Annotated in this window: 52 protein-coding genes, 2 tRNA genes and 3 pseudogenes (1 of these 57 running past the window's edge); 40 read left to right on the forward strand and 17 right to left on the reverse strand. The window is 54.9% G+C overall.

From position 1 onward, the window contains the following. From H8E27_01180 to H8E27_01190, 3 pseudogenes are all read left to right on the forward strand, one after another. A pseudogene (locus tag H8E27_01180) lies at positions 1–1,375 on the forward strand (sulfatase). Between the two features lie 54 nt (positions 1,376–1,429). Continuing rightward, positions 1,430–1,606 (forward strand): annotated as a pseudogene (locus tag H8E27_01185) (sialate O-acetylesterase). Between the two features lie 72 nt (positions 1,607–1,678). After that, positions 1,679–2,515, forward strand: a pseudogene (locus H8E27_01190) (sialate O-acetylesterase). A 384-nt stretch (positions 2,516–2,899) separates the two neighbouring features. Here the strand turns inward: H8E27_01190 and H8E27_01195 are convergent. Then, a complete protein-coding gene (locus H8E27_01195; protein MBC8324230.1) occupies positions 2,900–3,616 on the reverse strand; it encodes a single-stranded DNA-binding protein in 717 nt (238 codons plus the stop codon). 52 nt (positions 3,617–3,668) lie between these two features. Between H8E27_01195 and H8E27_01200 the strand changes: the two genes are divergently transcribed. Both H8E27_01200 and H8E27_01205 read left to right on the forward strand, forming a co-directional pair. Beyond that, positions 3,669–4,589: a dihydrodipicolinate synthase family protein gene (locus tag H8E27_01200; GenBank protein ID MBC8324231.1), complete on the forward strand. Its 921-nt coding sequence runs from the start codon at positions 3,669–3,671 to the stop codon at positions 4,587–4,589. Next, positions 4,590–5,750, forward strand: a complete 1,161-nt coding sequence (locus H8E27_01205) for an AGE family epimerase/isomerase (protein MBC8324232.1) — start codon at positions 4,590–4,592, stop codon at positions 5,748–5,750. 2 nt (positions 5,751–5,752) lie between these two features. Here the strand turns inward: H8E27_01205 and H8E27_01210 are convergent, their stop codons facing one another. Next, complete coding sequence (locus tag H8E27_01210) at positions 5,753–6,670, reverse strand: hypothetical protein (GenBank protein ID MBC8324233.1); 918 nt, start codon at positions 6,668–6,670, stop codon at positions 5,753–5,755. Positions 6,671–6,886: 216 nt separating this feature from the next. On the opposite strand from H8E27_01210, the gene H8E27_01215 reads away from it, so the two are divergent. From H8E27_01215 to H8E27_01235, 5 genes are read left to right on the forward strand one after another with little or no spacing between them, the layout of a single operon-like run. Beyond that, positions 6,887–7,927, forward strand: a complete 1,041-nt coding sequence (locus H8E27_01215) for a MoxR family ATPase (protein ID MBC8324234.1) — start codon at positions 6,887–6,889, stop codon at positions 7,925–7,927. 16 nt (positions 7,928–7,943) lie between these two features. After that, entirely contained in the window at positions 7,944–8,858 is a 915-nt protein-coding gene (locus H8E27_01220; GenBank protein MBC8324235.1) for a DUF58 domain-containing protein, read from the forward strand. Next, positions 8,858–11,056, forward strand: coding sequence for a BatA domain-containing protein (locus H8E27_01225; GenBank protein ID MBC8324236.1), 2,199 nt, complete (start codon positions 8,858–8,860; stop codon positions 11,054–11,056). The genes H8E27_01220 and H8E27_01225 overlap by 1 nt, the downstream gene beginning before the upstream one ends. After that, the gene (locus tag H8E27_01230) at positions 11,056–13,512 is read left to right on the forward strand and encodes a hypothetical protein (protein MBC8324237.1); all 2,457 of its coding nucleotides are present in this window, start codon (positions 11,056–11,058) and stop codon (positions 13,510–13,512) included. Before H8E27_01225 ends, H8E27_01230 begins: the two co-directional genes overlap by 1 nt. Then, positions 13,509–15,197, forward strand: a complete 1,689-nt coding sequence (locus H8E27_01235) for a hypothetical protein (GenBank protein MBC8324238.1) — start codon at positions 13,509–13,511, stop codon at positions 15,195–15,197. Before H8E27_01230 ends, H8E27_01235 begins: the two co-directional genes overlap by 4 nt. Positions 15,198–18,090: 2,893 nt before the next feature. On the opposite strand, the gene H8E27_01240 is transcribed toward H8E27_01235, so the two are convergent. Further along, positions 18,091–18,531, reverse strand: a complete 441-nt coding sequence (locus H8E27_01240; GenBank protein MBC8324239.1) for a hypothetical protein — start codon at positions 18,529–18,531, stop codon at positions 18,091–18,093. 593 nt (positions 18,532–19,124) lie between these two features. Here H8E27_01240 and H8E27_01245 point away from each other — a divergent pair. Continuing rightward, the gene (locus tag H8E27_01245; GenBank protein ID MBC8324240.1) at positions 19,125–20,153 is read left to right on the forward strand and encodes a terpene cyclase/mutase family protein; all 1,029 of its coding nucleotides are present in this window, start codon (positions 19,125–19,127) and stop codon (positions 20,151–20,153) included. Positions 20,154–20,211: 58 nt separating this feature from the next. After that, positions 20,212–20,287: transfer RNA gene (locus tag H8E27_01250), tRNA-Lys, on the forward strand. 183 nt (positions 20,288–20,470) lie between these two features. On the opposite strand, the gene H8E27_01255 is transcribed toward H8E27_01250, so the two are convergent. The 4 genes from H8E27_01255 to H8E27_01270 all read right to left on the reverse strand — a co-directional run bounded on the left by H8E27_01255 (position 20,471) and on the right by H8E27_01270 (position 22,563). Next, positions 20,471–21,160, reverse strand: a complete 690-nt coding sequence (locus H8E27_01255; protein ID MBC8324241.1) for a hypothetical protein — start codon at positions 21,158–21,160, stop codon at positions 20,471–20,473. Positions 21,161–21,177: 17 nt separating this feature from the next. Beyond that, positions 21,178–21,741: a hypothetical protein gene (locus H8E27_01260; protein MBC8324242.1), complete on the reverse strand. Its 564-nt coding sequence runs from the start codon at positions 21,739–21,741 to the stop codon at positions 21,178–21,180. Positions 21,742–21,873: 132 nt separating this feature from the next. Then, positions 21,874–22,140 (reverse strand): hypothetical protein, encoded by a 267-nt coding sequence (locus H8E27_01265; protein MBC8324243.1) that lies wholly within the window; start codon positions 22,138–22,140, stop codon positions 21,874–21,876. Continuing rightward, positions 22,141–22,563: a hypothetical protein gene (locus H8E27_01270; protein ID MBC8324244.1), complete on the reverse strand. Its 423-nt coding sequence runs from the start codon at positions 22,561–22,563 to the stop codon at positions 22,141–22,143. A gap of 317 nt (positions 22,564–22,880) precedes the next feature. Here H8E27_01270 and H8E27_01275 point away from each other — a divergent pair, with 317 nt between their 5' ends. The 3 genes from H8E27_01275 to H8E27_01285 all read left to right on the forward strand — a co-directional run bounded on the left by H8E27_01275 (position 22,881) and on the right by H8E27_01285 (position 26,219). Next, positions 22,881–24,716 (forward strand): SLC13 family permease, encoded by a 1,836-nt coding sequence (locus H8E27_01275; protein MBC8324245.1) that lies wholly within the window; start codon positions 22,881–22,883, stop codon positions 24,714–24,716. Positions 24,717–24,794: 78 nt separating this feature from the next. Beyond that, the gene (locus tag H8E27_01280) at positions 24,795–25,526 is read left to right on the forward strand and encodes a DUF4339 domain-containing protein (protein ID MBC8324246.1); all 732 of its coding nucleotides are present in this window, start codon (positions 24,795–24,797) and stop codon (positions 25,524–25,526) included. Positions 25,527–25,544: 18 nt separating this feature from the next. After that, on the forward strand, positions 25,545–26,219 hold the full coding sequence (locus tag H8E27_01285; GenBank protein ID MBC8324247.1) for a DUF4339 domain-containing protein: 675 nt from the start codon (positions 25,545–25,547) through the stop codon (positions 26,217–26,219). Between the two features lie 90 nt (positions 26,220–26,309). On the opposite strand, the gene H8E27_01290 is transcribed toward H8E27_01285, so the two are convergent. Beyond that, positions 26,310–26,813: a tetratricopeptide repeat protein gene (locus H8E27_01290; protein ID MBC8324248.1), complete on the reverse strand. Its 504-nt coding sequence runs from the start codon at positions 26,811–26,813 to the stop codon at positions 26,310–26,312. Between the two features lie 123 nt (positions 26,814–26,936). Here H8E27_01290 and H8E27_01295 point away from each other — a divergent pair, with 123 nt between their 5' ends. Next, positions 26,937–28,352: a Glu/Leu/Phe/Val dehydrogenase gene (locus tag H8E27_01295; protein MBC8324249.1), complete on the forward strand. Its 1,416-nt coding sequence runs from the start codon at positions 26,937–26,939 to the stop codon at positions 28,350–28,352. Between the two features lie 19 nt (positions 28,353–28,371). Here H8E27_01295 and H8E27_01300 read toward each other — a convergent pair whose 3' ends face one another. Further along, entirely contained in the window at positions 28,372–29,601 is a 1,230-nt protein-coding gene (locus H8E27_01300; GenBank protein MBC8324250.1) for a PQQ-binding-like beta-propeller repeat protein, read from the reverse strand. 97 nt (positions 29,602–29,698) lie between these two features. On the opposite strand from H8E27_01300, the gene H8E27_01305 reads away from it, so the two are divergent. Beyond that, positions 29,699–30,799 carry a sugar kinase gene (locus H8E27_01305; GenBank protein ID MBC8324251.1) on the forward strand — a complete coding sequence of 367 codons (1,101 nt, stop codon included), beginning with the start codon at positions 29,699–29,701 and terminating at the stop codon, positions 30,797–30,799. Between the two features lie 17 nt (positions 30,800–30,816). Here H8E27_01305 and H8E27_01310 read toward each other — a convergent pair whose 3' ends face one another. From H8E27_01310 to H8E27_01320, 3 genes are all read right to left on the reverse strand, one after another. Beyond that, on the reverse strand, positions 30,817–31,851 hold the full coding sequence (locus H8E27_01310) for a Gfo/Idh/MocA family oxidoreductase (GenBank protein MBC8324252.1): 1,035 nt from the start codon (positions 31,849–31,851) through the stop codon (positions 30,817–30,819). Between the two features lie 3 nt (positions 31,852–31,854). Then, positions 31,855–32,595 (reverse strand): polyprenol monophosphomannose synthase, encoded by a 741-nt coding sequence (locus H8E27_01315; protein MBC8324253.1) that lies wholly within the window; start codon positions 32,593–32,595, stop codon positions 31,855–31,857. A gap of 106 nt (positions 32,596–32,701) precedes the next feature. After that, the gene (locus tag H8E27_01320; protein ID MBC8324254.1) at positions 32,702–33,367 is read right to left on the reverse strand and encodes an endonuclease III domain-containing protein; all 666 of its coding nucleotides are present in this window, start codon (positions 33,365–33,367) and stop codon (positions 32,702–32,704) included. Positions 33,368–33,443: 76 nt separating this feature from the next. Between H8E27_01320 and H8E27_01325 the strand changes: the two genes are divergently transcribed. Further along, positions 33,444–33,932, forward strand: a complete 489-nt coding sequence (locus tag H8E27_01325; protein ID MBC8324255.1) for an MGMT family protein — start codon at positions 33,444–33,446, stop codon at positions 33,930–33,932. A 15-nt stretch (positions 33,933–33,947) separates the two neighbouring features. On the opposite strand, the gene H8E27_01330 is transcribed toward H8E27_01325, so the two are convergent. Then, positions 33,948–35,351 carry a phosphoglucomutase/phosphomannomutase family protein gene (locus tag H8E27_01330; GenBank protein MBC8324256.1) on the reverse strand — a complete coding sequence of 468 codons (1,404 nt, stop codon included), beginning with the start codon at positions 35,349–35,351 and terminating at the stop codon, positions 33,948–33,950. A gap of 4 nt (positions 35,352–35,355) precedes the next feature. Beyond that, positions 35,356–35,739 carry an NADH-quinone oxidoreductase subunit A gene (gene ndhC, locus H8E27_01335; GenBank protein MBC8324257.1) on the reverse strand — a complete coding sequence of 128 codons (384 nt, stop codon included), beginning with the start codon at positions 35,737–35,739 and terminating at the stop codon, positions 35,356–35,358. A gap of 92 nt (positions 35,740–35,831) precedes the next feature. On the opposite strand from ndhC, the gene H8E27_01340 reads away from it, so the two are divergent. The 3 genes from H8E27_01340 to mutT all read left to right on the forward strand — a co-directional run bounded on the left by H8E27_01340 (position 35,832) and on the right by mutT (position 38,115). Then, positions 35,832–36,491: a tetratricopeptide repeat protein gene (locus H8E27_01340; protein MBC8324258.1), complete on the forward strand. Its 660-nt coding sequence runs from the start codon at positions 35,832–35,834 to the stop codon at positions 36,489–36,491. A gap of 170 nt (positions 36,492–36,661) precedes the next feature. Continuing rightward, positions 36,662–37,639: an aquaporin gene (locus tag H8E27_01345; GenBank protein MBC8324259.1), complete on the forward strand. Its 978-nt coding sequence runs from the start codon at positions 36,662–36,664 to the stop codon at positions 37,637–37,639. Positions 37,640–37,710: 71 nt separating this feature from the next. Further along, positions 37,711–38,115 (forward strand): 8-oxo-dGTP diphosphatase MutT, encoded by a 405-nt coding sequence (mutT, locus tag H8E27_01350; GenBank protein ID MBC8324260.1) that lies wholly within the window; start codon positions 37,711–37,713, stop codon positions 38,113–38,115. Positions 38,116–38,118: 3 nt separating this feature from the next. Here mutT and H8E27_01355 read toward each other — a convergent pair. Further along, positions 38,119–38,195 (reverse strand) — tRNA-Pro (locus tag H8E27_01355). A gap of 218 nt (positions 38,196–38,413) precedes the next feature. Between H8E27_01355 and H8E27_01360 the strand changes: the two genes are divergently transcribed. Further along, the gene (locus H8E27_01360; protein ID MBC8324261.1) at positions 38,414–39,316 is read left to right on the forward strand and encodes a hypothetical protein; all 903 of its coding nucleotides are present in this window, start codon (positions 38,414–38,416) and stop codon (positions 39,314–39,316) included. Here H8E27_01360 and H8E27_01365 read toward each other — a convergent pair. Continuing rightward, a complete protein-coding gene (locus H8E27_01365) occupies positions 39,313–40,464 on the reverse strand; it encodes a class I SAM-dependent RNA methyltransferase (protein ID MBC8324262.1) in 1,152 nt (383 codons plus the stop codon). The two genes, H8E27_01360 and H8E27_01365, sit on opposite strands and share 4 nt — an antisense overlap. After that, positions 40,464–41,480: a DUF3500 domain-containing protein gene (locus tag H8E27_01370; GenBank protein ID MBC8324263.1), complete on the reverse strand. Its 1,017-nt coding sequence runs from the start codon at positions 41,478–41,480 to the stop codon at positions 40,464–40,466. The genes H8E27_01365 and H8E27_01370 overlap by 1 nt, the downstream gene beginning before the upstream one ends. 92 nt (positions 41,481–41,572) lie before the next feature. On the opposite strand from H8E27_01370, the gene H8E27_01375 reads away from it, so the two are divergent. The 18 genes from H8E27_01375 to H8E27_01460 form a co-directional block, all read left to right on the forward strand. Then, on the forward strand, positions 41,573–42,355 hold the full coding sequence (locus H8E27_01375) for a TIGR00282 family metallophosphoesterase (GenBank protein ID MBC8324264.1): 783 nt from the start codon (positions 41,573–41,575) through the stop codon (positions 42,353–42,355). A 60-nt stretch (positions 42,356–42,415) separates the two neighbouring features. Further along, positions 42,416–43,294 (forward strand): YicC family protein, encoded by an 879-nt coding sequence (locus H8E27_01380; protein MBC8324265.1) that lies wholly within the window; start codon positions 42,416–42,418, stop codon positions 43,292–43,294. Next, positions 43,294–43,887, forward strand: a complete 594-nt coding sequence (gene gmk / locus H8E27_01385) for a guanylate kinase (GenBank protein MBC8324266.1) — start codon at positions 43,294–43,296, stop codon at positions 43,885–43,887. The genes H8E27_01380 and gmk overlap by 1 nt, the downstream gene beginning before the upstream one ends. Continuing rightward, positions 43,887–44,444: a phosphopantothenoylcysteine decarboxylase gene (locus tag H8E27_01390; protein MBC8324267.1), complete on the forward strand. Its 558-nt coding sequence runs from the start codon at positions 43,887–43,889 to the stop codon at positions 44,442–44,444. Before gmk ends, H8E27_01390 begins: the two co-directional genes overlap by 1 nt. Positions 44,445–44,459: 15 nt before the next feature. Then, complete coding sequence (locus H8E27_01395) at positions 44,460–45,872, forward strand: hypothetical protein (protein MBC8324268.1); 1,413 nt, start codon at positions 44,460–44,462, stop codon at positions 45,870–45,872. Between the two features lie 12 nt (positions 45,873–45,884). Next, positions 45,885–47,315: a sigma-54-dependent Fis family transcriptional regulator gene (locus H8E27_01400; protein MBC8324269.1), complete on the forward strand. Its 1,431-nt coding sequence runs from the start codon at positions 45,885–45,887 to the stop codon at positions 47,313–47,315. Next, positions 47,293–48,195: a presqualene diphosphate synthase HpnD gene (gene hpnD, locus H8E27_01405; protein ID MBC8324270.1), complete on the forward strand. Its 903-nt coding sequence runs from the start codon at positions 47,293–47,295 to the stop codon at positions 48,193–48,195. The genes H8E27_01400 and hpnD overlap by 23 nt, the downstream gene beginning before the upstream one ends. A 52-nt stretch (positions 48,196–48,247) precedes the next feature. Next, positions 48,248–49,030, forward strand: a complete 783-nt coding sequence (locus H8E27_01410) for a diaminopimelate epimerase (GenBank protein MBC8324271.1) — start codon at positions 48,248–48,250, stop codon at positions 49,028–49,030. Between the two features lie 74 nt (positions 49,031–49,104). Then, positions 49,105–49,983 carry a 4-hydroxy-tetrahydrodipicolinate synthase gene (locus tag H8E27_01415; GenBank protein ID MBC8324272.1) on the forward strand — a complete coding sequence of 293 codons (879 nt, stop codon included), beginning with the start codon at positions 49,105–49,107 and terminating at the stop codon, positions 49,981–49,983. A 1-nt stretch (position 49,984) separates the two neighbouring features. After that, on the forward strand, positions 49,985–50,716 hold the full coding sequence (locus H8E27_01420; GenBank protein MBC8324273.1) for a 4-hydroxy-tetrahydrodipicolinate reductase: 732 nt from the start codon (positions 49,985–49,987) through the stop codon (positions 50,714–50,716). After that, positions 50,713–51,225 carry a 2-amino-4-hydroxy-6-hydroxymethyldihydropteridine diphosphokinase gene (folK, locus tag H8E27_01425; protein MBC8324274.1) on the forward strand — a complete coding sequence of 171 codons (513 nt, stop codon included), beginning with the start codon at positions 50,713–50,715 and terminating at the stop codon, positions 51,223–51,225. The genes H8E27_01420 and folK overlap by 4 nt, the downstream gene beginning before the upstream one ends. Further along, on the forward strand, positions 51,218–52,456 hold the full coding sequence (locus H8E27_01430) for an Nramp family divalent metal transporter (protein ID MBC8324275.1): 1,239 nt from the start codon (positions 51,218–51,220) through the stop codon (positions 52,454–52,456). Before folK ends, H8E27_01430 begins: the two co-directional genes overlap by 8 nt. Before the next feature lie 51 nt (positions 52,457–52,507). After that, complete coding sequence (gene panB, locus H8E27_01435; protein ID MBC8324276.1) at positions 52,508–53,266, forward strand: 3-methyl-2-oxobutanoate hydroxymethyltransferase; 759 nt, start codon at positions 52,508–52,510, stop codon at positions 53,264–53,266. Positions 53,267–53,310: 44 nt separating this feature from the next. Further along, a complete protein-coding gene (gene moaC / locus H8E27_01440) occupies positions 53,311–53,763 on the forward strand; it encodes a cyclic pyranopterin monophosphate synthase MoaC (protein MBC8324277.1) in 453 nt (150 codons plus the stop codon). Then, positions 53,760–54,242: a MogA/MoaB family molybdenum cofactor biosynthesis protein gene (locus H8E27_01445; GenBank protein ID MBC8324278.1), complete on the forward strand. Its 483-nt coding sequence runs from the start codon at positions 53,760–53,762 to the stop codon at positions 54,240–54,242. The genes moaC and H8E27_01445 overlap by 4 nt, the downstream gene beginning before the upstream one ends. Continuing rightward, the gene (gene psd, locus H8E27_01450; protein ID MBC8324279.1) at positions 54,242–55,144 is read left to right on the forward strand and encodes a phosphatidylserine decarboxylase; all 903 of its coding nucleotides are present in this window, start codon (positions 54,242–54,244) and stop codon (positions 55,142–55,144) included. Before H8E27_01445 ends, psd begins: the two co-directional genes overlap by 1 nt. Positions 55,145–55,951: 807 nt before the next feature. Beyond that, on the forward strand, positions 55,952–56,887 hold the full coding sequence (locus H8E27_01455) for an esterase family protein (protein MBC8324280.1): 936 nt from the start codon (positions 55,952–55,954) through the stop codon (positions 56,885–56,887). 30 nt (positions 56,888–56,917) lie between these two features. Beyond that, positions 56,918–57,671 carry the 5' portion of an SMP-30/gluconolactonase/LRE family protein gene (locus tag H8E27_01460; protein MBC8324281.1) on the forward strand. It continues 167 nt past the right edge of the window, so 754 of the gene's 921 nt are visible here — the first part of the coding sequence; the start codon lies at positions 56,918–56,920; its stop codon lies beyond the right edge, outside the window.

Genomic DNA, 57,671 nt, shown 5'->3' on the forward strand with positions numbered 1-57,671 from the left:
GAATGTGCTGTTCATTGCCATCGACGATTTGCGGCCGGAGCTGGGGTGTTATGGCGCGCAACACATCGTTAGCCCGAACATCGATCGCTTGGCCAAGCGTGGCGTTTTGTTCGAGCGCGCTTATTGTCAGCAACCGCTGTGCAATCCATCGCGCACGAGCTTGATGACGGGGCTCCGGCCGGAGACCACGGGCGTGACGCATAATCACGCGCACTTTCGCACGCGCAATCCGGAGCTTGTCACGTTGCCGCAGCATTTCAAAATTCACGGTTACGAATCGCGCGCCATTGGCAAAATGTATCACGGTGTTTTTCCGGTTGGCGCCAGTAAAACCCCTTGGGACACGATGGGCGATGCGCCGTCGTGGTCCGCGCCGGTTATTCGATTTGGGCCGCGCTATTATTTTACCGAGAGCGGTATTGCGCAGGCGAAGGCTTCGTTTGCGCAAAGCTACGGTGCGAAAAATTCCGCACCGGATGCTTGGACAAAAAAACTCGTGTTCGGCCCGATGACCGAAGCGCCCGCCGTGCCGGACAATACCCTCTACGATGGCCAAGCGGCCGATGCGGCCATTGCTGCGTTGCGTGAACTCAAGGGCAAACCGTTCTTCCTCGGCGTGGGTTTCATCAAACCGCACACGCCATTTGTCGCGCCGAAAAAATATTGGGATTTGTACGACCCGAAGAAAATCCAACTTGCCGCGCGTGGTGAGTTGCCCAAGGGCGCGCCCGGGTTGACCGGGCACAACTCCGGCGAAGTGCGCCGCTACACCGATCAACCCAAGCGCGATCCGTTCACCGAGGCCAACGCGCGCAATCTCCGCCACGGTTATTTCGCGTGCATCAGTTACGTCGATGCCCAAGTCGGCCGCGTGCTTTCCGAGCTTGATCGGCTTGGCTTGCGCGAGAATACCATCGTGCTGCTCTACGGTGATCACGGTTGGCACTTGGGCGATCACGGGTTGTGGGGCAAGGCCACCAACTTTGAAATCGCCGCCCGCGCGCCGCTTATTATTTCCGCCCCCGGAATGGCCGCGGGCCGCAAGACGATGGCGCTCACTGAGTTGCTCGATATTTACCCCACGCTCGCTGACTTGGCCGGCTTGCCCGTGGGCAAAAATCTTGAAGGCCGCAGCCTTGCGCCCGTGCTGCGCGATCCCGCGCGGGGTCACAAGCCCGCCGCCTTTACGCAGCAATATCGCGGCAAGGCCACCGGCTATTCCATCCGCGGCGAGCGCCGTCGCTACACCGAGTGGATTGAAAACGGCCGAATCATTGCACGCGAGCTTTACGACTACGCCATTGACTCCGGCGAAACAATCAACCTCGCCGCACAGCCGAAGCATGCGGAATTCGTCCAACGCCTTTCGCGCCAACTTCGTAGAGAGCTGAACTTGCCGCCGCGTTTCGCGCGCGCCTTTGGCAGTCATATGGTTTTGCAACAGGGGCAGTCGCTCCCCGTTTGGGGCACGGCCAAACCGGAAGCGAAAGTGACTGTTACTTTGGGAAATCAAAAAAAAACCGCCATCGCCGATGCAGATGGAAATTGGAACGTCCATTTTCCTGCGCTTAAAGCGAAAGGGCAAACGCTTCAGCTTTCAGCGGGAAGCACGGTTGGGATAACTACCCTCACCGATATTCTTGTGGGCGAGGTGTGGCTGTGCGCGGGCCAGTCGAATATGGAATGGCCGCTCTCCCAAACCGCCACGGCGAAGACAGTCGTTCCCGCTGCTAAACATTCGCGGTTGCGGTTGCTGAATTTTGTGGGCGCCGCGCGGGGGGGTAGTGGCGATTACCCGCCGGAACTCGTTGCGCGATTGGCGCCGGAACGATTTTGCGAAGGTCAATGGCGCGTTTGCTCGCCGAAAAACGCTGCGCCGTTTTCCGCTGTTGGATTTTTCTTTGGCCAAAAATTGCTCGCTGATTTGGATGTGCCGGTGGGACTCATCAACGTCTCAAGTGGAGGCACGCCCGCCGAGGCTTGGGTGCGCCGTGAGGCCTTGGCCGCCCATCCGCAATTGGCGGCGATGGTGCGTGGCGATTGGCTCACCAATAAAAATCTTGGGCCGTGGTGTCGCGAGCGAGGCGAATCGAATTTAAAACGCGCGTTGGCGGCGAATGAATTTATCCCCGGCGATGACCTTGGCCCAAACCATTCTTTCAAGCCCGTCTTTATGTGGGACGCTGCCGTGGCTCCGTTTCGCTCGCTGCCCATCGCGGGTGTGCTGTGGTATCAGGGTGAATCCAACGCTCAAATCGATTGGCGCGTGGCGCAGCACGACGCTGTTTTTAAAACATTGGTTACCGATTGGCGTGCGCAAATGAAGCGTTCCAATTTGCCGTTCCTTTTTGTGCAACTGCCCGCGATGAAGCGCCCGCACTGGCCCGCCTTCCGTGCCAGCCAACAGCGCGTTCACAATGCACTGCCGCACACTGGAATGGCGGTGACGATTGATCTTGGCCATCCAACCAATGTCCATCCACGCGACAAAAAACCCGTGGGGGAACGGTTGGCGTTGATCGCAGCGAAACAGGTTTATGGTAAATCCGTGATTGCCTCGGGGCCAGCGGTGGCGTTTGTGCGAAGCGATCGGGAGCGGGTGACTGTGGAATTTGAATTTGCCGATGGATTAAAAACTCGCGATGGGAAACCGCCAATGGGTTTTGAAATGCGCGAAGGTGAAGGTAAGGGCAAATGGGTTTCTGCCAAGGTGCGGATCGTGGATGGCACGGTTGAATTGGTTGCCGATGGATTGGTGAATCCAACGGAGGTCCGTTACGGTTGGATTCCCTTTCCGGAGCCGCAGTTGAATTTGATAAATGGAGCGGGTCTTCCTGCTGCGCCATTTGTTCGTGATGTGGTGCCGACCCCTTGCCGGCAGGATACCGGCAGCACGTGTTCACCAAACGCCTTGGGCGGTCATTTGGGTGGTGGCTTGTTCGGCCCAGCCTCGGTTGGCGGCGGGACTGGCGGGACTGGGGTGGAGGATTTTTCCGATGCGGACGTTAATGCCATCGAGGGCTTCGGTGGCGCGTTTTTCGGCGAAGCCGCCCACGGCAATGAGCCATTCGGGTTCGAGGATTTCTACGACGCGCCGGAGGTGATTATCGCACGCGGCCATCAATGGGGCGGATTCGGCGGCGGGGAGTTTGTCGGGGGTACGATTGCGGCCGGTGTCTTCCATAAAGGCGAGCGGGCAATGGTTGATGATGAAGTGTTCGGTAAAAAACTTTTTCGGCGTATCAAAGCGTTCGCTGAAGAGTCCCCACAGGCGGCGTCCGCTGACTTCGCTGCGGGTGCAGGCGAGTCCGTCGATGGGGCGTTTGGGGTGTTCGCGGGCGGGCTTGGCGATGGGGGCATTGATGCCGAGCCAATCGCGCGCGGCGGCGACTTCGCCGAAGGGGACGCCGGTTTGGGCCATGCCGAAGGGGCCGGGATTCATGCCGAGGAAGACGACACGTTTTTTTGCGGCGGCGGCAAGGCAAAGGTATTGCTCGTGCGCGAGCCAGGCGTAGTCGAGCGGGTTATACACGTACGCCACGGGATCGGTGAAGGTGAGGGCATTGCACGCGGCGGACAAGTCGCGCGCGGCGGTGATTATTTTTTGGCTGGTCATCTGTGTGGGGTAGGGAGGGATTCAATCGACTTTTATCACAAACGTAAACTCTATGAAATTAACAGGACTTATCGCGGCGCCTCACACGCCGTTTCACGGTGACTTTTCGCTGAACCTCGATTGTGTGCCGGAACAGGCGGCGCATTTGGCGGCGAATGGCGTGTCGGGCGCGTTTGTGGCGGGGACGACGGGCGAGTGCCATTCGCTCAGCACTCCCGAACGCGCGGAATTGTTTGCGGCGTGGGGCAAGGCGGCGCGGGCGCGCGGCGTGAAATTCATCGCGCACATTGGGCACAATAATTTGCCGGACGCCCGGGCTTTGGCGGTGGCGGCGCGGGAAGCGGGGGCGGATGCGATGAGCGCGATGGCACCGAATTTTTTCAAGCCGGCTGATGCGGCGGCGTTGCTGGATTGGTTCGGGCGCATCACGGAACCCGCGGGTGGGATGCCGTTTTATTTTTACGACATCCCGGTGATGACGGGGGTGACGATTGATACGGCGGAGTTCGTGAGGCGCGCGTCGGATGCGTTGCCGGGGTTTGCGGGAGTGAAATATACGAATCCCGATCGCGCGCAATTGCGGCGAATTTTGGAAATGGATGGCGCGCCGGATATGCTTTTTGGGTGCGACGAGGAATTGCTTGAGGGCTGGGAACTGGGCTGTCGCGGGGCGGTGGGGAGTACGTATAATTTTGCCGCGCCGATTTATCATCGAGTGATGGCGGCGCACGCGGCGGGTGATTTGGAGGAGGCGCGACGTTGGCAGGCGCGGTCGTTGAAGATGGTTGAAACGATTGCGGCCCACGGTTTCATGCAGTCGGCCAAAGCGGTGATGCATTGGGTGGGAGTAAACTGCGGGCCGGCGCGGCCGCCTTTGCCGCAGTGTTCGGTCTCGGATTTGGAGGTGCTGCGCGGCGAGCTGGAGGCGATTGGGTTTTTTGAATGGATTGATCAACACGCGACGGTGAATTAAATGAAAGATCAAAGACGCGATGAATTGATTGCGGTTTACCGTGACGGATTGCTGGAGGACACGTTGCCTTTCTGGCTGCCGCGTTGTGTGGATGAGGCGCACGGCGGGTTTATGATTGCCCGCGATCGCGATGGCAGTTTGCTGGATTCGGACAAGGGGATGTGGCAGCAGTGCCGGTTCACGTGGTTGCTCGCCACACTCTATCATACCGTGGAGCCTCGCGTAGAATGGCTGGCGGCGGCGCGGCACGGGATTGAGTTTATCGAGAAGCACGGCTTTGATGAGGATGGGCGGATGTGGTTTCACGTGACGCGTGAGGGCGAGCCGGTTCGCAAGCGGCGGTATTTTTTTACGGAAACGTTTGGTGCAATTGCGTTTGCCGCGTACGCGAAAGCCACGGGTGATAGGGCAATGGCGGACAAGGCGCGGGAGCTTTACGCGTTGGCGCGCGCGGGGTTTGCGGGTTCGGCGGATGCGAAATTCACGGACACGCGGCCAAGCAAAGAAATGGGTGCGCCGATGATTTCGCTGGTGACGGCGCAGGAAATGCGAGCGTGTTTGGGTGACGATTTATTTAACGCGGACATCGACGCGTGCATTGCGGAAATCGAACGCGATTTTGTGAAGCCGGAGATCGAGTGCGTGATGGAAACGGTGGGGCTGAAGGGAGAGCTGCTCGACCACTTTGACGGGCGCTTGCTCAATCCCGGGCACGCGATTGAGGGGGCGTGGTTTATTTTGAATGAGGCGCGATTGCGCGGCAACGATCCGGCGCTCATCGAGTTGGGCTGCCAGATGCTCGACTGGATGTGGGCGCGGGGTTGGGATGAGGAACACGGCGGCATTTTTTATTTCCGCGATGTGGATGGCAAGCCGGTGCAGGAGTATTGGCACGACATGAAATTTTGGTGGCCGCACAACGAAGCCATTTTGGCGACGTTGCTGGCGCACTTGCTCACGGGCGATTCGCGTTACGAAGCGATGCACCGCCAAGTGCACGATTGGGCGTACGGGCATTTCCCCGATGCGGAGCACGGTGAATGGTACGGGTATCTTCACCGCGACGGTCGAGTGTCCGTACCCTTAAAGGGCAATCTTTGGAAGGGTCCGTTCCATTTGCCTCGGATGCAGTTGCTGGCGTGGCAGTGGTTGGACCGGTAAAGTTACTTTTTCTTTGAGGGCAACTCAGCGGTGTTTTGCTCGATGGTGAGGTCGAGTTTTCCGGGGAGTTCCTGTCCGTTGGCTTTGAAGGTCATTTCACCGGTGACTTGAATGAGGCTTTTGGTTTCTACGAAGCGACCGAGCTTGCGATCGAAGAGCAACTCAATTTTTGATTTGGCGGCTTTGAGGTCGCTGTCTTTAACCGTGAGCGGGCCGGCGTTGGGGCCGTTCATGTCGTAGGCGGCGTCGGTGACTTTTTCGGTGATGCGATCGAGGTTGTGGTTGTTTTTTTCGATGATGCCTTCGTAGGTGTAATCCACGCGAAAGTTAAGCGTTTGGCCGGCGCCTAGGGGCATTGTTTCCTTTCGCACCCAGGTGTCCCCCTTGGACACAGCTTTATTGGGGAGACGAGCGTGTTCCTGCTTGATGCCTTCGGAAATTTGTTTGGCATTGAATTCATTTTTGAGCGGGCCTTCCAAACCATCAAGCGCGGCTTTGGGGATGGTGACTTTATTGAGTGATCCGTCTTTATTGTAGATCTGCGTGGTGGGGTGTTTGACCATGGTGCGCACGATATCGAGAATGGGCTCGAGTTGGGCGAGGGGTGCTTTGGCATCGGGCGTGGCGGTGCTGAATTCCATTTTGATACCGCCGGGGAAATTCCACTGGCCTTCCCATTGGGTAAACGTCGCGAGGGTGTTGAGGGTGCCGTTGGCGGCGCGTTTGTTTGTGGTTGATTTGACGGTGAATTTTTGGAGGCTTTTGGTTGGGATTTCCTGCCCGGCGATTTTGAGAATTTGGATGAGCTTGACGTTATGTTGAGAGGTGAACGTACTGTTTTCGGTGTGTTTAATTTCAAGGGTTATCTGGGCCGAAGCAGTTATGGCGCAGGCAGCAAGTGCGGTAATGAGGTGTTTCATTGAGGTAAGACTAACAAAATGCAGGCTGAGAGCAAGCGGATAAATCATTAAATGATGTGGTTTGACTGAATACACAGACGCAAATGGTATTCCAATCGCGCGTTTGGGGATGGTTTTGATTGGCATTGCAGAGCTGACTTCGTACTGTCCCGCCAGCAAAACGACACGGGGTGGCTAACGCATTAAACCTATCCCGCTCATCACAGCAGAAAATTTATGACGACCACAATCGATTCAGAACAACAAACGCAACTTGAGGGGGAAGATCTTCAGGCTGTGGAACAACTCACCGAAGCGCGGGCCAAGATTCGCGCGGAACTTTCGAAAGTCATCATTGGTCAGAATGAAGTCGTGGATCAGGTGCTCATCAGTATCTTCACCCGGAGTCATTCGTTGCTGGTGGGCGTGCCGGGCTTGGCGAAAACGCTGCTGGTGTCGTCACTGGCGGAGACGCTGGATCTCGAATTTAAGCGCATTCAGTTTACGCCTGACTTGATGCCGAGCGACATCACGGGCACGGAGGTGATTCATCAGGACAAAGTTACCAACGAGCGCGAGTTTAAATTTTTGAAAGGCCCCATCTTCGCCAACATCGTGTTGGCCGATGAAATTAACCGAACGCCGCCCAAGACACAGGCGGCGATGTTAGAGGCGATGCAGGAACGGCAAATTTCCGCGGGGGGAACGGACCACAAATTGCCGGTTCCATTTTTTGTATTGGCCACCCAAAATCCCATTGAGCAGGAAGGGACTTACCCGCTACCCGAGGCGCAGTTGGATCGCTTTATCTTTATGATCAAAGTGGATTACCCCGATGCCGATGAGGAAATGGACATCATGAAAATGGTCACCGGCACGAAGCCGGGCAATCCGGAACCGGTATTGAATGCGGAGCAAATCATTCGGTTGCAGGACGTCGTGCGCCGCATTCCGGTGGCAGATCACGTGTTCGAATACGCCCGTAAACTGGTGCGTGTCACGCGCGTGACCACGGACGAGGCGTTGCCGCTTTGCAAAAAATGGCTCAGCTGGGGCGCCGGCCCGCGGGGTGGGTTGAACTTGATAATGGCCGCCAAGGCGCACGCGATTTTGAACGGGCAGGTTTATGTGAGTTGTCAGGATGTCGCGACGATGGCCGGACCGGTGTTGAGGCATCGGATTATTCCCAACTTCTCCGCCACCAGCGAAGGGCTCACGCCCGATGATATCATCGAGCGCATTCTCGAAGAGGTGCCGCAGGACGAAAAGCTCAGCTAAGCGTGCCGTTTAAATAATGGACGCGCAACACGCAGCGGATTTATTGGACCCTGAGGCCATTGCCCGGGCGGATGCCCTTGGGCTGCACGCGCGTTACGTGGTGGAGGGCTACATGGCCGGCGAACACAAATCGCCCTACCGCGGCTTTGCGATTGAGTTTGCCCAGCACCGCGAATACTCGCCGGGCGATGATGTGCGTCATATCGATTGGAAGGTCAATGCCCGCACCGATCGCCTCTTCATCAAGCAGTACGAACAGGAAACCAATTACGTGGCCAACCTCCTGCTCGATGGCAGTGAAAGTATGACCTACGGCTCGGGCCAACACACCAAGCTTCAGTACGGTAAATTGATTGCGGCGGTACTTTCGTACATCATTCTTCATCAACGCGATGCGGTGGCGCTTGGGATTTTCGATGAGGGCATGCGCGACTATGCGCCTCGCAGCGATAGCCGTGCGATGCTGCACACGTTGATGGGGCGGCTCGCAGCGTTCGAAGGAGAACAAGCCACCGACATCGCGCGCAACCTGCACGATATGGCGCTGCAAACACCGCGCAAAGGCATCTTCATTTTGATCAGCGATTTTTTTGATGAGGAAGAAGCGGTAATGGAGGGCATCCAACATCTGCGCTTTGGCGGACACGAGGTGATCGTGTTTCATACTCTGGATCCGTATGAGCTGGAGTTTCCCTTCAACGGATTGGTTGAATTCGACGGGCTCGAAAAAATCCCAAAAATCCTCACGCGTCCCGCCGAAATCCGTCGCACGTACCAACGCGAAATTGAATCGTTCCAGCGCCGTATCCGCGAGGGCTGCGAGAAGAACGGTGTGCACTACACGCGTGTGGACACCAGCAAACCACTGGCCAACGTGCTGAGTGATTACCTCAGCTTTCGCCTCCGCACCGCAAAGGGGAAACAGCACTGATGTCCTTCCTCAATTCCATCATGCTGTTTGGAACCGCCGCGGTGGCGGTGCCGATCATCATTCATTTACTCAACCGGCGGAAATTCAAAAAGGTTTCTTGGGCCGCGATGAAATTCATCAAGCTTAGTGTGGAACAAAACCAACGCCGAATGCAGTTGGAGGATTTGATTTTGCTGTTGCTGCGCTGCGCCTTGCTCGCCTTGCTTGCCTTTGCGTTGGCGCGTCCGGCATTAAAATCCTCCGGCACCGATATTCTCGGGCAGGCGAAAGTGACGGCGGTGGTGGTGCTGGATAATTCGTACAGTATGGATTTGCGCGGGCTGGATAAAAAATCCGCGTTCCAAAAAGCGCGTGCCGCCGCCAAAGAGGCCATCGATGCGATGCCTTCGGGTTCGTATGCCTCGGTGCTTCTCGCCTCGGATTTGGTTCAGGAGAAAGACAGCATCATTAGCCCAACCCGCGCGTTGCGGCAGGCGCACGAGGTGATTGATCGCGCGAAGGTCAGCCATCACGCCACCGATTTGTATCCGGCAGTCGATCAGGCCGTGAAAATTCTCAAGGGCCGGGCAGCGTTGCGGAAAGAAATTTATATAATCACCGATGGTCAAGACAGCGGCTGGCAGCAGCAGGAGGAAATCCGGAAACTCATCGACGAAAATCGCGACGATATTCGCGTGTATATTTTGCGCGTGGGCGAATCCAATCCGCCGGCAAATTACGCCGTCACCGGCGTGGATGTGGCTTCCGGTCTCACGCCGGTGGAGCATCCATTGCGGTTTGATGTGACGGTGGCCAACCACGCGGCGCAGGCGGTGACGAATATGAACGTGGGGTTGTATCTCGATGACGGGAAAAATCCGGTCGACAAAGTGATGATCCCCGAAGTGAAGGCCGGGGCGACTCGAACCGTGCCGCTGTACGCGCGCTTTTCTAAAGTGGGGTATCATTCCGTGCGCGCTTCGTTTGATCAGCCGGAGCGATTCGATAGCCTTGAAGCGGATAATCAAAATTTTCTCGTCGTACGCGCCGTGCGCGATGTGCGGGTGTTAGTGGTGGATGGCGACACCGCGGCGCGTGATCCGCGCGAACACGAAAGTTATTTTCTCAAGCTCGCCTTGGAACCGGTGGCTGATCATTATGTTAAAGTGGACACCGTGACACCGACGGATTTTGCCCGCAACGTGCTCAATCGCTACGCCGCAGTTGTGCTCGCCAATGTGGAACGGCTCACGCCCAATCAGGTTTCCGCGCTCAAAGGATTCCTGCGCCAAGGCGGCGGGGTGCTCGTGTATCCGGGGGACCGCGTTGATGTGAAATTTTACAATGACGAGCTGTTTGCAAAACACGGCCTGCTTCCTTCCAAATGGGGTGAGGCGATTGGGGACGAATTGCAGGATGAAGTGTTCAGCCTGTTTCAATCAGCCGGTTTTGAGCATCCCATCACTGCGCCGTGGAATAATCAGGAATTCGGCCAGCTTGATGATGTCCGCACGTTCCGCCATTTGAAACTAGAAAAACAACCGGAGCTCTCCACTGAAAAAGAGGCTGGCCCGGTGAAGGTGGTGCTGCGGTATGCCGCCGCGCGGGATGCCGAAGGCTCATTGGGTGAGCCGGCCATTATGGAGCGCGACTGGGGCGCGGGCCGCGTCTTCCAATTCAGCACCACCGCCGACACTGCGTGGAGCGATTTCGCCGTGCGCGCTTCCTCGGTGGTACCAATGCTCTATCGTATCCTTGGTAACGTGCAGGCGCAAGGCGACAAAGGGTTGAATCTCCGGGTGGGTGAATCTTTTCTCCATCCGCTCGCGGCCCATCAGCCCAATCAACAAGGCCGAGTGGTGGTGCCCGGGTTGGCGCAGACGAATCGTCTCTCGGCTGAAGTGCTGCTGGACCGGCCGGTGTTGCAATTCAAAGAAACGCATCGCGCGGGACTTTATGAATTCATTCTCAATGGCGATGAACAGGCTACGCTGTTTGCCGTGCAGCCGGATCAACGCGAATCCGATCTGCATAAAGTGAACGACAGTGCACTGCCCACCGCCGCCACGCTCATTCATTGGGAAGCGGATGCAGACCTCAAAAAACAAGTGAAGAAAGCACGAGTGGGTGCCGAATACTGGCTGATCGTTTTGCTGGTGGTGCTCGCAATGGTGGCTCTGGAAACGTATCTCGCCCAAAAATTTAGCCAGTCAAAGTAATGCAGGATTGGATTCTCAAACTTACCGGCGCCACCGTGGAATCCGGGAGCAGCGTGGTGCACATGACCCCGCGCGTGCACGAGGGCGTGGAGTGGGGTTGGATATTCTTATTGGCCGTGATCTTTATCGGAGTGGTGTGGGGCTCGTATCGGTGGCTGCCCTCGGAGTTAAGCCGTACACGGCGCGTGTTGCTTATCGGGTTGCGCGGATTATTCATCGCACTATTGCTTGGGCTGTTGCTGCGACCGGTTTTGGTGTTGACGATGTCGCGTGAAATTCGGCGAACCTTGCTCGTGCTGGTGGATTCCAGCCAAAGCATGACTCTGGCCGACCCGCGCATCGCCCCTGAAGACATTCAACGCGCGGCCATCGCCAAGGGATTGCTCGACCCCACAAAGGGGTTGTCGCAGCCGCTGGATGAAGGCAAAACCGCCGAGCTGCGTGAGATGGCCCGCACCAACGTGCTGCGTGCGGTGTTGCAAAACGAACGACTCAATTTGTTGCCGGCGTTATCCGATAAATTTGAAGTGGTCCCGTTCACGTTCGGCTTGGGCGGCCAAGTGCGCGAGCTTCCCCGGGCGCGCCAAATCGAGACGCAACCCGGTGGAGAATCCGTTCGCGCGGGAAAGTTTACCCTCGATGATTTTAAGTGGGTGGACACGCTGGGAGCGCCGCATGCGGGAACTGCGCTGGGCGATTCTCTGCGCGAAGCCATCCACCGTAAGCGTGGGCAGGCACTTGCGGGGGTGTGGGTGCTCACTGATGGCGCACACAATTCCGGCGATGCCCCACGCGTGGTGGCCCAATCCCTGCGCGATGCCGGCGTGCCGGTTTATTTTTACGGCGTTGGCATCACTTCGCCGCGAGACATAATTATTGCCGGGATGGAAGCGCCGCCCACGGCGTTTCTCGAAGACGAATTGCTGGTGCACGTGCGCGTTCGGTCACAGGGATTGCTCGGAAAAAACGGCCGGTTATTACTTACGCTTAATGGTGAAGTGGTGGCGGAAGAAACGGTGGCCTTCGGAAAGGACGGCGAGCAGCGTGTGCCGCTGCGGTTCAAAACCAATGTGGCTGGTGAATTTGATTTGCGCGCCCACATTGCCGCGCGGGAGGACGAAACGGATCCGGGGAATAACGAGGCCTTCCGCCGCCTGCGGGTGGTGGATGACAAAATTCGCGTGCTCTTTGTCGAGCAAGCGCCGCGCTGGGATTACCGCTATCTCCAGGCCGTGCTAATGCGCGACCGCCGCGTGGAGCTCAAAACGCTTTTGCTCGAAGGAGATCCCTCCATCGCGCAGGAAGAAAACTCGCCGTACCTTGAGAAATTTCCCGAAACCAAAAAAGATCTCTTCGAATACGACGTGGTCGTGTTTGGTGATGTGGACCCCAGCCGCATATCGACAACGCAAATGGAAAATTTGAACGAGTTTGTCAGTCGCTTCGGCGGGGCGTTCGTGATGATTGCCGGGCGTCGGTACAGTCCTATAGGGTACGCCGACACGCCGGTGGCGGATTTATTGCCGGTGGAATTTGAGCCCGCCACCCTCGGCGGTGCGGACCCGGTGTTTGATCAGCCGATCCAAGTGCAGCTTACTCCGCGCGGGAAGGGGGATCCAATGCTCAACCTCGCCGGTGATGGCGAAAGCAACGACGCAATGTGGGCCGCTATGCCGCCGATTTATTGGGTGGCCCCGGTCGTCGCCAAGCCGGGCGCAACGGTGTTGATGGTGGATCCCTCGCGGGACACGCCTCAGGGCAAGCTGCCCGTGATGGCGCAGCACGAGTACGGGCTGGGGCAGGTCTTGTATGTGGGTACCGATAACACCTGGCGGTGGCGGCGCAATGTGGGTGATCGCTATTATACGCGATTCTGGGGGCAAGTGAATCAGCGAATGGCCCAACAGCGATTCATCGGCGCGGAAAAGCGTGTGCAAATTTCTTTGGACAGCCAAAATTACAACGTAGGCGATCGCATTCGCGTGTATGCGCGATTATATCAAGAGGGCTACGAACCTTCGCTTGAAGAAGTTCTGCGCGGGGTGGTATCAACAACTGAGGAAGGCCACTCCCCAACGGAAGTGCCACTCAAAGCGGTGAAGGGGAAACCGGGATTATTCTTTGGTGAATTCGTTGCGCCCACAGCAGGGCAATACCAGTTTCATTTACAGGAGGCGCCGGATCAAAAACGCGACTTCACCGTGGCGGAATCCAGCCTTGAAATGGCCGAGACGGCAATGAACGCCAAGCTGATGCGGGATGTTGCCGCGCTCACGCACGGGCGGTTTTTCCGCGAGGAGGATTTACATCAACTGGTCAAAACCATCGCCGCCAAACCAGCTACAGTGGAGAGCCGATTGGAGTTGGAACTGTGGGCCACGCCGCTTTATTTCCTGCTTATTTTATTGGTCGTCACCATCGAATGGGTGTTGCGTAAATGGTCCTACTTGAAATGAACACCGCGAAACAAAGCAGTACAATTTTAACCGCCAAACTCGATGGGGTGCGAACCAAGCGGCTTGGGCTGGCGTTGGGCACGGGCGTGGCGTGGTTGGTGGCGGCAGCGGTGTCGATGCTCAGCGCAGGGATGATTGCGGATTGGAAGTGGGATTTTTCTCACGGCATTCGGCAAGCCATGCTGGCGCTGGACGCATTGGTGCTGCTCATCATTGCTGCGCGGCACATCGCTCATCCGCTGCTCAATCAAGCAGACGACGAGACGGTGGCGCTGGAAGTGGAACACGCGCGACCGGAATTTCGCAGCCGCCTCATCGCATCCACACAACTGACGGGCGATGCGTTACCGGCGGGCACCTCAAAAGGATTCGTGGCGGCCTTGGTAAAACAAACCGAAACGATGGCGCGTTCGATCAATTTCAATTCCATCGTCCCCAACGACGCCTTTGCGTTGGCGGCGGTGATGGCGTTGCTCCTCGGCAGTTTGGGTGGGTTAGCGTTTAACCGCTACCAACCGGACACCGGCGTGCTATTGCGGCGGGCGTTTCTTTCCAATGAAGCGGTGCCGCGGTTTACGCATATCCAATCGGTGCGGGTGAATCCTAAAGCGATCATTGCACGCGGAGATGATGTCGAACTCATTGTGACGTTAAACGCCATCAGTCGAGTGAACCCTGAGTCGGCGGATATTTATATTCAATACGACAATTCCGATCGCTCGGTGAAATACACCGCAGTGCGCGAACCGGCGGCGCATCCCGCGGAGTATCGGTTGAAGCTGGAAAATGTGCGCGAGTCGTTTCGGGTCGATGTGCGCGCCCATGACGCCCGCGCGAAAGAGAGCGTCACCGTTGTCCCACGGCCGGCGGTGCAGGCGATTCAGTTTCGCCAACATTATCCGTCATACACCGGCTTGCCATCACAGGATCGTCGCCGCGGTGATTTAGTGTTGTTGGCGGGCGGCAAATTGCAGATCAAGGTGGTAGCCAATAAACCCGTCACCGGCGGTCATGTCACCGTATTCCGTTCATCTGGTGAATCCGGGGAATTTCCTTTAGGGAAAACCGGAAGCGATCACGAACTCAGGCTCACCGTCCCAATGCGCGAGTTGGACATCACCAGCTTCAGCGTCAAGCTTGTGGATCAGCACGGCTTCGACTCTCGCGATGAGGCGGTGTACCGCGTGGCGATGATGCCGGATGAACCGCCGGTGGTCCGCGTGTTGCAGCCAGTGGGGAAGGAGGAAAAGGTAACCCAACGGGCGCGCCTCCCAATTATGATATCAGTGAAGGACGATTACGGAGTGGCCCAGCTCGCGCTGAAATACACCGATTCCACCGGACGCGTGCGAAGCATTCCGCTGCAGCCGGAGAAGAAATTGGGCCGCCAGGCGCGGGTGGCTTACGACTGGCAAATAGTTGACCTGAAGCCTCGTTCGGGTGAGCAAATGGAATATTGGATTGAAGCGACTGACGCCTGCGCGCCGCGGGCGGGTGTCAGCCAAAGCCGAAGGTTGCTGGCCTCGGTGGTGACGGATGACGAAAAGCGACAAGATCTCCAAAACCGCGCCACCGATTCGATTACCGGAGTAAATCAAACCGCGGAGGATCAAGAAAAACTCAATCGCGAACTGGGCGAAATCATCCGCGCACGGGCCGGTTCCGGTGGGGGTGAAAACGAATAATTCTGGCCACAAAGCGGTCAGATGAATGTTGCCAAAAGCAGCATAATAGACATAATCAACGAAGCGTTGTTGAAAACAGCCAACGCTCAGGAGAATAATTTATGAAGCTAAACCTTATCCCCCTCATTGCATTGCTCGCCGCGCCATTTTTGGTGGCGGCCGCGCCCGCCCAAAAACCCAATTCTGGTCTCCTTCGACAGGAGGTGAAGCAAAACAATATCGCCATTAGTCTTCAACGCGTGGCGATCCAACTCGACTCGGTGATTGCTGAATACAATCGCAACGGATTGGAAGGCGACGATGTCAACACACTGCGGCGCTTCCGCGGGATGCTCAATCAACTCACCGGTGCCGAAGTGGCCGGTGTGGTCAAACAACTCCAGGCCGCACAAATCATCGGCAGCGATCCCAAGCGTGCCAGTGAGAATGCCATCGGCGCGTTCTCCGGCCAAAAACAAGTCATCGTTTCGCTCAAGCAAATTTATCTCGACTGGCAATTGCAACAGGAATTTAGGGTCATCGCCACCCGCTTTGATCGGCTTGCCAAAACTCAACATGGCAACCTTCAACGCGCGGTGCAAATGGTCACCAAATCACGCGGGTCCAATTCTTACGCCCACCGCGAAGACGCCAAGATTGATCTGCGGATTCAGGAGCTCGACCAAGTGGGCATTCACGACGAATCCAAACTGCTCACCGCTCTTTTGGAAAAACTCGACGAGAAATTCGCTGGCACCGAAGAGCATCGCGCCGCCAAGGCGCTGGCCAAAGTGAAGGCCGATTTACAGCCCGCATTGGATGGCGCCTCCGCCGATCTTAAAAACAAAGCTATCAAGAGTGCCGCCGGCAACGAACAGGCCGCCCATCGCAGTATGGTCGAGGTCGTCCGGCTCCTTGCCCCCGAGCGCAGCAAAGAAGAAACCATCCGCCAAGCCATCGAAGACATTAAACACGTGATGGCTGAGCAAAGTGAAGTGATGGCCGAAACAAAGGAACTCAAGAACGCCAAAACACCGGACACCGAATCCCTCGAGCGCCAACAAGCTGAACTGGCCTTCCAGACCGATCTCATCCGGCAAGACGTTAAAAGCGTTGTCCCCAAAGCCGCCGATGAACTCAAGGATTCACGCGACAATCAACAAGCCGTCCGCTCCATTTTGAGCAATACACAGGCTGCCCCGCAAGCCAAAGCGTTGCAAGCCCCCGAGCAGCAGGAGCTCGCACTAGAAAATCTCGGTGACGCCAAGCAAGCCCTTGAGGATGAACTCAAACAAATGGCCGAGAACAAACAGAATCCAAAAGACAAACTCGAGCAGTTAAAAGAACTCGCCAAAAAAGTCGCGGAACTCAAGGAGGCCGAAGAAAAAATCCAAGCCGCCGCTAAAAAACTCGAGGAACTCCCCGACCCCACCCCCAGTCAACAAGCCGAAGCCGAGGCTGCCCGTCAACTTGCCGCACAACAGGCTGCTGAGGCTAAGCAAATTGCCAGCCACTTGGAGCAAGTTCTGGAGAAAGCGCCCGAGGAAGTGAAGGCGGCTGCTGAGATTGCGGCCAAAAAGGCTGAAGAGATTGCCGGGAAACTGCCCGAAATTGAGGAACGCGCCAAGAACGGCGACGCCGACGTGAAGCCTGAAACCGCCAAGGCCGCCGAGGCATTAAAGCAAGCCGCCGAACAAGCCAAGGTCGCCGAGGCCAAGGCACAAACGGAAGTTAAGAAAGCTTTTGCCGAAGCTAAAAAGGAATTTGAAAAAGCCGCCGAAGCCATTGCCGAAGCCAGGAAAAAAGAAGGCGCGGAGCCTGCGCGCAAAACTGCGGATCAAGCCAAAGCGTGGGCCAAACAGGCCGCTGAGATGGCCGCCAAAGCCCAGACCAAACCCAAGATGCTCGAGCACATGTCCAAGGAAATTGAAAAGCTCCTGCCCAAAATTGAAGAAGCCGCCAAACAAGGCGGAGCCGATGTGAAGCCCGAGATCGCCAAGGCCGCCGAGGCATTAAAAAAAGCCGCTGAACAAGCCAAGGCCGCAACAGAAAAAGCTCAAGCCGCCGCCGAGCCAGCCCTTGGTCAGGCGCAAAAGGAATTTGAAAAAGCCAAACAAGCCCTCGCTGAAGCCCAGCAAAAAGCTGAGGACGCTCGTAATATGAATCCCAAACAGCGCAAAGGTCTTGAGGCTGAGGCCAAGCGACAGGAAGAAGTCAAAAGCGACACCAAAGAAGCTCAACAAGACGCCGCCGAGGTTGCACCTGACGCGGCTGAATCCATCGGCCAAGCCGCCCGCCAAATGCAGAAATCCGAGGACAAACTTGCCCAGGCCGAGAATGACCCCAACGCCCAGCAAGCCGCCATCGACGCCCTCGAAAAAGCCGAGCAACAACTCGGCGAAAAAATTGATGAACTCGAAAAAGCCGCTGAGCAAAAGAAAGCGCTTGAAGAATTAAGCGGTGACATCGCCGAACTCATTAAAAACCAACAAGACCTCCAGCTCGAAACCGCTAAAACCGCCGCTAAAGAACAAAATCAAGAGAACGCCGGCAAACCCGAGGGCGGCAAACCCGAGGGCGGCAAACCCGAGGGCGGCAAACCCGAAGGCGGCAAACCCGAAGGCGGCAAACCCGAAGGCGGCAAACCCTCGACGCCCCAGCAACAGGCGCAAAAACAAGGTGAGCTTTCAAATGAAACCGGCAAAGCCCAGTCCGATTCCCAAAAGGCCGAGGCCCCGCAAAACGCCCAGCAAGCTCTACAGCAGGCCCAAAAGCAAATGCAAAAAGCTCAGCAGGATTTGAACAAACCCGATGCCCCCGCTGCGCGCCAGCCGCAGGGCGAGGCGGTCGATAATTTGAAACAAGCCAAAAAAGCCATCGACGAAAAAATTGGTGAACTCGCGCAGGAACTCGGTCAACCCAAGCAACTCACCCCTGAAGAACTCGCCAAAGCCGCCGAGGCCGCCGCGAAGGCCCAGGAGTTTTTGAACGAAGCGCTCTCCGAATTGCAGGATCCCGCCGGCCTCGCCGAGAAGCTCCAGCAACAACAGGAAGAACTCGCCAAAGCCCTCGGTGAAATGCAAAAGCAACAAGCTGAACAGGGCCAAAAGAATCCAAGTCTTGAAGAAGCTGCAAAGGCCGCCCAAAACGCCGCCGAACAACTCGCCCAAAGCGATCTACCCAAAGCCCTGGGTGAAATGGCAAAAGCCGAAGCCGCCATCGGAGAAGCACAAAAACCCGGCGAAGGCAAACCCGGCGAAGGCAAACCCGGCGAAGGCAAACCCGGCGAAGGTAAACCCGGCGAAGGCAAACCCGGCGAAGGTCTGCCGCAGCTCGGCCAAAAACAACAGGATATCCGGCAAGCTGCTCAAGCGATGCAAGCGGCGCAACAGGCAATGCAGGCAGCTGGACCGCTGGAGAATGCCTCCGACCTCATCGAGCCTTTGGCCGCCGGTCTTGAGGGCAATCTTCCGCCGCAAGCGCAACAGGCGTTTGATGAAGCGGTCGAGCAACTCATTGATGCCATCGCCAATGCTGAGGCCAACAATCCGATGCCTGCACAGCAAGCTTCGCAACAGGCACAAAATGCACTTGCCCAAGCAGCCGCCGCACTCGCCGCCGCGCAACAGGGACAACAGCCCGGGCAACAACCGGGCGAAGGCAAGCCCGGCCAACAACCCGGTCAGGGAAAACCCGGACAGGGTAAGCCCGGCAATGGTGAACCCAGTGAACGTGCCGACGGCAACAAAGGCAATTTCGACGGCCCGGGCGGCGCCGACGGCCCGCGCAATGGCACGGCCGGCACCGGTGGTTTCCTCAGTTTGCCCAAGCGCGAACGCGAGGCACTACTCCAATCGCGCCAAGGCAAAACGCCCGCTGAATATGATGCGCTGGTGAATGAATTCCTCAAGCGTCTTTCCGATTCACCCAAGCGCGACCTCAATTAAGATGGCTCTACTCCGTACGTTTATTTTATTGCTTACTGCCTCCGGGTTGCTTGGCGCCGACAAGGTCAAGCCGCGTCCGCGCGATAACGTGAAGGTGCCACCCGCTACTGAAAAAATAATCCAGGGCGCGCTCAAATATATGGCCAGTCAGCAAAAGGCCGATGGCTCGTGGGGGAGTAGCCGTGAGGAATTGCGCCATCCCGTGGCACTCACCGGTTACGTCCTCATCGCTTTCCAAGCCGCCGGTAATCTCCCCGGCGAAGGGCCGTACGGCAAGCACGTCACCAAGGGGATGAATTATTTACTCAACCAAATTGGCCCGGGCGGCATTTATGGGAAGTACGCCAGCGGCCAATATATGTACGGGCACGGCGTGGCCACCATTGCGCTGGGCGAACTCTACGGCCAAACCAAGTCGCCGATCATCCGGGCCAAGCTTGAGAAAACCATCAAGCTCATCATCGCCAGCCAAAATTCTCAGGGCGGCTGGCGGTACCGGCCGGTGGTGCGCGATGCGGATATTTCCGTCACCGTGCTGCAAGTCGTTGCTCTGCGAGCAGCCAAGAATGCCGGCATCGATGTGCCTCAACGCACCATTGATAACGCGGTGAAATATGTCCGCGCCTGTCATCACGCCAGTTCGGGCGGGTTTAGTTATCAACCCGGCTCATCCCCCGGTTACGCCCGCACAGCGGCCGCTATTTATTCCCTGCAAGTGTGTGGGCATTACGAGGATCCATTAGTGGCAAAAGGGTCCAAATATCTTTTTGCAAACCACCGCGCCTCGCAGGAGTGGTATGTGTACGGCAACTTTTACGCTGCGCCCGCGCAATATATGATTGGCGGCAAGACATGGGAGCAATGGTATCGCGTGGTTGGCACCTCCATCCTCAAGACCGCGCGCCGTACTGGCGACACCGTCCACTGGGAATCGCAGGGCCGCGGCGGTGTGGGGGCGATCTACACCACCTCCGTTTTCACCACCATCCTCGCGATGCCCTATCATTATCTGCCGCTGTATCAGCGGTAGTGCGTTTGAAAAACGTTGACCGGGCCGCTGACTTCCCCCACCGTGCCCCTTCCCAATTGCCTCGGTAGCTCAATTGGTAGAGCAGTTGACTCTTAATCAATTGGTTGTGGGTTCGAGTCCCTCCCGGGGTACCAATTTTGATTTCTGAGGTTTTTAACAGTTTTTAATGATCACACACAGAAAAGTGCTGCTGTTAATAGGCTCGCTCAGGTTTCTATCGCGCGGTGGACTCAAAATCGTTGATGGTTTTGAGGGGGAAGGGCACAAAAAAACGCCCCGTGAAAACGGGGTGGTGTTAAAAAGTAATTCAGCAATAACTATTTATTTTTTAATTTTGCCTTCTTTTCAGCTTTGATTCGTATTTCATACTCCTTTATCGCCCCTCCGTTTCTGACATAATTAGAGAGTTCGAGTTGAAGTGCTGTTTTTCTCGTTTGTTTTTCATTGGCATTTATCGATTTATCCAGCTCCAACCGTGTTAAGTCGGCCATAATTCGTGCTCTTGTCCGCATCGTAATGCCTAGAGCTTTGTCCTTTTCAATTAATTTTAGGATTTTGCCCAGTAATATTTCGTGATAAGTGGGTCGCGGGTTTCTCGCAATGAATTTGTCAAGTCTCTGGAGTCGGGCTTTTTCTTTTTCCGTTAACTTTTTTGGGCGTGCTTCTGGGAATATCAACGGAGGCATATCGTCTTTCAGATTTTTCCCAATGTCAGGATACTCCTTCAGGATGCGCTCCCAGTTCGGATCATGCTCTTTGAGCCATTCGATATATCGGTCCCGCGGCGTCATGCCACGCTGTGCAGCTCGAAATGCTTCTGTATGTTTCAAGATTGTGTATTCGCGCGAGCCAACCACCCAAGCCCCTGGTGGGATGGGGCCGTGGTCTTCACGGTAAACTTCGACAGGTTTGATAACCCCGTTTTTTTTTGGCATGGGCTTGTCGTCTCCAATAACCGTTCCGGCGATCATTCCGAAACACAAAAATTTGAATTTTGAAAATTTCATAATTTACTCCAGTTGGCTTATGGTCTGTACAGCATATCTCCGTTTTTGTTGAACATCAGGCGACCTGCTTTCATTTCTTTCCAAACCCATTCCCAATGGGATTTGTAATCCAGCAGATGATCCCGCTTGTATCCTCGTGCGTAACCGCCAATGGGCTTGAGTCCCTTTTTCATTCGGAGCTTGTTTTCCTTGGCAAAGGATTTTATCGGCTTTTTGTTTGCCAGGGATCGTTGCAAGTTATGGCGTTCCTTGATGGTTTGGGCTGCATTGATTGTTTTATCAATTTTCTTCACGATGATTTGATAAAAGACAGGATCAGTCTTTTCGCGGAGATCATACCAACCATAAAACTCATCTCGAACATCGAAGATCGTCTGATCAGATTGTGTCCATAAAGCGTCGATGATCGACGGATATTGAACATCATCCGACATTGAAAGGGAGTTGACTTTTTCACGGTATTTCACCTTGAGCAACACTGAAGCTTTAATATGCTTCGATGGCAAAGCAACCTGCGATTGCCCAATAGGAGTTTGAAGTAAGCCAAAAACCGCGATGATGTGTGGTGCGAGTAGGTGCATAATTATTGTGCGTTGGGGTCAAGGCTCCATTCCAGTGACGCTAGAAATGCTGTTAGGATAATCCTGTAAGCATTTTCGTCGTTTCATCCTGAGCTATCCTCCCGGATTGACTCTCTTAACTTCAAGCATTGCTTAACTGGGGGCAGTATACAGAAACCGTTCCTCATCAAGGAAAACATTGAGCAATTGATCTTTTCCTGTCCAGCTACCAACTCCAATTGTTGTTTTGTGGTTGATATCGGGCTTATCGGTAATGTGCTTGTCTTGGGAGAGTGACAGCTTTACTGGTAATGCGATAGTGACCTCATCGAAAACCATTGTTTTTTTGTTCCAAACTCCTGACTTTATTTTGTATTTTCCGCTTAAGGCGGCTTGAAAAGCAAATACTTCAGAAAACACTTATGTCACTTTTCCGGGCAAGGCATCCGCTTTTGTTATATTGAAGACAAGCGTCTTTGTGTCACCTTTCTCAAAAGCAATGTCGATAAGATAGTAGTCGGCAGTATTTTGTGCGGGTTGATTTCCGAAGGAGTAGTAATAGGGGAAAAACTTTAAAGTCAGTTTATCTGTTTTTGTTTCTAACATATGCGCCATTAAGAGAGATTCCATATCCCATGTAAAACCCCACTGAAAATCCACATTTACCAGGCCGTATAAATCCAATGGCAATCCTGTTTCTGACTCAAGGAAAAGTCCAATTTCAGGTGGTTTGTTGGAGTCTTGTGGTGGCTGGTTATACTTTGTAATGTTCGGGAAACCTTGCGCATTCACATTCCAAGTTAGGGCCACTAAGGCCACCAGTGTTAGTAGTATTTTTTTCATAGTCTGTATCTTTCCGTATTCAGGTTAAGAGAGAACAACATAGCCCTCTACCTATATATTCGCATTTGAGGCCCAGATTTATACAAATTTTTACAATTATTTTCACGCTGAACACAAAACCCCACAAAAACGGTACTCAAACAACAAAAAAACTTTTGGACGTAGCCCCAAGTCTCACACCCCCAATCGCTCTAAAATCGCAAAATGTGTGAAAGCCATCAAAAGGCAGATGCAGCCTGTGCGAAGGGATCCTTTAAATCGCTTTGCTCGAATGTCCTTTCCTTCCTGATGGTTTTGGGGGGATATTTTGCGCGGCGATGAATTTGGAGCAGGGGATTGTGTTGGGCGTGATTGCGATGACCTTTGGGTTGTTCGCGTGGGGGAAGTGGCGCTACGACGTGGTGGCGGTGATCGCGCTGTTCTCGTTGGTGGTGGGGGATGTGGTGCTGGAAAAAATCCTGCGGCGTGAGGAATCCAATCTCATTGATCCCGATCACGCGCTGGACGGGTTTGGGCACGCGGCGGTGATTACGGTGGCGGCGGTTTTGGTGATTAGCCGGGCGTTGCGCAATTCGGGTGTGGTGGATCTCATCGCGCGTCGGCTGATGCCGCTGGCCAAAAATCAATTACTGCACATCACCAGCTTGTGCGTGGTGGCGGCGGTGCTCTCGGCGTTTATGAATAACGTGGGCGCGTTGGCGTTGCTGCTGCCGGTGGCCCTGAAAACGGCCAGTGAGCAAAACCGATCGCCCACGCTGATTCTGATGCCGCTGGCGTTTGCCAGTATTCTGGGTGGGATGATCACGATGATCGGCACGCCGCCTAATATTATTATTTCCATTTTCCGTGAGGAACACACGGCGGCGGGCGAGGCGTTTGGGATGTTCGCCTTTTCGCCGGTGGGCGGAATGGTGGCGTTGTTCGGCGTGGCGTTCGTGGCGTTGATTGGTTGGCGGTTGATTCCGAAGGACGCGCAGAAAAAATCCGGCACGGAGGAATTATTTGCGCTCAATGAATACATCACCGAAGTGCGCGTGCCGGAGGATTGCAAGTTTGTGGGCAAGACGCTGGGTGAGGTGGAAAAGGAAACGGGCGAGAAGATGATGGTGTTCGGGTTCATCCGCAAGGATGGCAAAGTGATTTCGCCGAACCGAAACAATCTCGTGCGGGCGGATGCGCGTTATTTGGTGAAAGTGGATCCGCTGGATTTACAGGTGATTATGGATGAATCCGGCCTGCGTTTGGCCAAAGAACTGCGCGCGAGGATGGATAGCATCGAGGGGGACGACGTGACCTTTAGTGAGGTGTTGGTGACGCCCACTTCGCATTTGCTGGGCCGCACGCGGGCGGAATTACGGCGGCGCACTTCGGGAAGTGTGGTGCTGATGGCGGTGGCGCGGCAAGGGCAGCCGATGCGCAAACGACTGGGCGACATCGAGTTTCGAGTGGGCGACGTGCTGCTCCTGCAGGGCAACGGCGACGATCTCAAGGAGCACGTGATTAATCTGCACTTGTTGCCGCTGGCGGAGCGTGAATTGCAGGTGGGCATCTTCTCCAAAGTAAGCGTCGCGGTGGGCATCTTTGGCGCGGCGATCGCGTTGAGTATGTTTGATGTGTTGCCCACCACGCTGGCTTTTCTCGGCGCGATTATCGCTTATGTGTTTTTGGGCATTTTGCCGATGCGTGATTTGTATCGCCAAATCGATTGGCCAGTCATCGTTTTATTGGGGGCGATGATCCCCGTGAGCGGCGCGTTGCAGGATACGGGGCTCACTGATAAAATCGCCGACATTGTCAACGACCACAAAGGCAATGTGCCCGCGTGGGGGATCCTCGCGGTTTTGATGGTGCTGACGATGACCCTCTCCGACGTGATCAACAATGCCGCGACCGCGCTCATTATGGCCCCCATCGGGGTGGGCATCGCGCTGCAAATGGGCGCGAGTCCCGATCCCTTCCTGATGGCCGTGGCGGTGGGCGCTTCGTGCGCGTTTCTCACACCCATCGGTCACCAGTGCAACGCGCTCATCCTCGGTCCGGGTGGGTATCGATTTGGCGATTATTGGCGGATGGGTTTGCCGCTGGAAGTGCTGATTGTGGCGGGGAGCGTGCCCTTGATTTTATATCGATTCCCGCTGTTCCCCGGCGGTTAATCAACAGGCTTGCGCAAAGGGAGGCGATGGTGTTTGCTCAACCGCACACAACCCCTGCACTGCGGTGCAACGAAACCCATGATGATTCACGTGATGCGCGACGGGCAGCAATTCGGCCCGTACACCCTTGAAGATGTAAACGCTTATTTGGCGCAAGGGACTTTGTTGGCTACTGATCAGGCGTGGTACGAAGGCGCGCCCGATTGGATGCTCATCACCCAAGTGCCTGGCGTAGCCAGCCCCGGTGCGGCTCCCGCCCCGGAGATTGCTGCGCCCGTGGCAGCCGCCGTCGATCCTATGGCTGCGGCCAATCCCGCCGTTGCCGCAGCGGATGCCGCAACGGTGTCTGCCGCCAATCAAGGCGGCAAGAAAAAGAAAATCATGATCATCGCCGGTTCTGCCGTGGGCGTGTTGGCGATTGCGGGGGTGCTGTGTTTTGTGTATCCGGGATTTTTGAAGGACGATGCAGGGGAGGGTGGCGGTGATGAAGGCGGCGGCAATGCGGGTGGCGGAGGTGGTGGAGGCGGCGAAACGTTTGCTGCTGTGGTAGAACCCATTTTGAAAAAAAGTACATGCTACAATTGCCACGATGGACAAGATCCAGAAGACAAAGCCAATCGGGCGCTTAACCTGACAAAGAATGATTCTATTTTGGCGGATGTTACTCCAGGTAACCCGGGGGACAGTGAGTTGATTTCGCGTTTGAAGGACGCCGGTAATTCAATGCCGCCGGAGGGGAAAGGGGAGATGTTATCTGCCGATGACGTCGCCAAAATCGAAGCGTGGATCAAAGCCGGCGCTAAATTTTAGCGTACGAGAGGGGCGGCGATGTTGATTCACGTAAGCCGCGACGGAGAACAGTTTGGCCCTTATACGTTGGAGGACGCCAACGCGTATCTCGTTCAAGGCTCGCTGTTGCCTACGGATCAGGCGTGGTTTGAGGGCACGGCGGATTGGATTCCGATCACTGACGTGCCGGGGATTGAATGGAGGAGCACGCCGATGGTTGCATCGGCGGTAGCAGCAACGGGAGGCGAATCAAAGACCTTTTTGTACGCGGGCATCGCAGCGGGTGTGTTGGTGATTTTCGGCGTGGTGGGGTGGGGCTATCCGGGGGTGTTCAAGAAAAAAGAACCATCGACAGCTGCGGATGCTGACTCTGCTGATAAACCAAAGAATCCCTCCAAATCAATCTCAAGCGCATCCGACTCCACAAGTTTTGCAAAAACGGCCGAGCCGATTTTTCGCAAGTACGGTTGCTTCGATTGCCACAGCTCCAAGGAAAGCAATAAGGTGGAGGCAGATTTTGACTTGAGCGATCGCACTACGTGGAAAGCGTTTCTCTCGCCCAATCAAAAAGGCAATCCGGTCACCACGCCGCTCGTGCTTGCCATCACGGCCACCGACGCCAATGGTAAACCCATGCCCCCGCGCGGCAATCGCGTGAGCGATGCGGAGGTGGAGAGGATTAAAAAATGGATCGTCTCGGAATGGGGAATGTAGCTCGAGCCGGTGGGCCGGGTGATTGATGGCTAAAAGATGATGGTTGATGGAAATCAATCGTCAATGTTCACTCGTCATTCGTAAATCAAGTCACTGCTTCGAAAGTTTTTCCAGCTGCGCTCGTAAGGGTTCCAAATCGGGATCCACTGAGGCGGCATTTTTCACGGCGTTGGAATCCACTTCAAGCGCGGAGGCGAGTTCCTCGGCAGCTTCGTGGATGCGGCCCATTTGCGCGAGGTAACAGGCCAGATTATACGGAATCACCCATTGATCAGGAAAACTATCGCGGACGTGGTAAAGCAAATCAAAGGCTTCCTCCGTGCGCTCGAGTTCGTGCAGCGCGAACGAGCGATGGATCCAGCCGCCGGGTCGGTCGGGAGCCTCTTGCACCAAGAGGTCGGCAGTCTTGACACAAGCGGGCCAGTTATGTTCCTGCGCGAAAAGTAGCCAGCTCACTTCGAGCACGTCCGGATGGCTCAACCGGTTCTCGGCGATGTGCTCCAACTCAGCCAGCGCTTCGGCGGGGTTGCCCAATTCCAGCCAGCCCTCCGCGGCGCGGAGGTGATGTCGTTCGGCTGGTTTGAGCGTTTTCATTGTTTGTAAAATCTGCGGCAAATTATAGTTGGTTTTGTAATCAATTCTATTGGACGGGCGCGGGACGATTCGCTAGAGTTCACAGACCTGCGCCTGACTCAATATACTCCAAAAACACAAAATATGCAAAACGGCAATGAACTGACTTTTCGGGAGAATGTTGATCGAATGTTCGATCGAGCCGCCGCCACACTCGATTTGCCAATGGGATTGGCCGATCAAATCCGCACCTGCAACGGCGTGTATCAGATGAAATTTGGAGTTGAGTTGCGCGGAGGTTATCAAGTCATCACCGGCTGGCGCGCGGTACACAGCGAACATCAACTGCCGGTGAAAGGCGGCATCCGGTACGCGTATTTTGCAAATCAGGAAGAAGTGGAAGCGCTCGCGGCGTTGATGAGTTACAAGTGCGCGATCGTCGACGTGCCCTTCGGCGGTTCCAAAGGCGCGCTCCGCATTCGCCCCAAAGATTATAGCGAGGAAGAACTCGAACACATTACCCGTCGCTTTACCGTGGAATTGGCCAAGCGCGGGCTGATCAATCCCGGCCTCAACGTGCCTGCGCCGGATATGGGCACGGGAGAGCGCGAGATGGCGTGGATGGCGGATGAGTATCGCCAACTTTTCCCCAACGACATCAACGGCTTCGGCTGTGTGACTGGCAAACCGGTTTCGATGGGCGGCATTCTCGGGCGCACGGAAGCTACCGGCCGCGGCGTGCAGTTTGGATTACGCGAATTTTTCCGGCATCCGGAGGATGTGAAATCCGCCGGGCTCACCGGCGATCTCGGCGGCAAAACGATGGTCGTCCAAGGCCTCGGCAACGTGGGCTATCACGCCTCAAAATTTTTCAGTGAAGAAGATGGAGTGAAAATCACCGCCGTCATTGAGCGTGACGGTGCGGTGATTAATGACGACGGCCTCGACATCGAGGCCCTCTATCAACACAAGCTGGAAACCGGCGGTGTGAATGGATTCCCCGGTGCGGAACACATCGAAGATGGCGCGCCGGTTTTGGAAAAGGAGTGCGACATTCTGCTGCCCGCCGCGATGGAAGGCCAAATCACTCAAAAAAACGCCGGCCGCATCCAAGCCAAAATCATCGCTGAAGCCGCCAATGGCCCCGTGACGTTTAATGCCGATCAAACCCTCCGCGAACGCGGCGTGGTCATTATTCCTGATGCATTTTTAAATGCCGGCGGTGTGACGGTATCTTATTTTGAATGGATCAAAAACCTCTCACACATTCGTTTCGGCCGAATGGAGCGGCGTTACGAGGAAGCCAAAGGCCGCGCGCTCGTCGAAGCCATCGAGGAAGCCGTTGGCAAAAAAGTCAGCGACAGCATCACCCAACGCCTCATCCAAGGCGCAGACGAACTCACCCTCGTCCGCTCCGGCCTCGATGACACCATGCGCGAAGCGTATAATACGATTGCCGAGATTCATCGTTCTCGCGATGCTGTGGAAGATTTGCGCACGGCTGCTTTTGTGCGCGCCATCGAAAAAATTGCACACTGCTACAGCAGCATGGAATTATGATGAACTCTGCCTGTTGGGGTTAATGCTGAAATTTCCAAAGATGTTCGGCGGTGCGTATGAAGAGCGCCCCGTCAGCGACTGCGGGGGAAGCGAGCGCGCGTGCGCCTAGGTTGTTTTTTGCGAGGACCGTAAATTTTTTCCCGGCGGCAACGACCGTCACCACCCCGGCTTCGTTGGTGAAATATAATTTTCCATCCGCAAAAATAGGAGAAGCTGAATGGCCGCCGCCGAATCGTTCACTCCAAATCACTTTGCCGGTTATGGCATCAATACAACTGCCGATCCCGCCATCGGATACCATATAAAGTTCAGTGCCCACCAGCAACATACTCGGCGTGTGCGGAGCGCCTTTTGTCAGGGTCCACGCCAAATGAGAATCAGTCACGTCACCTTTGCCGCCGAGCTTCACTGCGATTGCCTTGGCACGGTCGAAGCCCGTGCTAAAAAAAACCATTCCGTGCCCGACCACCGGCCGGGGAACCACTGAATATCCGTCGAATGTGGCCCGCCAAATTTCATTACCGGTGTCCGGGTGGTACGCGCCGATCATGTCGCTGCCCGGGAGCAGGAGTTGAGTGCCGGCTCCCGTTCGCAGCACGAGTGGCGTGCTGAACGAAAACTTTCGTTTTGCGTTTACACTGCGGTTTACGCGCCAGGCAATTTTTCCGTTTTCCGCATCAAGTGCCACCACAAACGGGTTCTTTGATCCATCACAGCTGAATATTAATTTGCCATTCACCAATACGGGCGTGCCGCCATTGCCGTGGACTGATGAGTATTTTAAGGTTTCATTTTTCCAAACTGTTTTCCCCGTGAGATCAAGGCAGACAGTGCCCATGTCGCCGAAGTGTGCATAGATATGATTCCCGCTGACAATGGGTGAGGGGCTTGCCTGAGTATTTTTTCGGTGGGTGCGTGAAGCTTTTGCCACATTGATGAGCGGTTGATTCCAGACGATCCGACCTGTCCGCGCATCAAGGCACAGGGCGTTGAGCGAAAAACCGTCGCCCACGGGGAGGGCAGAGGTAAGATAGATTTTCCCTTTCACAATTGCCGGCGTACTCCAGCCAGATCCAGGTACCGGGACTTTCCATTTGAGATTTTTATTGGCCCCAAACTCGATCGGCAGCTTTTGTGCATCCGCATGGCCTTGTGCGCCGGGGCCGCGAAACTCGGGCCAATCTTCAGCGCTAGCGACAAATGAATTCAGAGACAAAATTGTGACGAATAAAAAAACAGCGCGTTTCATTGGCGAGATTGTGGGCGCGTCGATGGGTCGCGTCAAGTAGTGCTGCCGGGTTAATCGTTGTTTTTTTTGTGAAAATTTTGCACGGTCTTTTTTTACGATGTCTGTTCTTGAATTAAAACCCGCTGTCCAGTGCCGGCATGATCTCGTTGCGCTGGGTGAAATTATGCTGCGACTGGATCCCGGCGAAGGTCGCGTGCGCACGGCACGGCAGTTTGATGCGTGGGAAGGCGGCGGCGAATATAACGTGGCTCGCGGTTTGCGGCGGTGCTTCGGGCTGCGCACGGCGGTGGTGTCGGCTTTTGCGGACAATGAGGTGGGGCGGTTGGTGGAGGACTTTATTCTGCAAGGCGGCGTGGGGGTGGATTACCTCCAGTGGCGCGACTACGACGGCATCGGTCGCAGGGTGCGCAACGGGCTCAATTTCACTGAACGCGGCTTTGGGATTCGTGGTGCGAAAGGTGTGCCCGATCGCGGCAACACTGCAGCGGCACAGCTCAAAAAAGGAGACATTAACTGGCAGAAAATTTTTGGTGAAGATGGCTCACGTTGGTTTCACACGGGCGGAATTTTCGCTGCGCTTAGCGACACCACACCCGAGGTTGTTATCGAGGCGGTGCAAGCGGCCAAACAACATGGCACGATTGTTTCGTACGATTTGAATTACCGGCCAAGTCTGTGGGAAGGCATTGGCGGCCACGCCAAGGCGCAGGAGGTGAACCGTGAAATTGCCAAGCACGTGGATGTGATGATTGGCAACGAAGAGGATTTCACAGCGTGCCTCGGCTTTGAGGTGGAAGGCGTGGATGAAAATATTTCGAGCATCGAAGTGGACGCTTTTAAAACAATGATCAGCACGGCCGTGGAGGTATTCCCGAATTTCAAAGCCACGGCCACTACACTGCGCGCTGTGCAAAGCGCCACGATTAATGATTGGGGCGCTATCTGTTGGGCGGATGGTGATTTTTATGAAGCCGCAAATCGCGAGGGGTTGGAAATTCTCGATCGCGTGGGCGGTGGTGACAGTTTTGCCAGCGGGTTAATTTATGGATTCCTTGCCACCGGCGATCCTCAACAAGCGGTTGAATACGGTGCCGCCCACGGTGCGCTAGCGATGACCACGCCCGGCGACACCTCAATGGCCACTTTGGTAGAAGTCGAGCGATTGATGTCCGGTGGTGGCGCGCGAGTGCAGCGGTAGGGGGGCGCAGGGTTCCCCTACCGAAGCGAGACGATTCCATTCGACTGAATCGATCTCCCCGCAGCTTCGCATAATTCCACCGACCCCGCACCATCGACGGCGGTGACCACGCGGGGCGGTTTGCCATTGCGAATACATTCAGCAAAGTACGCGACTTGGCCGGCGTAGCCATCGGGCGCATCGAGCTTGAGCGTTTCGGGCTCTTTGCCTTGTTCAAAAATTTTCAGACAATCCTCCTCGCGTGTGTTGTCGAAATCTGCCGTCGCGCGTTCAAAGTTTACGGTGTATTCCATACTGAAGCCGAAGCCTTGGGTCATCGCCCAGCTGCCTTCGGCGGAAACGGCGGCGCCGCAGTCCACTTCATATTGCGCTAGCACGTGATCGATCTCGCCGCTGACTTTGGTGTGGCCCTGGGCGTAAATGGATTTGGGTTTGCCAAAGCAAAAGCGCACAAAATCGGCATCGTGAATGTGCAAATCCAGCAACGCGCCGCCGGATTTTTTGCCATCGAGAAAGGTTGATTGTCCCCAAGCCGGGGCCGCGGCTACGCGGCGAAATCGCGCGCTTAAAACACGTCCGTAGCGTCGATCGTCAATGGCCTCTTTCACCCACGCCCATTCCGGCCAAAAACGCAGGCACATAGCGGGCATAAAAAAACCTTTGGAGGCGGTGGCTGCCACGGTGATTTCGCGTGCTTCATCACTGGTGCGGGTCATTGGTTTTTCGCAGAGCACGTGCTTGCCCGAGGCCAGCGCGGCGAGGGCTTGTTCGTGATGGAGAAAAGTAGGCGTGGTAATGTCGATGAGATCGATGGAATCATCGGCGAGCAATTCGTCGAGGCTGCGGTATGCGGCGATGTGGGTCATGTCCAGTTTTACCGGTTCATCGCTGCCCACGTTTCCGTGGACGTCAGAAAAATCCCCATCAAGATGCCGGCCGCTCGGGTTGCACAAAGCCGCAATTTTGACGCCCTCCACTTGTTGGTACGCGCGAATATGCGTCACCGCCATAAATCCTGTGCCCACAACTCCAACTCGAATCTGATCCGACATCATTTACCCTTGTTTCTTTTTCGGCCATCGGCGCAAGCCGTGTTGGAACCATAACCGCCAGACCATCCAAACCGCTTCCCACGCGATGTGCCACGACATTTTTGAGGTGCCTTCGATGCGCTCGGTGAACACAATGTTTTGTTCCGCCACGCGCAGGCCTTGCCGCCAAATTTTGTGGGTCATTTCGATTTGAAAACTGTAGCCATTCGAACGTACGGTAGCGAGGTTTACACGTTCAAGTGCCCTGCGGCGGAAACATTTGTAGCCGCCGGTGGGATCGCTGAAAGGCATGCCGGTGATCCACTGTACATATTTGGCTGCGCCGAGGCTGAGCATCAATCGCCGTAACGGCCAGTTATTGACCCGGATGCCGCCGCGATAGCGCGTGCCTAAAACAAGGTCAGCATTTTTTGCTTCGGCCAAAAACGCGGGAATGTCGTTGGGGTCGTGAGAGAAATCGCCGTCCATTTCAAAAATTAACTCGTAGTCGCGCTCGAGTGCCCACTTAAAGCCCGCGCAGTATGCTCTTCCGAGGCCCTCTTTTTGTTTGCGATGCAGTACGTGAACAAAACTTTTTTTAGAAGATAATTCATCAGCCAAGTCGCCTGTGCCATCCGGGGAATTGTCATCAACCACTAAAACGTCCACTGGCAATTTTTCGAGCGCCTCCACGATTGCAGGGAGGTTGTCGCGTTCATTGTAAGTCGGCACAATGACGAGCGTTTCGTGGTCGGCATTCGGCATGCCGCAGAATTGCGGGCGAAAGGGGCGGGGCGCAAGGTTTTTAACAGGGGGCGAAGGATGATTCGGATTTTGTTTTTGTCATGTTGAAAATCCTACTCATCCCTGTTTATTCCTTAGGCAACAATGTTTTCAGAGGGCATGCATCGCAGTTCGGATCGCGCGGCTTGCAGTGGCGATTGCCGATGACGACCAATTGCGCGTGGTAATCGCGCCAATAATCCAGTTTTTCCGCGCCGCGTTTTTGGCTCAGGGAGTCGGCGCAGAGCGACTGCAAGTCATCGTAGCCAACCTCGGCGTCGCACCAACCGTGTCGTTCAAAAATGCGTTTCGTGTAGGTATCAATCACGAAACTGCTGTGGTCGCCCGCGTAGAGCAACATACTGTCAGCCGTTTCGGGGCCCACGCCGTTGATGGCCAGCAGGCGTTCGCGGATAATGGCGGTGTTGCCGTTGAAAAGGTGTTTCAAACTAGCGCGATGTTGTTCGACGAGTACGTCCACAAAATTGCGGAGCCGTTTGGCTTTGATATTGAAATAACCCGCGGGCCGAATGAGCTGCGAAAGTTTGGCGTTTGAGAGGTTGTAGATTTTCTTGGGCGTCAGCACCCGTGCGGATTTGAGATTGGCCAAGGCATGCTCCACATTTTTCCATGACGTATTTTGTGTGAGGATTGCGCCCACACAAATTTCGAACGGCGAATCCGCCGGCCACCATTTCAAATGCCCATGCGCCCGCCGCATCAGGCGATAGGCTTGGCGGAGCTCGGCTTGCATCCGCGGCATCGTGGTGACGAATCGGGAGGGTGTCAATTCAGGTTGAAATTCGCACCCGAAATTTTACCATTGGCAAATGGCGTACGTAAAAAAATCCTGGCGGGAAAAGTTGGCCGATGACAAGGATTTGCCAAAAATATTCGACACCCGAAACGGAAAAGTCTCCAAGAAATGGGGGGAAGGATTGTGCGCCATTCCCCGCCCGCGGGATGTGGCGGCCTTTATGCAAAAAGTGCGGAAAGGTAAGCTCACCACCATAAACGAATTGCGTGCCGCCGTGGCCGCACAACATGGGGCGGATTTCGGGTGCCCGATTACAACGGGCATTTTTGCTTGGATCGCCGCGCAGGCGGCCGAGGAGGCACTGTTGGATGGACGCAAGCGCGTGACACCCTATTGGCGAACGTTAAAAACCGGTGGCGAGGTGAATCCGAAATATCCCGGCGGAGTGGCTGCTCAGCGGAAATTGCTGGAAGCCGAAGGACATAAGGTGCTGAAGAAAGGGAAGCGATATTTGGTGGCTGATTTCGAATCACGGATTGAAACCCTCATTGCAAATCCGTGAAAATCGAGTCTGATTTTAGGCCAACAATTGTTGGCAGGCAGTTTGGAGGCGTTTCATTTGGGCGGCAGTTTTGGTTTCGAGGTAGCAGCGGATAACCGGTTCAGTGCCGCTGGCGCGGAAGGCAACCCATTCACCATTTGGAAGAAGAAATTTGTAGCCGTCGGTGGTGATGAATTTTTCGACTGGTGTGCTGCCGATGGTGTCGAGGCCTTGGGCGAGGCGTTTTAGGATGGCGGCTTTTTTTTCGGGGTTGATGTGGATATTGATGCGGTCGGTGTAGAATTTTCCAATTTGATTCTCGAGCAGCTTTAGGAGTTGGCCAAGAGATTTGTTTTCGACGGCGACGAGTTCGGCCATTAAGAGACAGGCGAGGATGCCGTCTTTTTCGGGCACGTGGCCTTTGACGCTGAGGCCGCCACTTTCTTCGCCGCCGACGATGATGGGCTCGGATTCCATAAGCGCACCGATGTATTTGAAGCCGACGGGAGTTTCGTGGAGCGGCACGCCAAGATGGGCGGCAATGGCGTCAATCATGTGGCTGGTGGGTACGGTGCGCACGGCGGCACCGGTCCAGCGGCGATTTTTTTTGAGATGATAGAGCGTGAGAGCGAGAATTTGGTTTGGGGTGAGCCAGGAACCATCGCGATCGACAATGCCGAAGCGGTCGGCATCGCCATCGAGCCCGAGGGCGAGCTGGGCTTGGCCGGTTTTTACGCACGCGGCGGCCGCGGCCATGCCTTCGGCGCTGGGTTCGGGTGGTTGTCCGCCAAAAAGCGGGTTGGGATGTTGATGGAAACGGGTGATTTTGACGCCGACTTCTTCCAGCAAAATATCAAGATAACCGCGGCCGGCGCCGTACATAAGTTCGACAGCGATTTTCATCTTCGCTTTTTTGATAGCGTCAAAGTCGACGAGCTGGCGGAGTCGGCGGAAATACGCGGGGCGTGGGTCGATTTCTTTGCATTCGAATGTGCCGATGACGGAGCCATCAAACTTCCACTGATCTTTTTGGCGGCGAGCGATATTGTATTCGACTGCGCGGGTGGCTTCCATCGTGGCGGGGGCGCCGTTGGCGAGGGAAAATTTCAGGCCCTGCCATTCGGCGGGGTTGTGGCTGGCGGTGAGGTTGATGCCGGCGGCGGCTTTGCGGGCGCGGATGGCGTGGCTAATGACGGGCGTGGGCGTGTCGCGATCGCAGAGCAGGGGGGTGAGATTGTTTGCGGCAAGCACTTCGGCAGCGGCAATCGCGAAGTCGCGGCCGAGGAATCGGGCGTCATGACCGAGAATGACGGTTGAGCGTTCTGAGTTTTTTAAGTAATCGGCAATGCCTTGGGTGGCAAGTCGAACGCGGTCGAAGGTGAAATCGCGCGCGATGAGGCCGCGCCAGCCGGAGGTGCCAAACTGGATTGGGTCCGCCATGTGGTTAGCGCTTCCAGTCGAAGGCCTTCTTCTTGACGGCGTATAAATAACCGACGAACAGGATGCCCAGGAAGGAAATCATGGAGCCAAAGATGAGCGCGGCGTTTGTCGCGAGCATATCTTTATATACGACGGCCCACGGGAAGAGAAAAATAACTTCGATGTCAAACAGGATAAAGAGCATCGCCACGAGATAAAACTTAACCGACAAACGTGGTGCGCCTTCGCCTTCGGCGGGCATACCGCATTCGTAGGGGGTATCTTTAGTGGGGTTGGTGTCGGCACGTTTGCCGATGAGTTTGGAGAGAATAAGATTGCCGGCGGCGAAGGCCACGGCCACGCCCAGCAAAATCAGCACCGGAAGGTATTGTTGTAATTGCCCGTCCACGCGGGTTTTGTAGGCGCGGGGAAGGGTGACGTCCAGCGCAAACGCTATTTGTGGCTTGCGTTTTTAGCCAGGATTCTCAACATTCGCCGCCCGTGGAATCCACAGAAACACATCCGGACCGGCTCATTGATTTTTGGGAATGGCTGGTCGAGAACCGTATGCAGGTAATTTTGGCGATCATCATTGCCATCGGTGCTGTGCTGATTGTGTATACCCAGCGGGTCAATGCGAAATTAGCCGAGGAAGAGTCGGGTGAGGATGTGTTGGCGGCCATGGATCTACGATTTTCCACGGATGAGGTGAACCCGTTTGTTACGGCTTCGGAACGGTTTGGCAACGTGGCGGTTAATCATCCGGGTACTGCGGGTGCGAGCAACGCAAAATTTTTGCAGGCGAGTGCTTTGTTTGATGAGGGGAAATTTAAAGAAGCCGATGCTGCTTTTGCCGGGTATGTTTCGGAAAACCCGCGGAGTCCGTTGTTGCCTGCCGCGGCGTTGGGACAGGCAGCGTGCAAAGCTTCGCTGGTTGATTCGGGTGCGGTGGCCGCTTACGAAAATGTCCGCAACCAATATCCCGGCACATCAGAAGCCGTGCAGGCGACGCTTGCGTTGGGCCGAATGGCGCTCGAAGCGAAGGATGCACCCAAGGCGCGCGAATTACTCACATCCGTTTCCACCAATCGCGTGTCCCTATTTTGGGGTACGATCGCGGATGACTTATTAAAGCAACTTCCGCCGGTTGAAGATAAATAAGCCTGCTTTTTCGACGTTTGTTGAAAATCCCTGACGTTGAATAACTCGGCCTTGACTCAAGGCACGACAATCCCTTTTCTAATCCCACGCCAAGATTGTGGCGGTTTGCCAAAAGGAGGCAACGAGGTTACTCAACGAGTGACTCAGGGAAACATTCAAGGAGAAAAGCTATGGCTGACGTGACTGGTAATCCATCGAACCCACCCATCGAATATCGTGCTGCGCCCGTGGAGGCTGCGCCGCAACAGGCCGTTTGGCCTGCTACTCAAACTGCCGCTGCCGCGGAGGACATTGCGACTGCGCCAATGGTGAAACAGATTTTATCAGAATTCATCGGCACGTTTGCGCTCGTGTTCGTGGCGGTCACCACGCTGTACTGGTTTGCGGTGGATTTCATCGCTATCGCATTGGCCAGTGCGCTGGTGGTGGCATTGATGGTGGGGGTGTTTGCGCGCTTTGGCAGTGGCCAATTTAACCCTGCCATCACACTGGGGCTTGTGCTCGGAGGGCGATTGAAATTCTCGCGCGCGGCCATAATCATACCGGTACAGTTGGTGGCCGCAGTTTTGGCGTCGTTGATGCTCGTCAATTTCCTGGGCCAAACAGAAAATCTTCAGTGGCGCTACCCCAAGGTTGCTGCTGCTGAGCCGGGTGTGGCAGCAGGTGCGTTGGCACCGCAGGGCGGCCAACCGGAGTTTGGCCTGCTCGCGCCTGTCGAAGCAGGAACACCGCGCATCCCCGAGCGGGTTGAAATTCCCGAGCCCATTGGCCGCGCCCAGCCGCGTCCGATCCCCGGTTCGCAACGGGTTACTATTTTACAGGCCATTGTGCTTGAGGCCGTGCTCACTTTTTTCTGGGGCATGGCGGCTTTCGCGGGATTGCGCCGGGGCGCACATCCGTTGCTTGGCCCGGTGCTCATCGGTGCGGCGGTGGCGGTTGGAATTTTGACTGCGGGGATTCTTACCGGCGGCGCAATGAATCCGGCGCGTGCTTTCGGGCCTGCGCTGGCGTCGGGTGCCTGGGCGAATCAAATGGTTTACTGGATCGGTCCCATGATAGGCGGCGCGCTGGCGGGCGTGATCTGCGGTCACTTCCTGTTTAACGATGAGGAGGAATCATCGGATGCACCGGCGTACCCGGCCACTTAATCAACTTACAAACAACTTGAGCAACGGAAGCCCCGGTGCCCTCCCATGAGGCCGGGGTTTTCTTTTTGAAAATGAACGAGCCCATTGAGGTCGCAGCAGGATTAGTTTTTCACAAAGGTCGCCTGCTCATTCACCAGCGTCCGGCGGGTGTGCATTTAGCGGGATTGTGGGAATTTCCGGGCGGCAAACGCGAAACCGGCGAAACCATGCCGCAATGTCTCCAGCGCGAAATGATGGAGGAACTTGGCGTTACTGTGGCCGTCGGTCAGTGCATCGAAACACTTACCCATGCATACCCCGAAAAAGTGGTGCGATTGGAGTTTTATTTGTGTGAGCTGATCAAAGGCGAACCGGCCGGGCTCGACGGTCAACGGTTTGTTTGGGTAACGGCGGATGAATTGGATGAGTATGAGTTTCCTGCTGCCGATGCTTGTTTGCTTGCCCGGTTGAAAACGGAAACGGATTGGTGGGAATAAAAATGGTCGGGGTGGTGAGGTTCGAACTCACGACCTCGTCGTCCCGAACGACGCGCGCTACCAGGCTGCGCTACACCCCGACTCAAAAATTTCGGAGCCATTTGGAATCCGAAAGGGCGGGCATTAAAGCGTATCGAGTCTTAAATGCAACGCGTTTTTTTGGTGAACTGAAAGTAACAACAAAATCCGGTAACAACCGGACTAACAATTGACCGCGGCCGAAAGTGGGATACATTGGGTGGGTCGCTTTGAGGCGGCTGGAATAATGCAACGCAATTTGCTCATTTTAATTTTAGGAATGCTGCTCTTTGACGGCTGGCAGGAAGCAGCTGCTTCACAGGCACCGTGGCGCATGGGATTGCGCTTAAACAATCAACAAGCGCGGCGCGGTTTTGCCTTGCTGCCCTTTGCGCGGGGTGCGCCGATCATTCCCGTGCGAACTTGGGCGCCGACGAATAACCCTGCGCTCCTTTCCACGAACCGTGCTGTTTTGCCCGACACGCTTCGTGTGCTGTTTCTGGGCAACTCCCTCACGGGTGGTTACAATATGCCCGAAGTACTCACTCGCATGAGCCGCACGGGTAAACTGAAAATCAAGGCAACCGCGCGCGCGCCATTTGGCTACACGCTCGATAATCACATGGCCGATATTTCCAGCCGTACAAATATTTCCACGACCGTTCAGGATCCGCTCTCCTTCACCAACCGGCTTGCGTGGCATGCAGTCATTTTGCAGGAGCACAGTCTGGTTCCGGTTTACAACTGGCAGCGATTAGTGGACTCCGTACAGCGGCTTGATGGGGCAGTGCGTACGGCACGCACTCAGTCGGCGTTGTTTATGCCGCAATCGCGGCCGGATTCGATTTTTTCGGAAGCAGAGTTTTTGGATCGATCCGAGGGTGCGTACCGATTGGCCGCTCAGCGCAACGGGAATCTCCCGGTGATCCCCGGCGGTCGCGCATGGCAGATGGTAGAAATGCGCGGCGAAAATAATATCCAGCTACGGGAACGCGATGGTCAGTTGCCTACGGCTCATGGCGCTTATTTGAATGCCTGTGTCATGTATGCCTTTTTGACGTGGCAAACTCCACTCGGTCTTTCTAATGGTGGGCTGCAACAGGTTAGTGAACGTGATGCGGAATATCTCCAGCGGATTGCGTGGGAGTTGTTTGTGTCGCGCCGGAGTGGCGTGCCGTTCTAGGCGAGCCGGAGGTCAGCCACGCATTCCACGTGTTGGGTTTGGGGGAACATGTCCAGCGCAGTGACGCTTTTCAATTCATAACCCTGTTCGCAAAGCCATTTGAGATCGCGCGCGAGTGTGGCCGGATGGCAGCTCACATAAATCACTTGGCGCGGCTTGATGTTGACCAGCATTTCCAACCCTTCTTTGTGAACCCCTTTGCGCGGGGGGTCGAGAATGAGGGTGGTGTCTTCCGCGGGGAAACGGTTGAGTAAGGCGTCCATTTGTTCCTCAGTTTTGCCTTGGATGAATTCGCCGTTTTCAATGCCGCGCGCGGCAAGATTTTTGCGCGCGGGGAGGATGCATTGCTTGTCGATATCGATGCCCACAAATCCCTCCACCAAATCGGACATCGAAAGGCTGAAAAATCCAATGCCGCAATACGCGTCCACGAGAAACTTCGTGCCCCCATTGGCGAGGCGGTCGCGTACCGTATCCACGAGCTTGGGAAGCAGGGTGAAATTATTTTGGAAAAATGAATCGCGGTGCATTTCCCAATCATCAGGCATCATGCGCAGTACAACTTTTTGCATGTTGCGGGGCGGTGGATCTTCGCGCACGGCTTGGAGTTGATCGTTGAGCGCTTCCTCGGCGATTTCACAGCGTTTGAGGTCTACGACTAATCGACTTTCCGAACGCAGGAACCCATAGATGGCTTTTTGTTGAAACTTGTCCCATTGGCGGCGAATCATAATGCGGTTGCGATAGCCATAGGGAGAAGGGCAGGGGATGAGTTCATCAACAATTTCCGGCGAAAAACCGCCCACGCGAACGAAGAGATTGCGTACCTGCTCAAGTTTGATGCGCCCCTGTGCCTCGTAGTCAATATGCTGATATTGGCATCCGCCGCATTCGCCGAAGTATTGGCATTTGGGATCCACCCGGTCGGGCGATGGAGTGATAATTTGCAGTAGCCGCGCGCGGGCGAAATCACTTTTGCGTTCGATGATTTCCACCAAAGCCACTTCGCCGAGGATCACAAAAGGGACGAATACCACAAAGCCATCAACCTTGGCGACTCCATCGCCGCCAAAGGCCATATCGGAAATTTCTATTTCAAGCCGATCCCCAACGTTTAGTGAAGCTGGGGGAGATTCAGTTTCTTCCATTAATGATCTTTCCGCACATGTTCGCGAAGCAGGTCGCGGCCGAAATCGCCATTGAAATCGCGCCAGGTTGCATGCACGTGATTGGCGCCATTTTGTGTGTTCGCGTATTCCAATAAAAAGCTCGGGCCTTGTACGCGATAATAATGTGGCTCAAATTGTTTGGTGCTGCCTGCCCATGAAAACCGGATTTTTTCAAGGCCGCCTTTTTCAATTTTGGCCCAGTCTTCTTTGGCAACGATGGCCCGATGGCGATTGATATATTCCTTGATTAATTCGACCAACATCTGTTGCCCTGCCTTGTCTAATTGACCGTATGCGACCCCCGTTTGTTCGAGTGCCTTGGCGGATGGAAGTGCTGCGGTCAGAATATCTTTGGGAGCTTTGTTTGCAATCACCGCGGATTTTTTTTGAGATTCCCCTAAAGACAGCCGCAGTTTGCGGGCCAGGTTTTCTTCCGCCTCCAAAGCCACCAGCCGCCGGCCCGGGCCAAAATCACAGATTGCCGGATTGCTGCCCCAGAAGGAAGGCACCCCTGCCAATTGACCGTTCACGATGGTGTAGTTGAGCGAAAGATGGTGGCCTTCAAAACGCCAACCCCATGTCCCTTTGGAGCCGGGTTTGCCAAAAATCAAAATGTGATACGCCTCTGAGTCCCGGACAAACCGTCGATTCTTTCCTTCGAGAACAAAAAGAATATCTTCAAGAAACATGATATTGCGGATCTTGGTATGCCCTGTTTCACTGAGCACGGTTTTGAGAAGTGTGTGGGCCAATTTACGTTGAGCGGGGGTCATTTCTTTGATTTGAAGTCCTTTTCGGTATCCATCCTTGAGCATTTCTGCAGGGAGGAAATTCCAATCAGTCCGGGCTTCTGATTTGAATGCGTACGCCGCTTTTTTAGTTTGATTTGCGTTGAGGCTTGCGAGCAAACCATTGGCGGCTTGGGCCATGTTAGCAGGGAAATCGGCGGTGCGTCCGTTTTGGGCAAGCAGCAGTCCGAAAACAAGAATGATCATTTTAGAGAATTTCATCGGCCGCGATTGTCACTATGAGGAGCGGAATGACAAGCAGATTGCGCCGATTGTGTTTAGCCATTAAGGTTCGCCCCGTGAAACTTTTGTTCATTGGAGACATTGTCGGAAAGCCGGGCCGGCACGCGGTGCGTGATTTAGTGCCTTTATTGCGGGACCGCCATCAATTGGATTTGGTGATCGCCAATGGCGAAAACGCCGTCGGCGGCAGCGGCATTAACCGTGAGAAAGCGAACGAAATTTTTGATGCCGGAGTGGATGTTATGACCTGTGGCGATCATCTTTGGGATCAGCGTGAGGTCCTGGAGTTGCTGGACAGCGAGCCTCGTTTTGTGCGACCGACTAATTATCCGCCCGGCACGCCCGGGCAGGGCAGCACTTTATTCGAACGTGCGGGATTGCCCACCGTCGGCATAATCAACGCGCAAGGCCGCACCTTTATGCGCGGGGAAATGGAAAACCCATTTCGTACGGTAGCCGAGGAAGTCAAGAAGCTTGCTCCGATCGCGCCGGTGATATTTGTGGATTTTCATGCGGAAGCCACCAGCGAAAAAATTGCCATGGGACGAATGCTGGATGGGGATGTGAGCGCGGTGGTGGGCACGCACACGCACGTGCAAACGGCGGATGAAACCATTTTTCCCGGCGGCACGGCTTTCCTTTGCGACGCTGGTTTTACGGGCCCGCACGATGGAGTGATCGGTCGTGAATGGAAGCCGGTGGTTCATCGATTCCTCACCAGCCAACCCCAGAGGTTTCCCGTTGCCAAAGGCCGTGTGCTGTTGCAGGGGGTGATCATCGAGGTCGATGGCGCTACCGGCAAAGCTACTTCGATCGAGCGAGTGAATGAGGCGCTTTAGAACGAGTCCGTGCGTTCGGTGCTTTCAAATAAATCGTTTATCTGTCAATTTCTCCGACCCATGAATTCGATGACCGGCTATGGACGCGGCGAATCGTCGCGCGATGGCGCAAAGCTCACAGTAGAAATCAGCACGGTAAACCGCAAGCAGGCGGAATTATCGTTATACCTGCCTCGGGAACTGGATGCCTTAGAAAACCGGGCACGCGATGAAATTAACTCGCGCATTTCCCGCGGACGCATCGTGGCGCGGGTGGGCTTGTCGACCACGGACGGGAATGGGACGGAGGTGAAACTCGATGCCAACCTCGCAAAACGTTTCGCCCGCGAATATCGAAAACTTGCCAAGGAGCTGAAGTTGAAAGACGACCTTGGCATCGACACGATTTTACGCGCCCCCGGTGTGTTGAAACAATGTGATGAGGCGCTGGACGTTGAGAAAGTGTGGCCCACGTTACGAAAGGCACTGCGCGATGCATTGGCGGATTTGCTTTCGATGCGCACCCGCGAGGGAGCAAATCTTAAAAAAGATTTACAGCAACGTATTGGCACCATGCAAAAGGCGGTGAAGAAAATTGCAAAGCAGGCACCGTCTACCGTGAAACGGCATCGCGAGCAATTACACGAGCGCCTGATTTCCGCCGGGCTGGAATTGGGCAAGGGCGATGACGAGCGGTTGCTCAAAGAAGTGGCGATGTTTGCGGACAGGATAGATATCACGGAGGAACTCACGCGGCTGGAAAGTCACTTTGGGCAGTTCAACGATTGCGCAAAAACAAAAGGGCCGGTGGGTCGCACCCTTGATTTTCTTTCACAGGAAATGAATCGGGAAATTAACACAATCGGTTCGAAGGGGAATGATGCGGCCATTTCAAAGATGGTAGTGACGCTGAAAAGTGAGTTGGAAAAATTTCGTGAGCAGGTGCAAAACGTGGAGTGATGAGGGGTGACAGTCAATCCCAGCCGATTTTGTGGGTGCTCTCCGGTCCATCGGGAGTAGGGAAAACAACCGTCGCACTGCGGTTGCTGGCGGAGAACCCTTCGCTCGTCCGCGTGGTAACCTGTACCACTCGCGCCCCCCGCAAAGGCGAAGTGGACGGTGAGGCATATCATTTTTTGAGTGAGACGGAATTCACTCAAGGGGTGGATGCGGGCGAATTTTTGGAACACGCCGAAGTGTATGGCCAAAGATATGGCACGATGAAATCTGCGGTGACCGAAGCACTCGCCGCAGGGAAGGATGTGCTGGTGGTAAATGATGTGCAAGGCGCGCTGACGTTTACTGAAATGGCGCGACGGGATGAAGGTTTGGCAAAGGCCTTGAGCACCATTTTTATTGTAGCCGAAAATACGGCAGCGTTGAGGGCGCGTTTGGAAATGCGCGGTGAGGATGCGCCTGCAGTGATTGCCGGACGACTGGCCGTTGCAGATGCGGAGATGGCGCAGCAGGATCAATTTGACCACGTCGTGGTGAGCGGCACACGCGAGGAGGATGCTGCGGCGGTGCAGGAAATTTTTGCAAACGCAAAATAATGGCAAAACGTAAAATAATCGCACTTGGGGTAACGGGCTCCATTGCTGCCCACAAAGCGGTGGATGTGTGCAGTTCGCTGGCAAAAGGCGGGGCGGATGTGCACGTGGTGATGACCCGGGATGCGCAGGAATTTGTGACGCCGTTGCCATTCAAAACGCTTTCGCGCAATCCGGTGATCACCAGCCTTTATGATGAGGAAGAGGGCTGGCAGCCGGCGCACATTCGTCTGGCGGATGAGGCGGATTTGCTGATCATCGCCCCGGCCACGGCTAATTGCCTTGCCAAGCTTGCTCATGGGCAGGCGGATGACGCACTGGGCTGCATCGCGTTGGCATTGAACCCTGATGCAAAATTGATGATCGCGCCGGCGATGAACGGAAAAATGTGGAGCCATCCGGCCACGCAGGCAAATGTGGCGTTATTGCGGGATCGAGGTGCGCAATTCATCGGCCCGGCCGAGGGCGAACTGGCGTGTGGCTACGAGGGACTTGGCCGGTTGGAATCTGCCGAATTAATTGTCGGAGCGGCCTTGCAGTGGGTGGGGCTTTCATCTTAGAAACTTCATTTCCCGATGCCAGCCATTAAAAAAATCCGTCACTTTTTCAAGCTCGTGAGCACCTCGTCTATTGATCAGGACGAGCAATACTCGCGGTTGAAATTGATGGAACGCGACCTCGGCGTGCCGATTAAAATTTTTGTGTTAGCCATCACAGCGTATTTCCTGTTTTTCACTGACGAGTTCAAAGGGACGCAGTGGCTGGATGTGGCGCTGGAACCGGTTCAGGAATTTTTCATGGGGTATGTGCTTGTCAATGTTGGGGCGATTGCTTTCCTGTTGTTTTTCAACCGCTGGCCGTTGCGTGTGGTGCATTGGGTGACGTTGGTGATGAATTTTGTGGATGCCCTGGTGGTGTCAGCATTGGTGGTCATCACCGGCGGGCTTGATAGTATGGTCTATTATGTTTTCGTGGTGCTCATTATTCGGAACGCAGTTAGCGTTCCGATTCCGGCAACCCAGATTTCGATCAATCTGCTGACGACGGCAGGATATGCGGCAGCCATTTTTATCTGGAAAGGTTGGTTCTCACAGGTCACGGGATTGGATGATGATTTGAGCGGAGCATTTCCTGGCCCGGCGACCGTAGAGCAGGTTGCTCAGGCAAATACGTTGGAGCAGGATCAATATGAAAGCGCCTTGTTTGTAATCCGGGTTTTCTTTTTGGTGTTGATGACGGCGCTGTGTTATGGGGTGCAGGTGTTGTTTGATCGTGACCAAATTTCGCAGCGGGAGTCGCGGGAGTACACGCTGCGCCGTGAGCAATTACGATCCACCGGGCGCTTGGCGGCGGAGATTGCGCACCGACTCAAGAATCCTCTTTCGATTATCAATAACGCGGCGTTCTCCATGCAGCGTCATTCGGCGGGACAGGATGAAAATGCAGCCAAGCAATTGGGCATGATTCGGAGCGAGGTTGATCGATCGGACCGGATCCTGACGGAGTTGATGGGGTATGCGCGACTTTCGGAAGGGCGCGTGGAGCGGCTCAAGGTGAAGGATGAAATAAGGGTGTCGATTGAGGACGTCTTCCCGAAGGTTTCCAATTTTGAAATCACGGTCAACCAACGGATATCAGATGCGCTTCCACCACTGATGATGCAGCGCGCTCATTTGCGGGAAATTCTGGTGAATGTCTTGGTGAATGCCAGAGAATCTACATCCAAGGGCGGTAGCGTTGATGTTTCGTGCCAACCTTTGGCGAATTATGAAATTGAAATTCGGGTCAAGGACAGCGGGCCGGGAGTACCGGAAGATCAGATCGAACGGATTTTTGAGGCATATTTCACCACCAAAGAAAAGGGAACAGGCCTCGGACTTTCGATTGTGAAACAAAACACCGAGCTATATGGGGGCAAAATTCACGTTGAATCGGTGCTTGGAACCGGAACGGAATTCATTCTAACCTTTCCCACCCGAGCCCTTTAAAGCCACTGAGTTATGAAACCCGACCTCCCCCCAGTCCTAGTGGTTGATGATGAGCCGAACATGCGCGAAACCGTGCGTGAAATGCTCAACGACGATGGCTTTGCCGTGGAGCTGGCCGAATCCGCCGAACAAGCGCTCGAGATGATGGCCGCCCCCGGCGCGGAATTTTTCATGGTGATTACCGATGGACGGCTCGGCGGCATGAGTGGCTACGATCTCATCCGGAAAATGGCTCAGGATTTCCCCAAACTCCAGGTCATCCTGATCACCGCTTTTGCCACCCCAAAACTTGCAGTGGAGGCCATTCAGGCCGGTGCGGCGGATTATCTTTCGAAACCGTTTGCTCCCGAAGAATTACTGCACGCGGTCGATCGTTGCCGCGATCATTTTGAGCTGACTGCTGAAAATAAAACCCTGCGCGCGCGTTCCCGGGGCAGTGAGGTTTACGAAGTACAACAAATTATCGGCGAATCGCCCCAAATGATCGAGCTGCGTCAGTTTATCCAAACCGTGGGCCCCACCGATTCCACAGTACTTATTCTTGGCGAAAGCGGCACTGGAAAAGAACTGGTGGCCGGATCCATTCACAACCTCAGCCGCCGCACAGATAAACATTACATCCGCCTCAATTGCGCCGCCATTCCTGAAACGCTTTTGGAGAGCGAATTGTTTGGTCACGAAAAAGGCGCATTCACCGGCGCCCTGCGCACCAAGCCCGGCCGGGTAGAAGAGGCGAATGGTGGGACGATTTTTCTCGATGAAATCGGCGACATGAGCCGCCCCCTGCAGGCGAAGTTGCTTCGGTTTCTCGAGGATGGTTCGTTCACGCGCGTGGGGGGCAATGAGGAAAAGCGCGTTGATGTGCGGATCATTTCTGCGACCAATCGCGACATTGTGACAGCCATCAAAGACAATGAATTTCGCGAAGATTTATATCATCGTCTCAACGTGATGAAATTCCGTCCGCCCCCCTTACGCGATCGCGGCGATGATGTCGTGCAATTGGCGGAATTTTTCCTCAATCAACATTGTCAAAACTTGGGTCGGAGCAAGTTGGGACTTTCTAAAGAGGCATCACAAAAACTGATGAGGCACAATTGGCCCGGCAATGTGCGCGAATTACGCAACGTCATGGAACGCGCCGCCATTCTGGAGCAAACAGACGAGGTGCTGAATTCCAGCCTGCCGGATTTCGAAATGGAAATGCGCCTGCGACAATCTGATGATAGCGGGGCGGAGATCAATCTTGAAGCAGGCTTTGCCGAAGCGGTGGCTGAATTTGAGCGCCGAATGATCACCGCCGCTCTTGAGCGGAATCAATACAACATGAATCGCAGCGCTGAGATGTTGAAAATGACCCGTCATTCTCTCCGCTATCGGATGCAGCAACTCGGTCTCTCCATGTCCGGCGGTACTAGCGGTGACGACGGCGACAGCGAATAATCCTGCCGCCTTGGAAGCCAGCCGCGCCATCACGCGCCGCAGTGCTTCGAATTTGGCGCTTTCCTTTGTGGCACTCGACAAGCGTCGCCGCAACGCGATGAGTGCCCTATACGCATTCTGTCGGCAGGTTGATGATGTTGCTGATGATGAAACCCAACCCCGCGAACAGCGCGCTGCCACCTTGCAGGATTGGCGCGAAGATATCCGCCGCGCTTGCGAAGGCGGTCAGCCGCGTACCCAAGTCAATCAGGCGCTGCAGCCGGTTATCGAACAATACGCCCTCAAGTTTGAATATTTTGACGAGCTCATTCGCGGCATGGAAATGGATCTTGCGCAGGATCGTTTTGAGACTCGCGAAGAATTGGATTGCTATTGTTATCGCGCCGCTTCCGTGGTCGGCCTGTTGAGCATCGAAATTTTTGGCTATCGCAACGACGCCTGCCAGCAATATGCCGTGCACCTTGGCAAAGCCCTGCAGCTGACCAACATTCTCCGCGACGTCGGCAATGATGCCGCGCGTGGTCGCATTTACCTTCCTGTTTCTGATATGGAGAAATACGGCGTGGATCCACAATCTTTGCTGGACTTAAAATACTCCGCCGCCTTTCACAACCTCGCCGCGGCCACCGCCGTGCGGGCGCGCAGCCATTACCAAATGGCGTCTGAATTATTACCCGCAGCCGATCGGCGCGCCATGGTGGCTGCCGAGGCGATGGGGGCGGTGTACTGGCGATTGCTGCGGCGGATGGAAAACAATAAATTCCGTGTCTTCGGGCCGCGCCCCACGCGGCTTGGCCGGGTTCACAAGCTGGCGCTCGTCTTCGGTACGTGGTGGCGCATCAAGACCGGCTCCAACCGTCCCAATTATGGCTGCGGTTGATTTGGGAACAGTTTTCCACTAACCTCATCCCGTGCACATTCAGTTCACCAAAATGAATGGGGCGGGAAATGACTTCGTGCTGATCGATAATCGCGATGGCGCGATTTCGCTTGGGCGTGAACAAATCGCCAAACTCTGCCATCGCCAGCGCGGCGTGGGAGCCGATGGATTAATCCTCCTCAAAAATGCCGAGGGCGAGGGCGATTGGGCTTGGGATTTTTATAATGCCGACGGCAGCGACGCTGAGATGTGCGGCAATGGTGCGCGTTGTTTTGCCAGTTACATTCAACACTCGATAGGCGGCGATGGCGAGTTGAGTTTTGAAACCGCATGCGGCCTTGTGCGCGCCACTGTTGACGATACCACCGTAACGGTGACTCTGACCGACCCCACCCACCTCGCACTGAACGAAACGATTAGGACCCAAGCCGGCGAACAAACCATCCATTCTCTCAACACCGGTGTCCCGCACGCGGTGCTGTTTGTGGACAATGCTGATGCCGCGATGGTGGATCGCATGGGAGAAGAGATTCGTTTCCACGATCATTTCGCGCCCGCAGGCACGAATGTGAATTTTGTGCAAATCTTGTCGCCCGGTCAAATCCGTGTGCGCACCTACGAGCGCGGTGTGGGTGAAACCCTCGCCTGCGGTACCGGCGTAAGCGCTGGAGCCATCATCACCGCTTATCTCAACGATTGGGCGCCGACCGTGCAAGTGACAGTCCTCGGCGGCGACACCCTAACCGTAGATTTCCACGGCGATGGTGAAACATTCTCAAACGTTAAACTCACCGGCCCTGCGCAATTTGTGTTTGAAGGAACAGCGGCAGTTTAGGAAGGGAAGGGTTGGGTTTACCTTACCAATTCCCTTGAATCTACCCCGTTCCGCCTGCTAGCTTACACCACGCAATGTTTACCGGAGTTTATACCGCACTCGTCACGCCCTTCAAGAAAGGGTGCCTAGATGAGACTGCATTGAAAAAACTTGTTGAGCTGCAGGTGAAATGTGGAGTGGATGGTATTGTGCCCGTGGGGACCACCGGCGAATCGCCCACAGTCGATTTTGAAGAGCATGTGCGGATCATTGAATTGGCAGTTTATTACGCGAAGGGCCGGTGCAAAATCATCGCCGGCAGTGGCGCAAATTCCACCGAGGAAGCCGTGTATCTCACCAAATCTGCCGAGTATGCCGGTGCGGATGGCTCACTGCAAGTGTGCCCCTATTACAACAAGCCTTCGCAGGACGGCCTTTACGCGCACTTCAGCGAGATTGCCAAATCCACCAATTTACCCATCATACTTTACAGCATTCCCGGGCGCTGCAACGTGGAAATTGCCGTGCCCACCGTGGTACGTCTCGCGTCAGATTGTCCAAATATTGTGTGCATTAAAGAAGCTGGCGGCGACGTGGATCGCGTCAGCCAATTGCGCGCTGCCTTGCCCCGGCAATTTACCATCCTCAGTGGCGACGATGCCCTCACGCTGCCTTTCATGGCTGTCGGCGCAAAGGGGGTTATTAGTGTTTCGAGCAACTTGATTCCGAGGCAGCTCGCCAAAATGGTTCATGCTTTTCTGGAGGGAGATGCCAAAGGCGCGCTGAAGTTGCACGAAAAATATTATCCGCTCTTCAAGGATCTGTTTATCGAAACCAACCCGGTCCCCGTTAAGGCTGCGTTGGCCATGAAAGGGTTGGTCGCCGAGGAGTACCGGCTTCCATTGGTTAAAATGAATCCTGAACACCGCCGCAAATTGCGTGCCACGCTTAAGGCAACGGGTGTGCTCAAGTAACATGGTCAAAATCATAATTCACGGTTCCAAAGGGCGAATGGGCCAAATGCTAATCGCGTGCGGGGAATCGATGGACGGCATCGAGATCGTCGCAGGCGTGGACGAAGGCGATGACTTATCCGCCCTCATCGCCGACTGCGATGCGGTGATCGATTTTAGTCTCCACAGCGCCAGCGCTGGATGCGCAATGCTCTGCGCCAAGCATGACAAAGCGTTTGTCATCGGCACCACCGGTCACTCTGATGCGGAGAAATCTGAAATCCTTAATCACCAATCAGAAATCCCGATTGTCTGGGCCAGTAATTATTCAACCGGGGTGAACACGCTTTTCTGGCTCACAAAAAAGGCCACTGAAATCCTCGGGCCGAATTTTGATTTGGAAGTGGTGGAGATGCATCACCGCCACAAAGTCGATGCCCCCAGTGGCACGGCCACGACACTCGGCGAAATTCTGCTCGAAGTTCGTAATCAACAAAACGACGCACTGCGTCACGGTCGCGAAGGAATCGTGGGTGCGCGGACGAACGAGGAAATTGGGATTCACAGCCTGCGCGGTGGCGACGTGGTGGGAGATCACACGGTTATTTATGCCGGTGCCGGTGAACGCCTCGAGCTCACTCATAAAGCGGCCAGCCGCGAAACCTTTGCCAACGGAGCCCTTCGCGCCGCACAATGGGCCGTCCAGCAATCGCCCGGCCTTTATGATATGCAGAATGTGTTAGGCTTGGAATGAATCCCGATCCGATTTGTCTCATCGCCATCGGTTCCAATCTGGGTGACTCGGTTGCCAATATTCAGCGCGCTTTCGAAGAACTCCAAAACATTTCCGCCTTCCAAATTCAAAAATCCTCACTATGGCGCAGCACGCCAGTCGATTGCCCGCCCGACTCACCTGATTTTATCAACGCCGCCGCCGCCTTTGAGCCATTGGAAAACGAGACGGCGGAATCGCTCCTTACCAAACTTCAACAACTCGAATCCAAGTTTGGCCGCCGACCTAAAGCGATCTTGAATGAAGCGCGTTCTCTCGACCTTGATCTCATCGCCTTCAAAAATGAAACTCGCAACACACAATTCCTGGCTCTTCCACACCCACGCTTCCATCAACGACGATTCGTGCTTGCGCCCCTGAATGAACTTGCGCCTCAGATGGTTCTACCCGGCCAAACTCAAACCGTAGGTCAACTCCTCGAAGCGCTCGACACGGACGAATCCGTTACGCTAATCTCGACCGATGGCTAATGACCCAACGTCCGTCCCGCGCCGTTGGTATCAATCCTTGGGGCCGGGGCTCATCACCGCCTGCGTGGTTATCGGTCCGGGCAGCATTCTCACCAGTTCCAAAGCAGGTGCCGCAAACGGGTACACGCTGAGCTGGGTCATCGCCGCTGCGGCTCTCTTCATGCTGGCCTTTACCACCATGGCCGTGCGACTGGGGGTCGTGGCTGCCGATTCACCGGGAACCCTGCTCGCACGCAGTGTCGGCCGATGGTTGGCAGTGTTGATCGGCGTTTCAGTGTTTTTTATCGCTTCAGCATTTCAATTCGGAAACAACCTCGGCGCTCACACCGCAATCAACACTTATCTTGAATCTGATTATTTGATCATCGTCTTCAATGCTGCTGCGATTGCATTTTTGTTTTGTTTCAAAAACCTTTATCGGGCTCTAGAAAAATTAATGATGGTGTTTGTGGGCGTGATGTTGATCGCATTCACAGCCAATTTATTTTTTGCCAAACCCGCTGCATCGGAGTGGGCGCGAGGATTTGTTCCACGCGCTGTCGGTGAACTGGATTGGGTGGTACTTGGTTTGGTGGGGACGACTTTTGCAATCGCCGCGGCGTATTTTCAAATTTATCTCGTACGCCAAAAGGGCGTAAGCCGGGATGGCTTGGCGGGAAGTTTGCTCGATTCGCGCGTGGGTGTGGTGATTATCGGATTAGTTACATTGATGATCATGGGCACGGCTGCCTCGGTCTTGCGCGGCAAAGAACTTCAGGACGCCGGTGATGTGGCCCGCCAATTGCAGCCGCTCTTTGGCGACTGGGGGAAGGGCCTGTTTTGTCTCGGATTATTTTCCGGCGCGTATTCTTCGTTTCTGATTAACTCAATGGTCGGTGGCTTTGTGCTTTCCGACGGCCTCGGCCTGGGCAGTGCGCCCGGAGATAAATGGCCGCGCTACCTCACGGCTGTGGTTTTGCTCGTTGGGATGGGGATGGCATTGTTTGTGGTTCGCACCGGCGCCCGACCCGTGGCTGCGATCGTGATGGCTCAGGCAGTCACTGTAATCGTCGCACCGCTGTTGGCCGGAGTTCTGTTGTGGTTTTGCAATCAGGAAAAATTTATGGGCAATCAACGCAACGGCTGGCTCTTGAATCTGCTCGGCGGGCTTGGATTTATCATCCTGCTCGCAATGGCCTGGAACACAGCGTTCAACAAAGTTTGGCCCAAGATCAGCGCCTTAACCAATTGAACCCAGCAATTTCCGCTTGTCGTCGCTTTGCCTTTGCGTGAATGGTGGCGCGTGCCTGTCGTGAAAATAACCCCCGACATCATCCGTCAAATGAAAAGCCGCGAGCCCATCGCGGCGCTGACGGCCTATGATTATTCCATGGCCAAACTGCTCGACCGATGCGGCGTGCCGTTACTGTTGGTGGGTGATTCGCTCGGCATGATTGCCCTGGGATTGCCTGATACCACCGGCGTGACCATGGAAGATATGCTCCATCACACCCGCGCGGCAGCCCGCGCACAGCCTCGAGCGTTGTTGGCGGCTGACTTGCCCGCAGGCAGTTATGCCACGCCCGAAGCAGCTCTGGCCAATGCCCGCCGATTGATGGAGAGCGGCGCAGAGGCAGTGAAAGCAGAGGGTGGTTTGAGCATCGACGCCCAAGTGCGTGCCATTGTGGCTGATGGCATTCCCTTTCTCGGTCACTTAGGAATGCTGCCACAAAACGTGCAAGCCGAAGGCGGCTACAAAATCAAAGGCCGCAGTGCGGAGGAACAATCGGCGTTGCGGGCCGATGCAGCAGCATTGGTCGATGCAGGCGCGTTTGGCATTGTATTGGAATTGGTGGAGGCGGAGCTTGCTGCAGAATTGACTTCCACGCTAACCATCCCGACCATTGGAATCGCCTCCGGCACCGGATGCGACGGGCAAATTTTGGTGACCACCGATCTATGGGCCACATCGCCGGACTTCATCCCGCGCCACGCCCAGCCCAACAAACAGGTGAAATTGGAAATGGAAAAGACGATTGAAAATTGGATGAACCAATTATAATCACAGAACGATCAGAAGGAAATCTTCGTGCACCTGTGATGAAAATGAAAAAACTAACTCACATTGACGCAAAAGGCGAAGCCAGAATGGTGGACGTTTCCGCCAAGCCGGCGCAGCATCGCAGCGCTACTGCGCGCGGCGAGATTCGGATGGCGAAAGAAACGCTTGCTCTAATTCGTCGGGACAAGATTGCCAAAGGCAACGTGCTGGCCACCGCGCGCATCGCAGGCATCCAAGCCGCCAAACGTACGGGTGATTTGATTCCGATGTGTCATCCATTGCCAATCAATCATTGCGAAGTGGAATTCACATTTCCGAAAACGGGCAACGCAATCCTTATCAGCGCCACGGCAAAGGTGACGGCACAAACGGGCGTTGAAATGGAGGCCCTCACGGCGGTAAACCTCGCCGCATTAACCATTTATGATATGTGCAAGGCGGTTGATAAAAAAATGCGTATCACCAATGTAAAACTGGTTTCAAAAACAAAACGATGAATATACAGGTGGGAATTATCACCGTGTCCGACCGTGCCGCGGCGGGCGAATACAAAAACCTCGGCGGCCCGCTTCTGGCCAAGGCCGCCGATGGTTACGGCTGGGCGGTGCTTGCCGAGGCGGTAGTGCGCGATGAGGTGGAACAAATCCAACGCGCCATCCGCGAACAAATCGCAAAGGGCTGCCATCTCGTGCTTACCACCGGCGGTACCGGTGTGGCGCCGCGTGATGTCACCCCCGAGGCCGTGCGGGAAATTGCCGATCGCGAATTGCCCGGCTTTGGCGAAGTGATGCGGATGGAATCAATGAAAATCACCGAGAACGCAATCCTCTCCCGTAGCCTCGCGGTTGCGGTGGGTAATGCGTTAGTAATTTGTTTGCCCGGAAAACCAAAGGGCGCGGTCGAATGCCTCGGTTTTGTCGTTGGGGCGATCCCGCATTGCGTGGAAGTCGTAGCGGGTGTTCCAACAAGTTGCTGATGGTTGATTCCGGCATCCAATTTTATAATCGTTACACCGACACGGTGGAGAACGAAGTTGTCTACGGCGAGCGATGGCTGCGTTGGATCCTATTTAATCCGTTCGGCCAAATCGCATTGCACGCGGTGGCAAAGCGCGCGTGGTTTTCGCGATGGTATGGCTGGCGAATGAGCTGCGCGGGCAGCGCCTCGCGCGTGAAACCATTCATCGAGCAATACGGAATCGCTGAAGGCGAGCACGTCAAGGCGGCGGATGAGTTTACCTCGTTTAACGATTTCTTTTATCGCAAACTTAAGCCCGGGGCGCGACCAGTGGATGCGGCGGGTGACTCCGTGGTGTTTCCCGCAGACGGGCGTCATCTTGGGTTCGCAAAGGCCTCGGAGGTGGAAGGTGTGTTTGTGAAAGGGCAACAATTTGATTTGCCGCGCCTTTTGGGAGATGCCTCGCTGGTCAAGCGATTTGCTGATGGCGCGGCGGTGTTTTCGCGGTTGTGTCCGGTGGATTATCATCGTTTTCATTTCCCTGTGGCGGGCGTCCCGCAAGAGGCGCGCTTGATCAATGGCCCTTTATATTCTGTGAATCCGCTGGCCCTGCGTGATCGTCTGGCGATCCTCTGGGAAAACAAACGATTCATTACTGAAATCAAAACGGAAAAAAATGGAAGCGTGCTGACGATCGAAATCGGTGCGACAAACGTGGGCAGCGTCAATCACACATTCGTGCCCTTGCGCGCGGTATCAAAAGGTGAAGAGAAAGGGTGTTTCGCCTTTGGTGGTTCGGCGACGTTTACAATTTTTGAGCCGGGCCGCGTGGAGCTGGCGGCCGATTTGCTGGAGCATTCGGCCCAAAGACGTGAGGTTTACGCCAAAGTAGGTGATCGAATGGGGTCGTTCCGGTCTTGATTAACCGGGGGTGCAGCAGATAATCGCGCCAGAGAATTTATGAGAACCTTTGTTTATTTAATGTCCACGTGCAGCTTGATGTGCGCTGCAGATTATCGGCCCGGACCGAACGCACAACGTCAGGAGGGCGTGCCGAGCGGTAAAGTAATCCAAGGCGAATGGAATCATTGCAAGGCATTCCCGGGCACAACACGTTCGTATTGGGTGTACATTCCGGCACAGTACAATCCAAAGCAGCCAGCAAACCTGATGGTGTTTCAGGATGGCGGCGGGTTTGTCCGTGAGAATGGCCACACGCGTGTGCCGATTGTGTTCGACAATCTCATTCACAAAAAAGAATTACCGGTGACGATCGGACTCTTTGTCAATCCGGGCACCGTGCCGCCCAGCGAGGCGGGAAATCAACCGCGGCGCAATCGGGCGTTTGAATACGACACGGTGAGTGTCGACTACGCCAATTTTATCATCGATGAACTCTGGCCGGTGGTTGCGAAAATGCATAGCCTAAAGATTGCGAAAAATCCACGTTCGCGGGCAATTTGCGGAAACAGCTCCGGCGGCATCGCAGCATTCACCGCGGCGTGGTTTCGGCCGGATTTCTTTGGCGGCGTGATCAGTCATGTCGGGAGTTTTACAAATATCCGCGGGGGTTATGTCTACCCCGCGCTAATTCGTAAGACCGAGCGGAAAAACATCCGCGTATTGCTGGCGGAAGGTCGAAATGATTTGGATAATTTGCATGGGCATTGGCCGCTCTCGAATGCACAAATGTCAGCGGCGCTCCGGTTCAAAGGCTACGAGCATAAGATGGTTTGGGGAGAGGATGGCCATAGCGGTCGGCACGGCGGCTCAATTTTCCCGCAATCAGTGAAGTGGATTTTCAGCGATGCAAAAAATGAAGCAATTGAAAAACCACAGCCAAAAATACCTGAATACAAGTACACAAAGGATTCGGAACGTCAAAGAGATGTGCCGCGCGGCAAGGTGACAGAGCATCTTCTTGAGAGTAAAATTTTCAAAGATACTCGACGCGAGTATTTCGTGTACGTGCCCGCGCAGTACCGGGCCGAGCAACCCGCGTGTGTGATGGTGTTTCAGGATGGCCATGCGTATGTGAACGAAAAGGGTGATGTGCGTGCGTCGATTGTATTCGACAATCTCATTCATAAAAAAGAAATGCCGGTAACGATTGGTGTCTTTGTGAATCCAGGGCATCGCGGGAAGGAGTTTCCAGAAAATCGATGGCGTGCAAATAATCGGAGCTTTGAATACGATTCACTTGGCGATCAGTATGCGCGTTTCGTGCTGGAGGAGTTGTTACCGGCGGTTGGCGCGAACTATAATCTTTCGGACAAGGCGGCAGACCGCGCAATCTGCGGCGCGAGCAGTGGCGGCATCTGCGCTTTCACTGTGGCGTGGGAAAGGCCGGATGCATTCAGTAAAGTGTATAGTATGATCGGCAGCTTCACGAATATTCGCGGTGGCCATGTGTATCCTAGTTGGATCCGTAAAACCGCACGCAAACCGGTAAAAGTTTTTCTGCAGGAGGGACGAAATGACATCAACAACATACATGGCCATTGGCCGCTGGCCAACGAACAGATGGCGGCTGCACTGAAGTTTATGAACTGGGACTACAAATTCGTGTACGGCGAAGACAAGCACAACCTGAAACACGGCGGTACAATTTTGCCTGACGCTTTGCGCTGGCTTTGGGCGGATCATTTGAAAGGAAAGGAATAATCAATGAGACAGTTTTTTCTGATAATCTTAATGGTCGCTGCGGTCCCACTTTTCGCACAGGACATGCCGTTGTCGCAGGTGCTGATTCCTGGTGAAAAATGGCAATTGGTAGTGGATAGATTGGGTTTTTCCGATGCGCCGACGGCGGATGATCAGGGTAATTTTTATTTCTCAGATATGCGCAGCGAGCAAGGACTTTTTCGGGTTGACGCGGCTGGAAAAGTTTCGCCTTTTCTCGAAGGCGCAACGGGAATCAGCGGAATGAAGTTTGGCCCGGACGGAAAATTATATGCCTGCCGCGGCCGCACGCGGGAGTTGATTTCTATTGATGTAATGACCCGAAAAATCACGGTGATCGCCAACGATGTGCGCCCAAATGATCTGGTGGTGACGCACAAAGGCTATTTGTATTTTACTGAGACACCCAAAAAACAAGTGACCTTCGTGAACACAAAAACCGGCGCATTGATGGCGGCTGATGTGGGGATTACCGGCCCGAATGGCATTTGTCTGTCGCCGGATCAAGGCACGCTGGCGGTTTCAGATTTCCGCGGGCAACATTGCTGGGCATTTCGCATTGAGAGTAATGGTGCATTGAATCACAAACAGCCGTACATGACGATGCGCCTTAAGCCGAACCCGAATGCGGAGCGGGGAATTTTGCCCAAGTTTAATCCATCTTGTCGCGGTGACGGAATGATCACGGATGCCTTTGGGCGCTATTACGTGACGACCGAATTGGGCGTGCAATATTTCGACCCAACCGGCCGCATCAGTGGAGTGA

The sequence above is a fragment of the Limisphaerales bacterium genome, from assembly GCA_014382585.1.
GTDB lineage: Bacteria > Verrucomicrobiota > Verrucomicrobiia > Limisphaerales > UBA1100 > JACNJL01.

Excerpts from the sequence above, each read along its gene's own strand:
- psd (MBC8324279.1), top strand. The coding sequence starts at position 54,242 with ATGGTTGATTCCGGCATCCAATTTTATAATCGTTACACCGACACGGTG.
- H8E27_01320 (MBC8324254.1), bottom strand. The coding sequence starts at position 33,367 with ATGCAAGCCGAGCTCCGCCAAGCCTATCGCCTGATGCGGCGGGCGCAT.
- H8E27_01315 (MBC8324253.1), bottom strand. The coding sequence starts at position 32,595 with ATGCCGAATGCCGACCACGAAACGCTCGTCATTGTGCCGACTTACAAT.
- H8E27_01290 (MBC8324248.1), bottom strand. The coding sequence starts at position 26,813 with ATGAAAACGCTCAAACCAGCCGAACGACATCACCTCCGCGCCGCGGAG.
- H8E27_01195 (MBC8324230.1), bottom strand. The coding sequence starts at position 3,616 with ATGACCAGCCAAAAAATAATCACCGCCGCGCGCGACTTGTCCGCCGCG.
- H8E27_01230 (MBC8324237.1), top strand. The coding sequence starts at position 11,056 with ATGCAGGATTGGATTCTCAAACTTACCGGCGCCACCGTGGAATCCGGG.
- H8E27_01420 (MBC8324273.1), top strand. The coding sequence starts at position 49,985 with ATGGTCAAAATCATAATTCACGGTTCCAAAGGGCGAATGGGCCAAATG.
- H8E27_01345 (MBC8324259.1), top strand. The coding sequence starts at position 36,662 with ATGGCTGACGTGACTGGTAATCCATCGAACCCACCCATCGAATATCGT.
- H8E27_01455 (MBC8324280.1), top strand. The coding sequence starts at position 55,952 with ATGGTTTGGGGAGAGGATGGCCATAGCGGTCGGCACGGCGGCTCAATT.
- H8E27_01220 (MBC8324235.1), top strand. The coding sequence starts at position 7,944 with ATGGACGCGCAACACGCAGCGGATTTATTGGACCCTGAGGCCATTGCC.
- H8E27_01305 (MBC8324251.1), top strand. The coding sequence starts at position 29,699 with ATGTCTGTTCTTGAATTAAAACCCGCTGTCCAGTGCCGGCATGATCTC.
- H8E27_01310 (MBC8324252.1), bottom strand. The coding sequence starts at position 31,851 with ATGTCGGATCAGATTCGAGTTGGAGTTGTGGGCACAGGATTTATGGCG.
- H8E27_01255 (MBC8324241.1), bottom strand. The coding sequence starts at position 21,160 with ATGAAATTTTCAAAATTCAAATTTTTGTGTTTCGGAATGATCGCCGGA.
- gmk (MBC8324266.1), top strand. The coding sequence starts at position 43,294 with ATGAGGGGTGACAGTCAATCCCAGCCGATTTTGTGGGTGCTCTCCGGT.
- H8E27_01410 (MBC8324271.1), top strand. The coding sequence starts at position 48,248 with ATGAATGGGGCGGGAAATGACTTCGTGCTGATCGATAATCGCGATGGC.
- H8E27_01215 (MBC8324234.1), top strand. The coding sequence starts at position 6,887 with ATGACGACCACAATCGATTCAGAACAACAAACGCAACTTGAGGGGGAA.
- H8E27_01415 (MBC8324272.1), top strand. The coding sequence starts at position 49,105 with ATGTTTACCGGAGTTTATACCGCACTCGTCACGCCCTTCAAGAAAGGG.
- H8E27_01235 (MBC8324238.1), top strand. The coding sequence starts at position 13,509 with ATGAACACCGCGAAACAAAGCAGTACAATTTTAACCGCCAAACTCGAT.
- H8E27_01380 (MBC8324265.1), top strand. The coding sequence starts at position 42,416 with ATGAATTCGATGACCGGCTATGGACGCGGCGAATCGTCGCGCGATGGC.
- H8E27_01400 (MBC8324269.1), top strand. The coding sequence starts at position 45,885 with ATGAAACCCGACCTCCCCCCAGTCCTAGTGGTTGATGATGAGCCGAAC.
- folK (MBC8324274.1), top strand. The coding sequence starts at position 50,713 with ATGAATCCCGATCCGATTTGTCTCATCGCCATCGGTTCCAATCTGGGT.
- H8E27_01270 (MBC8324244.1), bottom strand. The coding sequence starts at position 22,563 with ATGAAAAAAATACTACTAACACTGGTGGCCTTAGTGGCCCTAACTTGG.
- H8E27_01285 (MBC8324247.1), top strand. The coding sequence starts at position 25,545 with ATGTTGATTCACGTAAGCCGCGACGGAGAACAGTTTGGCCCTTATACG.
- H8E27_01295 (MBC8324249.1), top strand. The coding sequence starts at position 26,937 with ATGCAAAACGGCAATGAACTGACTTTTCGGGAGAATGTTGATCGAATG.
- H8E27_01245 (MBC8324240.1), top strand. The coding sequence starts at position 19,125 with ATGGCTCTACTCCGTACGTTTATTTTATTGCTTACTGCCTCCGGGTTG.
- H8E27_01275 (MBC8324245.1), top strand. The coding sequence starts at position 22,881 with ATGAATTTGGAGCAGGGGATTGTGTTGGGCGTGATTGCGATGACCTTT.
- H8E27_01300 (MBC8324250.1), bottom strand. The coding sequence starts at position 29,601 with ATGAAACGCGCTGTTTTTTTATTCGTCACAATTTTGTCTCTGAATTCA.
- H8E27_01280 (MBC8324246.1), top strand. The coding sequence starts at position 24,795 with ATGATGATTCACGTGATGCGCGACGGGCAGCAATTCGGCCCGTACACC.
- H8E27_01260 (MBC8324242.1), bottom strand. The coding sequence starts at position 21,741 with ATGCACCTACTCGCACCACACATCATCGCGGTTTTTGGCTTACTTCAA.
- mutT (MBC8324260.1), top strand. The coding sequence starts at position 37,711 with ATGAACGAGCCCATTGAGGTCGCAGCAGGATTAGTTTTTCACAAAGGT.
- moaC (MBC8324277.1), top strand. The coding sequence starts at position 53,311 with ATGAAAAAACTAACTCACATTGACGCAAAAGGCGAAGCCAGAATGGTG.
- H8E27_01330 (MBC8324256.1), bottom strand. The coding sequence starts at position 35,351 with ATGGCGGACCCAATCCAGTTTGGCACCTCCGGCTGGCGCGGCCTCATC.
- H8E27_01205 (MBC8324232.1), top strand. The coding sequence starts at position 4,590 with ATGAAAGATCAAAGACGCGATGAATTGATTGCGGTTTACCGTGACGGA.
- H8E27_01430 (MBC8324275.1), top strand. The coding sequence starts at position 51,218 with ATGGCTAATGACCCAACGTCCGTCCCGCGCCGTTGGTATCAATCCTTG.
- H8E27_01210 (MBC8324233.1), bottom strand. The coding sequence starts at position 6,670 with ATGAAACACCTCATTACCGCACTTGCTGCCTGCGCCATAACTGCTTCG.
- H8E27_01325 (MBC8324255.1), top strand. The coding sequence starts at position 33,444 with ATGGCGTACGTAAAAAAATCCTGGCGGGAAAAGTTGGCCGATGACAAG.
- H8E27_01200 (MBC8324231.1), top strand. The coding sequence starts at position 3,669 with ATGAAATTAACAGGACTTATCGCGGCGCCTCACACGCCGTTTCACGGT.
- H8E27_01395 (MBC8324268.1), top strand. The coding sequence starts at position 44,460 with ATGCCAGCCATTAAAAAAATCCGTCACTTTTTCAAGCTCGTGAGCACC.
- H8E27_01225 (MBC8324236.1), top strand. The coding sequence starts at position 8,858 with ATGTCCTTCCTCAATTCCATCATGCTGTTTGGAACCGCCGCGGTGGCG.
- H8E27_01365 (MBC8324262.1), bottom strand. The coding sequence starts at position 40,464 with ATGGAAGAAACTGAATCTCCCCCAGCTTCACTAAACGTTGGGGATCGG.
- H8E27_01445 (MBC8324278.1), top strand. The coding sequence starts at position 53,760 with ATGAATATACAGGTGGGAATTATCACCGTGTCCGACCGTGCCGCGGCG.
- H8E27_01370 (MBC8324263.1), bottom strand. The coding sequence starts at position 41,480 with ATGATCATTCTTGTTTTCGGACTGCTGCTTGCCCAAAACGGACGCACC.
- H8E27_01390 (MBC8324267.1), top strand. The coding sequence starts at position 43,887 with ATGGCAAAACGTAAAATAATCGCACTTGGGGTAACGGGCTCCATTGCT.
- H8E27_01360 (MBC8324261.1), top strand. The coding sequence starts at position 38,414 with ATGCTGCTCTTTGACGGCTGGCAGGAAGCAGCTGCTTCACAGGCACCG.